The organism is Mycolicibacterium stellerae, from assembly GCF_003719305.1.
Classification (GTDB): Bacteria; Actinomycetota; Actinomycetes; order Mycobacteriales; family Mycobacteriaceae; genus Mycobacterium; species Mycobacterium stellerae.
This window is the reverse complement of sequence record NZ_RARC01000014.1, coordinates 1-57671: the sequence shown is the minus strand read 5'-3', so window position 1 is coordinate 57671 and position 57671 is coordinate 1. Positions and strand designations below refer to the sequence as shown.

Below are 57671 nucleotides of genomic sequence, written 5' to 3'. Positions count from 1 at the left end.
AAGTGCACCTCATTGCACGGAACGAACACCTGCACGCGATGCGGAAAAACGGTGTGCGCGTGATCAGTCCGCGTGGCGACTTCGTGGCATATCCGAATGCGACGGACGACCCGGCCGAGATCGGGCCCGTTGATTACGTTTTTCTCGGGCTGAAAGCGCACAGCTATCCGTCCTGCGGCCCCCTGGTGAAACCGCTGCTCGGCGAGAACACGGCGGTGCTGCCTGCGCAGAACGGGATCCCCTGGTGGTATTTCCACCAAATGCCAAGCCCGTATCGCGGCCGTCGGATCGAGGCCGTCGATCCCGGCGGAGCCACCAGCGCCGTGCTGTCACCGGAGCGGGCCATCGGCTGCGTGGTGTATCCAGCCACCACGATCGAGGCGCCAGGAGTGATCCGGCACCTCGAGGGCACCCGGTTTTCCATCGGTGAGCCGTCGGGAGAGATCTCGGCGCGCTGTAAGGCGTTGAGCGACGCGATGATTGCCGGCGGATTGAAGGCGCCGGTCGAGGCCGACCTGCGCAACGACATCTGGATCAAGCTGATGGGCAACGTCGCGTTCAATCCGCTCAGCGCGCTGACCAGAGCGACGATGGTCGAGTTGTGTCAGCACCCCGGCACCCGGCGCGTGGTCATCAAGCTGATGGAGGAGACGCTCGACATCGCCGCCAGGGTGGGCAGCACCCCCGACATTTCCATCGAGAAACGGCTGCGCGGGGCCGAGAACGTGGGACACCACAAGACCTCCATGCTGCAAGACCTCGAATCGGGCAAGCAATTGGAACTCGACGCCATCGTGACCGCGGTGGTGGAGATGGCAGACCTGACCGGCGCCGACGCTCCCACCCTGCGCACCATCCATGCCGCCACCGAACTGCTCGCACGCACGTGCGCGCCTGCATCGTCGCAGGCTATCGCGCAGAAGTAAATTCGTCCGTTATGTCCCGAGAGGACCAACCTTGAACCGTCGCGCCAAGATCGTCTGCACCTTAGGGCCCGCCACCAGTACCGCGCCGCGACTGGCCGAACTCATCGACGCCGGAATGGATGTCGCGCGGCTGAATTTCAGCCACAGCACCCAAGCCGAGCACTCGCTCGTCTACGACATGGTCCGTCAGATCTCCGCCGAACGCGGTCGTCCGGTCGGGGTGCTCGCCGATCTGCAGGGACCCAAGATCCGGCTGGGCCGGTTCGCCGCGGGCCCGGTGGTTTGGGCCACCGGTGAGCGCATCGTGATCACCACCGCCGAATGTCGGGGCGATCACGACCGGGTCTCCACGACATACGCGGGGCTGGCCGCCGATGTGCGGCCGACGGATCGGCTGCTCGTCGACGACGGAAAAATCGACCTGCGGGTGGTCGATGTCAACGGCGACGACATCACCTGCGAGGTTATCGGGGGTGGTCCGGTCAGCGACCACAAAGGCATCTCGCTGCCGGGCGTCGCGGTGAGCGTTCCGCCCCTGTCCGAGAAGGACATTGATGATCTGAAGTTCGCCCTCGAGCTCGGGGCCGACATGGTGGCCATGTCATTCGTCCGGGCTCCCGAGGAGGTGAAGCTCGCGCGCGCCGTCATGGACGAGGTCGGCAAGTGGGTGCCCATCATGGCCAAACTCGAGAAGCCGGAGGCGGTTTCGGACCTCAAGGCGATCGTGGATGCGTTCGACGGACTGATGGTCGCCCGCGGGGACCTCGGTGTGGAGATGCCGCTGGAGCAGGTCCCGCTGGTGCAGAAGCGGGCCATCGGCCTGTGTCGCCAGGCAGCCAAACCGGTGATCGTGGCGACCCAGATGCTGGATTCGATGATCTCTGATCGGCGCCCCACCCGGGCCGAGGTCTCCGACGTGGCCAACGCCATCTTCGACGGGGCGGACGCAGTCATGTTGTCCGCCGAGACGAGCGTCGGGGCGTATCCGGCCCACACGGTGGCCACGATGGCGCGCATTGTCGCTGCGGCCGAAGACGCGCCGTGCGACGAGATCACACCGGAGTGGGCTGCCGAGGAAAGCGATGCCGGCGTTGGCGACGCGGTCGCCGCGGCCGCCTGCGAATTGGGCCGACAGCTCGGCGCGAAGGTGCTGTGCTGCTTCACTCGTACCGGCGACACGGCCCTGCGCCTGGCGCGCCAGCGATCGCCGCTGCCGCTGGTGGCCTTCGCGCACGACGAGTCGGTACGGGCTCGATTGGCGTTCTCCTGGGGCATCGAGTCCGCAGTGCTGGCACCCGCGACCACGGCCGAAACCCTGCCGACCGAGGTGAGTCGGGGGTTGGCGGCCATGGGCATGCGGCATCCGGGAAGTCTGGTCGTGGTGGTGTCAGGCAGCCGCAGCGGCGTATCGGGGTGCACCGACTCGGTGCGCGTGCTGCGCATCGACTGATCGTGCGGGCTAGTCGGCCCGCGAGCAGACGCAAAATCGCCCTAGACACGCGCTCGCAGTGCGATTTTGTGTCTGCTCGCCGTGATGGGCCGGATCGCTCAGGCCGAGCCGACCCGAGACTCGAGTTCGGTCAGCTTGGCGCGCAACGCCTTCTCGGCTTCCCGGCGCTCGCTGATCTCGCGCATGATCGCCGATATCCCGACGATCTGGTCGGCGTCGTCCCGCAGTAGCGCGACGCTGAACTCGACCGACAGCCTGCGCCCGTCACGGTGAGTGGCAGGCACGCTCAACAGCGTGTCGCCGTAGCGGGTGTATCCGGTGAGCATTGTCTGCCGGTAGCCCCTCCAGTGCCGGTCCCGCAGCTTCTCGGGGATGATCACGTCGAGGCTCTGGCCGACGATCTCGGCTGCCGAAAACCCGAAGACCCGCTCCGCTCCGTTGTTCCACAGCCGAACGATTCCGTCCGGATCCGTCACCACGATGGCATCGGGCGCTTCGGTCACCGCCGCTGCGGCGAGCCAGGCCCAGGTGACACCGCCTTCGGCGCTCTCCGGAACTGTGTGCGTTGTCTCGCTCATTTGTTGCCTCCCCACATCGCCGTTCCACGGTGGACATTTCCGTCGATCCATGAGTACCATACCGAATAAGCCATACTGTATACAATCAACGATGACGGGAAGGAGCGCCCATGCTGCTACGCCAGCTGGAGTACTTCGTCGCCGTCGCCAGGGAACGACACTTCGCCCGCGCCGCGGAAGCCTGCTACGTATCCCAGCCTGCCCTTTCTACGGCGATCGCCAAACTGGAACGCGAGCTGAACGTCACGCTGATCAACCGGGGCCAGAACTTCGAGGGTCTGACCCTGGAGGGCGAACGGCTCGTGGTGTGGGCCAAGCGACTGCTCGCCGATCACCACGGCCTCAAGGCCGAGGCGGCCGCGCTCCGTTCGGGCATCTCCGGCACGCTCCGCCTTGGCACCGGGCCCACGGTGTCCACGACGATGGCCCAGCCCGTGGCCGCATTCTGTGCGTTGCACCCGCTGGCCAAGGTGAAGGTCTGCTCGCGACTGTCATCCACCGAGTTGCTGCGGCAGCTTCGCAACTTCGAGCTGGACGCCGCCATCGCCCACTTCGGGCCCGATGACCAGTTGGGCCTGACGGTAGTGCCGCTCTACGAGGAGCAATACGTGTTGCTCGTGTCAGGGGAGAAGTTGGCGCCGGGCGCCCAAACCATCACGTGGGCTCAGGCTGCGGAGCTGCCGCTGGCGTTGCTGACACCGGACATGAGATTTCGTCAGTTCATCGACAAGGCGTTCGCGAGCAGTGGGGCGCTTGCGACCCCTCAGGTCGAAACCGATTCGGTCGCTTCCCTTTACGCACACGTGGCGACCGGAGCGTGGGCGAGCGTGGTGCCGCACACCTGGCTGCGCGCGATGCCGGTGACGAGTGCCGCGAGGGCAATCCGGCTCGTCGAGCCGGAAGCGACGGCGCCAATCTCAATGGCGATTCACGCGGCGGCCCCCGGTTCGGTCGCCGCAAGAGCGTTTCTGAATGTGGCGGCCGGGCCGCACCTCGTCGGCGACCTGAGCGGGCAGTGATGCTTCGGCGACAGCCGGGGACGGCGCGGAAGTCCGTGATAACCACCGTTTATCGACTCGTTGACGACAGGTCTTGGACGCGCCGGCCGACGGCGTGAAAAGTGTTAGTAGCTAAAGGAAATTTCGAATCAGCTTCGGCTTCGAACAGTTAGGAAGGGTCCACATCATGACCGTCGCTCCCACGCGAGACACGGAGGCGCAGGGTGCCGACGACACGGGCACTCTCACTGATGGGATCCACCTGGTCGTCGACGCACTCAAGCTCAACGACGTGCACACCATCTACGGAGTCGTCGGGATCCCGATCACCGACCTGGCTCGGCTAGCACAGGCGTCGGGCATCCGCTACATCGGCTTCCGCCACGAGAGCGACGCCGGCCATGCGGCCGCGGCGGCGGGGTTCCTGACGAAGAAGGCGGGCATCTGTCTGACCGTTTCTGCTCCGGGCTTCCTCAACGGGCTTGTGGCGCTTGCCAATGCCACCACCAACTGCTTCCCCATGGTGCAGATCTCCGGTTCCAGCGAGCGCCATCTCGTGGACCTTCAGCGAGGCGACTACGAAGAGATGGATCAACTGGCGGCGGCCAGGATGTTCGCCAAGGCTGCTTACCGGGTATCTCGGGCCGAGGACATCGGCCGCGGGGTGGCGCGCGCGATCCGCACCGCGGTGTCCGGCCGCCCCGGAGGGGTTTACCTGGACATCCCGGCCGCGGTGCTCGGCGAGGTGATCGATGCGGAGCAGGCCGCGGGGACGCTGTGGCGGGTCGTCAACCCGGCCCCGCGGCAACTGCCTGAAGTCGACACGGTCGACTCCGCGATCGCCCTGCTCGCCGACGCCAAACGGCCCCTGATCGTGCTCGGCAAGGGGGCCGCATATGCGCAGGCGGACGAGCAGATCCTCGAGTTCGTCGAGACCACCGGCGTGCCGTACCTGCCGATGTCGATGGCGAAGGGCCTGCTGCCCGACGATCACCCGCAGTCGGCCGCCACCGCCCGGTCGTTGGCGCTGAAGCGGGCTGACGTGGTGATGCTCGTCGGCGCCCGGCTGAACTGGCTTCTCGGACACGGCGATGCGCCGCAGTGGAACCCGGACGCCAAGTTCATTCAGGTCGACATCGCCGCCGCGGAGATGGACAGCAACCAGCCCATCGCGGCTCCGCTCGTCGGCGACATCGGCTCTGTGATGGAGGCGCTGCTCGAACGGGCCAAACCAGGTCAGATCACCGTCCAAACGGAGTGGCGCGAGGAGCTGACGGCGAAGTCGGCGCAGAACGTCGGCAAGATGGCGGGCCGCCTCGAGGCCGCGCTGGCCGCCCACCCGATGAAATTCCTCGGCGCCATCCAGGCCATCCGCGATGTCCTGCACGACAATCCCCAGGTCTATGTGGTCAACGAAGGCGCGAACGCGCTTGACCTGGCGCGCAACACAATTGGCATGCAGGTACCCCGGCACCGGTTGGACAGCGGAACGTGGGGTGTGATGGGCATCGGCATGGGCTACGCGATCGCCGCAGCCGTGGAGACCGGTGAGCCGGTTGTCGCGATCGAAGGCGACAGTGCGTTCGGGTTCAGCGGAATGGAGCTGGAGGCGGTCTGCCGGTACAACCTGCCGATCGTCACCGTCATCCTCAACAACAGCGGCGTCTACCGCGGTGACGACGTCTCCGCGTCCGCCGACCCGGCACCGACCGCCCTGCGGGCACGTCACGAGTTCATGATCAAAGCCTTCGGGGGCAAGGGATATCAGGCAACAACGCCGACCGAGGTCGCCGCCTGCCTGCGGGAGGCCCTTGCATCGGGCAGGCCTGCGCTCATCGACTGCGTCATCGACCCCTCCGACGGCACCGAGAGCGGCAACATCGCTCACCTCAATCCCAAGGGCATCACCAACAAGTGAACGCCTGACCGTACAGAGCACGAAGACGAAAACATGGAAAGGAAACGTCTCATGACCGAATTACCGCTCTCCGGCATCAAAGTGATCGACTTCACCGGCGTCCAGGCAGGCCCGGCGTGCACACAGATGCTCGCCTGGTTCGGAGCCGACGTCCTCAAGGTCGAGCGCCCTGGCGGGGGTGACGTGACGCGGGGTCAGTTGCGCGACATCCCCGATGTCGACGCCCTGTACTTCACCATGCTCAACAGCAACAAGCGCTCGTTGGCGATCAACACGAAGTCACCCGAGGGACTGGAGGTGATGGAGAAGCTGATTCGCGGGGCCGATGTGCTGGTCGAGAACTTCGCACCGGGGGCCATGGACCGGATGGGCCTGTCGTGGGACAAGCTGCAGGAGTGGAATCCGCGGTTGATCTTCGGCTCTGTCAAGGGATTCAACGATGCGTCACCGTGGAATGACCTCAAGGTGTACGAAAACGTCGCGCAGTGCGCAGGCGGCGCCGCGTCGACCACCGGCTTCTGGGACGGCCCGCCGACGGTAAGCGGTGCGGCCCTCGGCGACAGCAACACGGGCATGCATCTGCTGATCGGTATCCTCACCGCGCTGATCGCGCGCGACAAGACCGGAAAGGGTCAGAAGGTCTCGGCCTCGATGCAAGACTCCGTGCTGAACCTCTGCCGGGTCAAGCTCCGCGATCAGCAGAGGCTGGAAGCCGTTGGCTACCTTGAGGAGTACCCGCAGTACCCGAACGGCGAGTTCGGCGACACCGTCCCCCGTGGCGGGAACGCGGGCGGGGGTGGTCAGCCGGGCTGGGTGCTCAAGTGCAAGGGCTGGGAGAACGACCCCAACGCCTACATCTACTTCACCGTCCAGGAGCAGAACTGGAAGCGCACGGCCGAGGTCATCGGCAGGCCGGAGTGGGCCGAGGACCCGGGCTACAGCACCGCCCTTGCCCGCCAGGACAAGATCTTCGACATCTTCGCCGAGATCGAGAAGTGGCTGGCCGACAAGACCAAGTACGAGGCGGTCGACATCCTGCGCGAGTGGGAGGTGCCGTGTGCGCCGGTGATGAGCATGAAGGAACTCGCTGTCGACCAGGCGCTGCGCGAAGCGGGCAGCATCGTCGAGGTTGATCAGAAGGGCCGCGGGTCGTTCCTGACCGTCGGCAGCCCGATCAAGTTCTCCGCGTTCAAGCCCGAGATCACGGGCGCACCACTGCTCGGCGAGCACACCGACGAGGTTCTTGCCCAGCTGGGATACGACGCGGACACCATCGCCGAGTTCCACAAGAACAAGGTCGTCGTCTAGCCGGCCGTGCGAGTGAGAACCGCCCCTGGCCGGAATCCTGGGGCGGTTCCACCCACTTCTCATCCGTTCACCTGGCCCGCCGGAGGAAGCCCATGAATCCCACGACGACAGGGGAGGCCAACACGACGGTCGCAGCCCTGGTCCGAGACATCGCCGCCAGCCTCCGCACGCAGCGCGGCGCCCTGCTGCCGATCCTGCACGCGGTTCAGGGAGTCTTGGGCCATGTGCCGCCTGAGGCCATCCCCGTGTTGGCGGATGAGCTCAACCTTTCTCGGGCCGACGTACACGGAGTCGTCAGCTTCTACCACGATTTCCGTACCGAACCGGCCGGGCGCGCGACGGTCCGCGTCTGCAGGGCCGAGGCGTGTCAGGCTGTCGGCGCCGGAGGATTGGTGTCTCACCTGCGGGATCGCTATGGCGTGTCGATGGGGGAGACGAGCCGGGACGGATCGCTGACCGCCGAACAGGTTTTCTGCCTCGGCAACTGCGCGCTCGGGCCCGCCGCGCAGGTGAACGGCCGGCTACACGGTCGGCTGGACGAGGATCGGCTGTCCTCGATCATCGAGAAGGCGATCTCGCAATGAGCGCGGCACCGGTGACCGTCTACGTGCCAAGGGATTCCGCCGCGACATCGGTCGGCGCGGACGAGGTCGCCGACGCGCTGCTGCGCGCCGCTGCGCGGGTAGGACGGCCAATCGAGTTGGTTCGCAACGGTTCTCGCGGAATGCTGTGGCTGGAACCACTGGTCGAGGTGGTCACGCCCGATGGACGTATCGGCTACGGACCCGTCACCCCGGGCGCCGTCGATGACCTCGTGGCCGCTGGCATGTTCGATGGCGCGCAGCACCCGTCGCGACTGGGCGTGGTCGAGGATCTACCCTGGCTGGCGACGCAGAACCGGGTCACATTCGCCAGGGTCGGCGTCACCGATCCGTTGTCTCCCAACGACTATCTCGACCACGGCGGCATCGCCGGTCTACGTCGGGCATTGTCGATGTCCCCGGCCGACGTGGTCGCCGAGGTCACCGACTCCGGGCTGCGCGGTCGCGGCGGTGCCGGTTTCCCAGCAGGCATCAAATGGAAAACCGTCCTCGAATGCGTCGACGAACTGAAGTTCGTCTGCTGCAACGCCGACGAAGGCGACAGCGGCACGTTCGCCGACCGGATGGTCATGGAGGGGGACCCGTTCATGCTCATCGAGGGCATGACGATCGCGGCATACGCCGTCGGCGCGAGCGAGGGGTACATCTACATCCGGTCGGAGTATCCCGACGCGGTGGCCACGATGCGCTCGGCCATCGGAATCGCAAGGGGCCAAGGGTGGCTCGGGGCCAACGTGCTCGGCTCGTCGCTGAATTTCGACCTGCATGTCCGGGTGGGGGGCGGCGCCTACATCTGCGGCGAGGAGACCTCCATGCTGGAGAGTCTCGAGGGCAAGCGCGGCATGGTCCGCGCAAAGCCGCCGATCCCGGCCATCAACGGTCTGTTCGGCAAGCCAACGGTGGTGAACAACGTGCTCACGCTGGCCAGCGTGCCGACCATCCTTGCTGACGGTGCGCAGGCGTATCAGGAACTCGGCGTGGGACGGTCACGGGGTACCCAGCTCTTCCAGCTCGGCGGGAACGTCCGCAACGGCGGCATCGTGGAATTGGCCTTCGGGGTGACGCTGGGTGAGCTCGTGGACGGTTACGGAGGTGGCACGCGTTCTGGACGTCGCGTGCGTGCGGTCCAGGTCGGCGGGCCGCTCGGCGCGTACCTGCCGACGTCCAAGTTCGACCTTCCGATGGACTACGAGGCGTTCGTCGCGGCCGGTGCAATGGTCGGCCACGGCGGCATAGTGGTGTTCGACGACACCGTCGACATGGCGGCCCAGGCCAGATTCGCCATGGAGTTCTGCGCCGCGGAGTCGTGCGGCAAGTGCACACCGTGTCGGGTGGGCTCGGTGCGCGGCGTCGAGGTGATCGACCGGATCACTGCGGGTGAACACCCCGACGAGAACCTTGCCCTACTCGAAGACCTCTGCGACGTCATGACCGATGGCTCGTTGTGCGCCATGGGCGGTCTCACCCCGATGCCGGTCCGCAGCGCGATCACGGAGTTTCCCGACGATTTTCTGGCCAGGCAACCGATTTCGCCAGGCATGCAACTGCCCATCAGCGTGAGGACGGAAGGCACACCATGACGTTGCTCAAGGAACCCGACTTCGGCACCCCGGCGAAGGACGGTCCCGCGTCTGTCTCGCTCGAGGTGGACGGGCTGCGCGTCGCCGTCCCCGAAGGCACGTCCGTCATGCGGGCGGCCGCGCTGGCCGGTGTCGATGTGCCCAAGTTGTGCGCAACCGACAGCCTCGAAGCGTTCGGGTCCTGCCGGCTCTGTCTGGTCGAAATCGACGGCCGCCGTGGAACTCCCGCTTCGTGCACGACCCCGGTGGCCGACGGCATGGTGGTCCGGACCCAGACGCCGAAGGTCGCCAAGCTCCGCGAAAGCGTCATGGAGCTCTACATCTCCGACCATCCGCTGGATTGTCTGACCTGCTCGGCCAACGGCGATTGCGAATTGCAGGACATGGCGGGCGCAGTCGGACTGCGTGAGGTCAGGTACGGCTACGACGGGGAGAACCACCTCGACGCCGTGGTCGACGACAGCAACCCGTACTTCGACTTCGACCCGTCCAAATGCATTGCCTGCTCGCGCTGCGTGCGGGCCTGTGACGAGATCCAGGGCACCTTCGCGCTGACCATCGAGGGCCGCGGCTTCGAATCGAAGGTGTCGGCAGGCGCGGGCGAGTCGTTCATGGACTCGGAGTGCGTTTCGTGTGGCGCCTGCGTGCAGGCGTGCCCGACGGCCACCCTGCAGGAGAAGTCGGTGATCCAGCTGGGGATGCCGTCCCGCTCGGTGATCACCACGTGCGCCTACTGCGGCGTCGGCTGCTCGTTCAAGGCGGAGTTGCGCGGCGACGAACTGGTCCGCATGGTGCCCCACAAGGACGGCGGCGCCAACGAGGGGCACTCGTGCGTGAAAGGACGGTTCGCTTTCGGCTACGCGACCCATCCGGACCGGGTGCTCAAGCCGATGGTTCGCGACAAGATCACCGACCCGTGGCGGGAGGTCGAGTGGGATGAGGCGATCGGAACCGTCGCGCGCCGGATGCTCGACATCAAGGCCCGGCACGGCGCGGGGGCGATCGGCGGGATCACGTCGTCGCGGTGCACGAACGAAGAGGTCTACGTCGTCCAGAAAATGGTTCGCGCCGCATTCGGCAGCAACAACGTGGACACATGTGCCCGGGTGTGCCACTCGCCCACGGGATATGGGCTCAAGCAGACCTTCGGTGAGTCGGCAGGTACGCAGGACTTCCGGTCGGTGGCGCAGGCCGACGTCATCGTGGTGATCGGGGCCAACCCGACCGACGGGCACCCGGTGTTCGCGTCCAGGATGAAGCAGCGGCTGCGCCAGGGTGCCCGGCTCATCGTAGTCGACCCGCGTCGCATCGACCTGGTGCGCTCGCCACACATCGAGGCCGACCACCACCTCCAGTTGAAGCCGGGAACGAACGTGGCGGTGGTCAATGCCATGGCCCACGTGGTGGTGACCGAGGGCCTGGCCGACAAGGCGTTCGTCGCGGCCCGGTGTGAGGGATTCGACGAGTGGGCCCGGTTCATCTCGGGCGACGAGCACAGCCCCGAGGCGGTCGAGTCGATCACCGGCGTGCCCGCAGAGGAGTTGCGCGCGGCCGCGCGGCTGTACGCCATGGCGCCGAACGGAGCCATCTACTACGGCCTTGGCGTGACCGAACACAGCCAGGGCTCGACGACGGTGATGGGGATGGCAAACCTGGCGATGGCGTGCGGCAATATCGGCCGCGACGGTGTCGGCGTCAACCCGCTGCGCGGTCAGAACAACGTGCAGGGCGCCTGCGACATGGGTTCTTTCCCGCACGAGCTGACCGGATACCGGCACGTGTCGGACGACGCCGTGCGCACTGTGTTCGAAAACCTCTGGGGTACAACGCTGTTAGCAGAGCCGGGGTTGCGCATTCCGAACATGTTCGACGCGGCGATCGACGGCACATTCCGGGGGCTGTTCGTGCACGGGGAGGACATCGCGCAGTCCGACCCGAACGTCAAGCATGTCTTGGCCGCGCTCGGCGCGATGGAGCTCGTGGTGGTCCAGGACCTGTTCCTCAACGAGACCGCCAAGTACGCCCACGTGTTTCTGCCTGGCGCGTCGTTCCTCGAGAAGGACGGCACCTTCACCAACGCCGAACGCCGGATCAACCGGGTCCGTGCGGTGATGAAGCCCAAGAGCGGCCAGCACGAATGGGACATCGTCTGCCAGATCGCCACGGCCATGGGCTATCCCATGCATTACGACCACCCGAGCCAGATCATGGACGAGATAGCCTCTGTCACACCGACATTCGCTGGAGTATCGTTTGACCGGCTCGACGAGGTGGGCAGCATTCAGTGGCCGTGCGACGAGCACGCTCCCGATGGCACGCCGATCATGCACGTCGAATCGTTCACACGGGGACTAGGCAGGTTCATGCCGACCCCGTTCGTGCCGACGGACGAGCGCAGCACGCGGCGCTTTCCGTTGATCCTGACCACGGGCCGGATTCTGAGCCAGTACAACGTCGGGGCGCAGACCCGGCGCACGGCGAACATCGCCTGGCACCAAGAGGATCTGCTGGAGATCCATCCGCACGACGCCGAGGGCCGGGGTATCACCGACGGCGACGAGGTCACATTGAGCAGCCGGGTAGGCGAGACGACGCTGCGTGCGCAGCTGTCGGATCGGATGCCGACAGGCGTCGTGTACACCACATTTCATTATCCGGTCACCGGGGCGAATGTGGTGACGACGGAGAATTCCGACTGGGCGACGAACTGCCCGGAGTACAAGGTGACGGCCGTCCAAGTCACGCTCACGCACCCGCTCGGTCATCTGCAGGGCGCGGCCGCAGACCGTGTGCTGGCCGCCGGACTGGTGGAATGACATGTCGGCCGACGATGCTTCCGAGATCCGGCTGATCAACAAGATCGTCGTGCATTTCGGTTACCTGCCCACTGAGCAGGCGGTTGCCGAGGTCGCCGACCACGTACACCGGTTCTGGGACCCGCGCATGAAACGGCGACTCTTCGAGCTCGTCGACTCGCAGGCAACGGGTTTCGAGCCCGTGGCGGTGTCCGCGGCGGCCCTGCTGCGGTAGTACCTCGGGTTCAGACCCGCGGCTTCCGACGCGCCGAGATCGACGAAATGGCGCGTGCTACTCGCACTTCTGCACCCAAACGTTGGTTTCGGCGTTACGCGCCGCTGCGCCCGCCGACACCTTCGTGATCGGCGTCCCGCCAGAAGTCGATGTCGTACTGGGTGTCGGGGATCTGGATCATCTCGACGGACGGGCTGAGCCCACGGGGAGTGTCGAGCTCTTCGACGTCGATGTCGAGCCGGTCGACGCCGTTGAGGATGCGTTCGGCGTCATTCACGAGTCGACGCATTGCCGGCGTGTCGCCACACTTCGACGCCAACGAGGTCACGCACTTCAACAGGGCGCCGATCAGCTCGTTGAGCTCTTCGCGTTCCGCACTGCTTGACATCGGATCTCCTTGGGGGAAGGCGATTACCGCGGGAGGTGCAACGCGGGATATCCGGGCCGGTGGAGCATCCGCGTCATGGCAGCGGCGCACAGGCTGAGGAGGCCGGCGGCGACGAACAGATGCGTGAGACCGTCCGATGCGACCGCCATCGCAGGCAGACCAACGCCGATGATGCCGCCGAACACCTTGGCGCTATAGACCACGCCGAAGTTGCGCACGGCGTTCCGCTCGCCGAAGTAGTCGGCGACCAGGCTTGCGAACAGCGGATAGAACGCGCCGCCGGCCATCCCGCTCAGCGCAGCGAAGGCCACGAACGCGACGACCTGTCCGGCCGATGCGGAACAGACGAGCCCCAACTGTGCGCAGCCCTCGAGCAGAAGCGCGGCGCTCAGCGTCTCACGGCGCCCGAAGCGGTCGGAGATTCGACCGGCGACGCTGCGTCCCGCGCCGTTGACGACAGCGAGCAGACCGACCGCCGACGCTCCGACGGCGAGCGAAAACCCGTGGGCGAGTGCCACGAACGGGACATAGACGATGGCCAGCAGCGAGGCCGCGGCGGCGAAAACCAGGATCAGATACATCACCACGAATGCAGGCGTCCGGACGGCTTCGTGAGGTGAGTACTGCCGCACCGCTGCGACGTTGTTGCGCAGGCTGCGGTTAACCCGCTTGTCGATTGCCCAGAGTTTGGGGTCGATCTCGGGTGGCCACCAGCCCGCAGGCGGATCGCGCAGGAGCGCGCCGCACATCCCGACGACGAGCAGGACGCAGACGCCAACGCCTGCCAAGATCGCCGATCGGTTTCCTGGTGTGAGGACGGCGGCGAAGAGCGCGATGAACGGCACGGCACCATACCCGAAGGCCCCCGTGACGAACCCGACCCGGACGGCACGCTGCTCTGGATACCACTTCGCAACGGTGGACGTGCATGTGGCATAGACGATTCCGGCGCCAGTACCGGACAACACCGAGAAACCGAGCACCGCAAGCGCGAAGCTGTCGGTATAGGCGAGGGTCAATGGGCCTGCGGCGCACAACAGGGCTCCGACGAGCACGGCGCGCGACGGGGCCAGTGCAAACCGGTGGCTCAACGCGGCAGTCGGCGCGGCCGCGCCAGCCTGGAACACCACCCACAGTGCGAGCATCCAGAGGGCGCCCGTCACAGTCGAACCGTCAGTCACATGCAGCGCGGTGATGGCGACGCCGTAGCCGTATTGCAGCACGCCGATCCCCGCCATGGCGGCCCATGAGAGCCAGAGCATCCACTTCCGCGAGTGACCGATGATGTCGTGCGGTCGCTCACCGACGCGGTACGAGCGTCCGTGGAGGTCCCGGACTTCGACGACGGCGACTGGGGCGCTGATGGGGGACATGTAGACTCCTATTGCATACAGTATGCCAAGAGTCTAGCGTGACCTGGATCACCTGTCCATCTACAGAAGCGACCTCGGGAGCCGGAGTGGGACGCGTAACCAGTAGATACCGAGTCGTGCGCATGGCCGACGGGGTGGCAGCTTCCCGTTCGGACACCGTGGCCGCGGAAGAACCTCTGGAGATCAGGGTGGCCGGCCGTCCGCTCACCGTGACCATGCGGACCCCGGGCGACGACTTCGATTTGGCCCGAGGCTTTCTCGTGAGCGAGGGCGTGGTGTCTGCCGACTCGGACATCGCCGCGATCCGCTATTGCGCGGGAGCGACCGCCGATGGCGTCAATACCTACAACGTGCTCGACGTGCTCCTCGATGACGGCGTGGTTGCCCCCGACCCGTCGCTCGAACGCAACTTCTATACAACGTCGTCGTGCGGCCTGTGCGGCAAGGCAAGCCTCGAGGCGGTCCGCACCATCAGCAAGTGGCACGTCGATCGTGATCCGCTGCGGCTCAACGTCGCGACGATCGCCACGCTGCCGGAGAAGCTCAGAGCGGCTCAGCGGGTCTTCGACCGCACGGGCGGACTGCACGCGGCCGCGTTGTTCGACGCCGACGGGCAGCTGCTATGCGTGCGGGAGGACGTCGGCAGACACAACGCCGTCGACAAAGTCATCGGGTGGGCGCTCGACGCAGGCCACCTGCCGCTGAGCGGCACGACCCTGATGGTGAGTGGCCGGGCTTCCTTTGAACTGGTGCAGAAGGCGGTGATGGCCGGCCTGCCCGCGCTGGCCGCGGTGTCCGCGCCGTCTTCGCTTGCCGTCGATCTCGCCAGGGAGATGGGACTGACGCTGATCGGTTTCCTGCGCGGATCGTCGATGAACATCTATTCCGGCGTCGAGCGCATCTGCGCCGATCGCGACGAAAGTGCCGATACCGATCGGCGGCAGGCGATCTGACGACCGCTACTCGTTGTCGGACTTGGCAACCCGCTGTTCGTGGTAGGACTCGCGAGTCAATTCCGTGTGCCGAGTCATGATGTCGGTCGCCTGATCGGCGTCGCCTGCCGCGATGGCCTTGATCAGCGCGGCGTGTTCGGTCCACGCGCCCTGGCCGCGTGGCTGCGCGATCGGGAGGTAATACCAGCGCCACTTTCGTTCGACGAGTGCGATGTGTTCGGCGAGCACGGCGTTGCCCGCGAGGGCAGTGATCGCGGCATGCAGTGCCGCGTTGGCCGCCACCAGTCCCTCCGGGTCGTTGGCCGTCAACGCATTCAAGCCGTCCTGCTGCAGCTCCCACAGCCGATTGACGTCCTCGGGGGTGGCGCGCTCGGCGGCGAGCCGGGCAGAGTATGCCTCTAGGACCGTTCGCACGCTGAGGAGCTGGTCTACCTCTTCCTCGGAAGGGACGTGCACGAAGGCGCCTTGTGCAGGCCGTAGTTCGATCCAGCCATCGGTCTGCAAGCGCTGCAGGGCTTCTCGCACCGGCTGCCTGCTGACGCCGAGGTATTCCGCCAGCTCGTTCTCGACCAGGTGCTGGCCCCGTTTCAGAGTTCCGTGCACGATCAGTTCGACGATCGCTTCGTAAACGGCCTGACGCAGGGGGGCGGGGCGCTGCACGCGGCGCGCTGCGGAGTCTGCCAGCACGCTGTTCCTCGAAGCCGGGGCTCGACTACGCGAACCCTGGGCGGGAAGTGACATCGCTGCGCTCCTTAACCAAGTGCTAGCGGAAACCACGTTGCTAGCGGGCGGATACAAACATACAGCTTTTCGTATGCAATAGCCTGCACGCCGAGGCAGGTGTCGACCACGGCGTGCGTTCACCTTGAGTACCCCGATTATCCGGTTCGATAGCTGCTCGCGGTTGAATCGGACGGTTGAATCGGACGCGCCGCGCAACGAAACACCCCGGGCGTGGAAGCCCTGAACAGGACCACCACACCCGGGGTGCGGACAACAAGCAGCCGTCGCTAGTCGACTACCAGTGCCCTTTCCTTTATCGGCGCCACGACCGGTGCCGGCTCCGTCTGCGTAGGCAGTTTGGGCTGACGGAGGAAGAACGAGAGGAAGGCGCAGCCGATGCCGACCGAACCGGCGATCACGAACGCGGTGCCGTAACCCCACGTGTCGACCACGACCGCACCCATTCCCGCACCGACGAGCCCGGAAATCAACTTCGAGCTGTAGACCAGGCCGTAGTTGGTGGCGTTGTTGTTCTCACCGAAATAGTCGGCGGTCATCGCCGCGAACAGTGGGAAGATCGCGCCGCCACCGAAGCCGGAGATCATCGATGCCAGTAGGAACAGCGGCATGCTGCCGATGGAGCCGGAGAAGTAGACCGCGTACTGGGCAAGGCCGAGCACCGCGCACACGATGATGAGCGTGTTCCGACGCCCGTACAGATCGGAGATCCAGCCGATCACCCCTCGCCCGGTGCCGTTGATGATCGCCTTGAGGCTCATCGCGAGTGCCACGATCCCACCGGCGAAGCCCATCTCCTTGCCGAAGGGCACCTGCATGGCGATGCCGAAGATGTTGATGCCGGCGGTGCACAGCAGCAGGAACCACATCAGCGGCAGGATCCCGGTCTTGACCGCTTCCATCGGGGTGAACTGCTTGACCGCAGGCGGGTTCTTGAGCAGGGCGCGGCGAACCCGCGGGTCTTCCGATACCTTCAGCGGGTCGACGTGCGGGGGCCACCAGTTCTTCGGCGGATCCTTGAAGAAGAAGCCGGTCACCGCGACCAGTGCGGCCAGGAAGACGCCGACCGCGAACAGGATGCCCTGGTAGTTCTCCAGATCCATGTAGCTGGTGAACAGGAAGATGAAGGGCACCGAACCGTAGGCGAAGCCACCGTTGACGAATCCGGTCTTGCCGCCCTTGCGCTCGGGATACCACTTACCCACCATGTTGACGCAGGTCGCGTATACGAAACCGGCTGCGCCTCCGCCGAAGAACCCGAAGCCCAGGTACGCGAGGAGGACGTGCGGGGCGTACGCCAGCGAGAGGTAACCGAGGAGCGACCCGGCGGCACCGATCATCATCGCCGACCGTGCCGACACCCTGCCGCTCTCCCGCAGTCGACCGGCGGGGAACGCGACCGCGGCCTGGAAGAGCACCCATACGCCGAGCAGCCAGAAGATGTGGGCGCCGTGCCAGCCGTGTGCATCTGACAGCGTCTCCTCGGCGGAGGTGAACGCGTATTCGGACGAGCTGATGGCCATCATCGCGATCCATGGGAGCCACACCATTGATGCCCGTGACCGTCCCAGGATGTCGCGGTCGGTCTCGCCGATCCGATACACCCTGCCGTTGTCGTCGACTACCTCTCGGTATTTCGGCTGCGCTGGCGAATTCATGCTGTGAAACCTCCTGGTGCCATGTGATCCTGCGACGGTTTTCTTTGGTTGGTGGGGGAATTCATGAGATGACCCCTTTGCGTTGAGGCTGAGCTTGTTGCCGAGGCTGACGTCTCAGCCCCTCGCCGTCCGCACGGCCGATGGGATATTGCATACAGCTATCTCTGTGAATCCAGTCACTCGACTTATGCAAAGTAACCGGGATCACATACCGCGGTATACTACATACAATCCTCGGACGCGCAAGATCAATTCGCTGGAAATCTCCTGGGATGTACGCGAACGACGACCAGTGCCGTTGCCGCACAGGCGGGCTAGAATCGATCACTCCGATGGCGACAATCCTTGTAGCAGAACAGAGTTGGCCTCGCGGTCACGCCGCATCCACAGCTGGCTCTAGCTGGCAGTTCGCTGTGTGCAAACCAGGCCTCGGCGCGCCAACCCGGCCTCGGAATCACGGGCTGCGGCCCACGCGATAGCCGCCCGTCAGAAACTCTTCGGATTGCTGGACAACGAGGTGTAACGTGCGCCACACTGTTGTCTACCTCATACCGTATGCAATCTTGTGATGGAGATCGCACGAGCACGCACCGAAGCGAGTGAAGGGAGTTGTTGTCATGGGTGATGCAGCCGGGAAGGCATTGGACGGCGTCCGGATCCTCGACATGACGCATGTGCAGTCGGGACCTTCTGCGACGCAATTGCTCGCGTGGCTCGGCGCCGACGTCGTCAAGCTCGAGTCGCCCGCAGGCGGCGACGTCACCCGCAGGCAGCTCCGCGACGTCCCCGGCGCCGACAGCCTGTACTTCACGATGCTCAACTGCAATAAGCGCAGCATCACCCTCAACATGAAGAGCGATGAGGGACAGCAGATCTTCGTCGACCTGGTGTCGCGCGTCGACGTCCTCGTCGAGAACTTCGGGCCGGGGGTCGTCGATCGGTTCGGGTTCACCTGGGAGCGGCTGCGTGAGATCAACCCGCGGCTGATCTATGCGTCCATCAAGGGGTTCGGACCCGGCAAGTACTTCAACTTCAAGGCCTATGAAGTCATCGCCCAGGCGATGGGCGGCTCCATGGCCACCACCGGTTTCGAGCACGGGCCGCCAACGGCAACCGGTGCGCAGATCGGCGATTCGGGAACCGGCATCCACTTGGTCACCGGAATCCTGGCCGCGCTCTACCAGCGCACGAACACCGGTCGTGGCCAGCGTGTCGAGGTCGCGATGCAGGACGCGGTCCTCAACCTCTGCCGGGTGAAACTGCGCGACCAGCAACGGCTAACGGCAGGCCCGCTGGTGGAATACCCGAACGAACACTTCAGCGACGAGGTCCCGCGATCGGGCAATGCATCCGGCGGCGGCCAACCGGGTTGGGCCGTCCGAACCAAAGGCGGCGGGCCCAACGACTACATCTATGTGATCGTCCAGCCCCAGATCTGGGCGCCGCTGGCGGAGCTGATCGGCAAACCAGAGCTCGCCGATGATCCTGACTGGGCCCAGCCCGAGGACCGACTGCCCAAGTTGGACAAGGTCTTTGCACTGATCGAGGACTGGTCGGAGAAGCACACCAAGTGGGAGGCGTTGGAGGCGTTGAATGCCCTCAACGTCCCGTGTGGTCCGGTGCTGAGCACCAGGGAACTGATCGAGGACGAAACGCTCGCCGATCTCGGCGCCATCGTCACCGTCGACCATCCCGAGCGGGGCCCGTTCAAAACCGTCGGCTCTCCGCTGCGGCTGTCGGACTCACCGGTCGATATCGTCCGGTCGCCGTTGCTCGGCGAGCACACCGACGAGATCTGCACCGAGCTTGGCTACTCGCCTGAGCAACTGGAGTTGTTCAGGACTGCCGGAGCGATCTGAGCATGTCAGTGGTCCTACGGCGAAAGGGCGATATCACTATGCGTTGAATCCGCGCGGCAGCACAGGTGGTGCTGGAAAGGTCGCTCGCCACGAGGCGTTAGTAGTCGCCCACGGCTGAGACCCAGAACAAACGGGACGCACGCCGAGCCTCGGACGTGTGTCATCCGATCGTTGCCCGGGGGCCGTATTCCCGTGCAGCGCAGGCGCTTCCTGTGTCTGTCGCGAAACCTGACGCGACGGGCGGTAGAAGCGCGAGTCTGTAACCCTCGCTAGAAAGAGAATCTACGATGTTGGAAACGAAAGCAAGTTATCGGGAGATCACGGACGCGAACAACCGCGTCTACCGCGTCGGGGAGACCGACCGTGAACTCCTCGGTAAGTCCCGCGCCTGGATGGTCTGGCTGCCGTGGGTAGCCATGATGGCGATCAGTGTCTACGAGTACGGCTATGGCGCCGCAGAGGAAGCTCTACGGGATGCGCACGGCTGGTCCATGTCGGAGACGTTCTGGCTGCTGTCCATCTGGGCCTTCTTCCAGGCAGGTGTCGCATTCCCCGCTGGAAAGCTTCGCGAGAAGGACATCGTCTCGGCCAGGGCGGCCATGTTGGCAGGCGCTGTCCTGTCGGCGATCGGCTTCGTCAGCATCGCCAACAGCGACAGCTTGGTCATTGCCTACCTGGGGTTCTCGGTGTGCGGCGGCATCGGCGCAGGTCTTGTCTACGCGACGTGCATCAACCTCGTCGGGAAGTGGTACCCGGAACGGCGAGGTGGCAAGACCGGGTTCGTCAACGGCGGATTCGCCTACGGCGCTGTGCCATTCATCTTCATCTTCAGCTACGCCCTGCATCCGAACACCTACGTGTGGGTTCTCGACCTTGTCGGCGTGTACATGCTGGTGGTCGTCGCTGTGTGCGGACTGATGTTCCGGGACCCGCCGAAGAACTGGTGGCCGTCCGACGTTGACCCAGCGCAATGGGCGACCAGCAAGAAGGGCGCAGAGAGCCTCCGGAAGAACCCGCCCGCGGTCCGGCAGTACACGCCGATGCAGGCGATCAGGACCGGCATGCTGCCACTGATGTGGCTGTCACTGGGGATCAGCGCAGGCGTCTCGCTGTTCGGCATCAGCTACATGGTGCCGTTCGCAAAGGATCTCGGCTTCGGCCCGTTGATCGCGGCGTCGTCCGCCGGTGTGTTGTCGATCATCAACGGCACCGGCCGCACGCTGACCGGCTACCTGTCGGACCGGTTCGGGCGCAAGCAGACCCTGCTCGCTGTGCTGCTGGTATCGGCGGTGGCACTGGTCGGCCTGCTGTACGCGGGCAAGGCGCAGAACGAGATCGCGTTCCTGTTCTTCGCCTTCCTGGTTGGATTCGGCGGCGGCGCCTTCTACCCGATGTTCGCCTCCCTGACCCCGGACTACTTCGGCGAGAACAACAACGCCAGCAACTACGGCCTGATCTACAGTTCCAAGCTGCTCGGGTCGGTCGTGGGGATCGGCGTCGGTGCGAGCGTCATCGACGCCTGGGGCTATACCGGCGCCTATTGGATCGCCGCGGTGAGTGCCCTGGTCTCGGCCGGGATCGCGTTCTTCCTGCGGCAGCCGGGTCGCGCCGTGGCGGCCGAGCCAAGCACAGCCTCAGTCGGAATGCCGATGGCGGCGACGCTGGCCGACTGAAAAGGCCGGTCGCAAGCGGGAATTCGGGCGGTCGAGGGGAAGTGCCTGTCAGGCAGTCCCCTCGACCGTCTCCTGCCTTTCCTCGTGGTAGATCTCGCGGGTGCGCTCGGTGTGCTGCCGCATCAACTCGCCTGCCCGCTTGGAGCTTCGCCTGCCGATCGCTCGGATGAGCTCGGCGTGTTCGTCCCAGGCGTCCTTGCCTCGCGCCAGCGCGATGGGCAGGTAGTACCACCGGACCCGGCGGTCGACCGACCCGATGAGGTCGGCCAGAACGTTGTTGCCGGACATCGTGACGACAGCGGCGTGCAGAGCCGCGTTCGCGGCGACAAGACCTTCCTGATCGTCGTCGGCGAGCGCCTTCTCCCCGGTGCGGTGGAGCTCCCAGAGGTGCTCGACGTGCTCCGGCGTCGCGGCGCCGGCGGCCAGCCTGGCGGACTCCGCCTCGAGCAGGGTCCGCACGGCGAGAAGCTGATCGGCCTCGGCATCGGTCGGAATGTGGACGAAAGCGCCGAGAGTGGGGCGAAGGTCCACCCAGCCCTCGCTCTGCATGCGCTGCAGCGCCTCCCGAACAGGCTGTCTGCTGACCCCGAGCTGGACCGCCAATTCGTGCTCGACCAGGTGCGCACCCGGTTGCAACTCACGCCTGACGATCATTTCGACGAGAACGTCGTATACCGCCTGCCGCAGCGGTGGCGGACGCTCCAGGCGCGTCCGGGCTGACGGATTGGTCATGCAGTACTCCCGCACTCGGCGACGTCCACCCAGCATACGGTCGTCAGGGGGCAATCCAGGTGGCAACGTGGGTAGCCGCGCCGTCCATGATAATTTCGTAATGCGGAACGATTCTGCCACCAAGCGCAGCCAGTTCGATGGATCGGAGGGCGTCGATGGCGGATGGCTCGCCGACCAAGGGCAGCGTCCAATCCGTTGAGCGTGCGTTCGAGCTGCTCGAGATCATGGCGAGCGCGGGCCCGTCAATCGCGTTCGGGGAGTTGGCGGCTCGTGCCGAACTGCCGCAACCAACCATTCATCGTCTGGTGCGGACGCTGCTGAACATGGGGTACGTCAGGCAGTTGCCCAATCGGCACTATGCGCTGGGACCCAAGTTGATTCGGCTGGGGGAGAGCGCAGCCCAACTCATCGGCGCGTGGTCGCGGCCACACCTTGCCGAACTGGTGGAGCGGACGGGCGAGAGCGCCAACATGGCGGTGCTGGATAACGACATGGCGGTCTATGTTGCTCAAGTCCCGTCGCCGCACTCGATGCGAATGTTCACCGAAGTGGGCCGTCGCGTGCACCTGCATTGCACCGGGGTGGGCAAGGCGCTGCTGATGCAGCTTCCCGACGAGGCGGTGTTCGCGGTGCTGAAGCGAGCCGGGATGCCGGCCTCCAGCGAGAACACACACACCACTCCGGATGCGCTGATGCGCGATATCGAGCTCAGCCGGTCCCGCGGCTATGCGGTGGACGAAGGCGAGCAGGAACTCGGTGTGCGGTGCTTCGCAGTGCCGGTGCCGGACGCACCCACATTGACCGCGATCTCGATCTCCGGCCCGGCGTCGCGTCTCACCTTGAAATCGGCGACGAAAGTCGCGCCGCTGCTGAAAAGGGTGGCTCGCGATCTCGCCTCGGAGTTCGACAAAGAGGCGGCGGTTTAGTCGACGAGTAGTGCGGCGGCCGTTGGTGCGTCTGCCAGTGATTCGGCGAGGTCGTTGAACTCGACGACGTTGTCGATCTCGGTGCCCATCGCGATGTTGGTGATCTTCTCGAGGAAGACCTCGACCACCACGGGCACCTTGTGCTCGCGGGCAAGTTGTTGCGCCCGTGCCAGCGACGGAGCGATGTCTTGAGGTTCGACGACCTGAATTGCCTTGCAGCCCAGGCCCTCAACGACCCGCAGATGATCAACGCCGTATCCCTTGGGGACATCGCCGTCCGTCTCCTGGGAGTTGATGTTGTCGAACGCCAACGACACGCAGTAGTCCATGTCGAAGTTGCGTTGCGCCTGGCGGATCAATCCCAGGTAGGAGTTGTTCACCAGGACATGCACATAGGGCAGGTTGAACTGCGCCCCGACCGCGAGTTCCTCGATCAGGAACTGGAAGTCGTAATCGCCCGACAGTCCCACCACGGTGGCGTCGGGGTCGGCGGCGGCGACACCGAGGGCGGCAGGCACTGTCCATCCGAGCGGTCCGGCTTGGCCGCAGTTGATCCAGTTGCGTGGCTTGAAGACCTGCAGGAATTGTCCGCCGGCGATCTGTGACAGCCCGATCGCGCTGACGTAGCGGGCATCGCGCCCGAAGACGCGGTTCATCTCCTCGTAGACGCGCTGGGGCTTGATCGGAACGTCGTCGAAGTGCGTCTTGCGATGCATCGTCTCCTTGCGCAACCGGCAGTCCTCGACCCAACCGCGCCAATCGGGCAACGTGTCGGCTGCGCGTCTCTCCTTGGCGATGGCGACGAACTGCTCGAGTGCGGCCTTCGCGTCCGAAACGATTCCGAAGTCGGGGGCGAAGACGCGGCCGATCTGGGTGGGTTCGATGTCGACGTGAACGAAACGCCGCCCGCTGCGATAGGTATCGAGCCCGCCGGTGTGTCGATTGGCCCACCTGTTGCCGATTCCCAGAACGAAGTCGGATTCGAGCATGGTCGCGTTGCCGTAGCGGTGGGCGGTCTGCAGTCCGACCATGCCTGCCGCTAGGCGGTGATCGTCGGGGATCGTGCCCCAGCCCATCAGCGTCGGCACCACCGGGACACCGAGGACCTCGGCCAGCTCCACCAGAAGATCGGACGCATCGGCGTTGATGATGCCGCCGCCCGCGACGATCAGTGGTCGTTCGGAGCTGGCCAGCATGTCAATCGCCTTGGCGGCCTGGGCACGCGTCGCTGCCGGTTTGTACACGGGCAGCGGCTGGTAGGAATCCGGATCGAAATCGATCTCGGCCAGTTGGACGTCGATGGGCAGGTCGATGAGCACCGGCCCCGGCCGCCCCGAACGCATCAGGTGAAACGCCTGAGCGAAGGCACCGGGAACCTGGCCCGGTTCGAGAACCGTCATGGCCATCTTGGTAACCGGTGCGGCGATGGCGGTGATGTCGACCGCTTGGAAGTCCTCTTTGTGGAGTTTGGCCACGGGTGCCTGGCCGGTGATCGCCAGGATCGGGATGGAATCGGCTGAGGCGGAGTACAACCCGGTGATCATATCGGTGCCCGCGGGCCCGGAAGTGCCGATGCAGACGCCGATGTTGCCAGCCGCGGCGCGCGTGAACCCCTCGGCCATGTGACTGGCGCCTTCGACGTGTCGGGCCAGGATGTGCTTGATTCCGCCGTGTGCGCGCATCGCCGAGTAGAAGGGATTGATCGCCGCACCGGGCAAACCGAAAGCCTGGGTGGCGCCTTCAATTTCGAGAATCCTGACGGCCGCGTCGACCGTCCGCATCCGGGTCATTTCGCTTGCCCCTTGTCGATCCCGGACAGCCGCTCGACACCCAGCAGTAGGCCTGAATGGTCGAGTCCACTGTCGCCGTTGGCCATTGCAGAGGCCATGAGCTGGGCGACCACCGCGCCGAGTGGGATCACCACGCCGGCCTCCCGGGCGGCCGCGGTGACGATGCCGAGGTCCTTGTGGTGAAGGGCGATGCGGAAGCCGGGGTCGAAGTTGCGGTCGAGCATCTTCTGGGCCTTCTGGTCGAGCACTGCCGAACCGGCCAGTCCGCCGCCAAGGACCTTCACGGCGGCGTCGATATCAACGCCGTAGGCCTGCAGGAAAGTGATCGCCTCGGCCAGGAGTTCGATGTTGCCCGCGACGATCAGCTGGTTGGCGGCCTTCACGGTTTGGCCGGCTCCGTTGGGGCCGACGTGCACGATGGTCTTGCCGACGATCTCGAGAATCGGTTTGGCCGAGGCGAAGTCGACCTCGGATCCACCGACCATGATCGACAGCGTGGCGTTCTTGGCGCCCGGCTCACCGCCGGACACCGGCGCGTCGATGATCCGGAGTCCGCGCTCGGTGGCGTCGCGGGCAAGCTCCGCGGTGACGTCCGGCCGGATGGATGAGAAGTCGATCACCAGTGTGCCGGGCTGGGCATGGGCGAAAACACCGTCATCACCCAGCAGCACACTCTGCACGTCGGGAGAGTCGGGGACCATGATCGCCACGACGTCGGCGCCCTTGACCGCCTGTCCGATCGAGTCGGCGGCCTTGCCCCCCGCTTCGACCAACCGAGCCACGCGTTCTGGTGAGTGGTCAAGGCCGATGACGGAATGGCCTGCTTTGACCAGATGGTCGGCCATCGGGCCGCCCATGATGCCCAGACCGATGAAAGCGATTGTGCTCATTGGATCCTCGTTTCGGCGTGTTGACGTGCTGATTCCGCGGTGATACCGCGCTGGTCTGCGGGAAGCCAGTCGAAAGTGTCGGATCTCGTCGCCTTGTATTCGAGGCCGACGTATCCCGTGTAGCCCAGCTCGGCGAGCAGCTGGAGATGGCTGTTCAGGGGGAGTTCACCGCTTCCGGGCTCACCACGCCCCGGTGCGTCGGCAATCTGCACGTGGCCGATCCGATTGCAGTAGTGGCGAATTGCGGCGTCCACATCGTCGCCGTTGACATGGAGGTGATAGAGGTCGGCGAGCAGTCGCACGTTGGTCGCCCCGTATTCCCCCTGCACCCGATCGATGACGTGGATGGCGTCGGCGGCCGTCTTGAGCGGATAGTGTGGTGCGCCGCTCACCGGCTCGACAAGCACCGTCGCCCTAATGCGGTTCGCCGCATGCGCGGCGTAGGCGAGGTTCTCGGCCCCGACATAGTCCTGAGCCCCCGGAGTGGATTCCGGGATGCGATTGCCGTAGAGCGCATTGAAGGCGCGGGTTCCCAGCGTCTCGGCGATGTCGACGGCGATGTCGACGCTTTCGCGGAATGTCTGTGTCATCGCGGGATTGGACAGAATCCCGCGGTCGCCGCCCGGCATATCGCCGGCGGCGAAGTTGAGACCGGTCAACTGCACGCCGCTGTCCTGGATGGCGCGGATAAAGGCGGTGACTTCGGCGTCGGTCGGCGTCGGAGATGCGAAGGGCCACCAGAACTCCACCGCCGCGAAGCCGGCGTCTCGAGCCGCGTGCGGCCGGTCTAGCAGCGGTAGCTCGGTCAGCAGAATCGAGCAGTTGACGGTGTAGGCGACGTTCAGCACGGCATACCTTTCTGTTCTGTCAGCGACAGGGGACTGCTCGCGGTGGCGCGCCTCCCCGCACGAGAACGGATCCTCGATAGCGCCGCTTCCGTGTGCCACGGCGCCGACACGAGGGCGTAGCCGGTGACGGCCCACCCCAGAGGGATCGCTAGTGCGAGGTACAGCGCGTTCATGCTTTTCCATTCCGTATTACGGAATTAAACTATCAAGATAGAGTAAGTGAACCCTCGAACCGCTTGCGTGTCAAGACCGAGTGGGTCTGCTGCCAAGGCGACAGTCGTGAATAAGTCATTCCGTATCATGGAAGACCGGAAGGAACCGGATATGACCCTGCAAAGCACCGCCCCTGCGACAGGTCGCCACGTGGTGATCGCGCCCGACAAGTTCAAGGGGTCGCTGACGGCCCGGCAAGCCGCACGGGCCATGTCCGTGGGTGTGAAGCGCGCGGACCCCACATTGACGACGGTGGAGTGCCCGGTAGCCGACGGTGGAGACGGAACGCTCGAAACCGTTGTGGGCGCGGGATTTACCCGGATTCCGGTCTATGCTGCGGGGCCGACTGGCCAGATAGGCCTCACGGCGTATGCCCGCAGCGGGAAAACCGCGGTCGTCGAGATGGCTGAGATCTGCGGCTTGCAGCGGCTTCCCGGTGGCATACCGGCTCCCACGAGCGCATCCAGCTATGGCCTCGGAGCGGTGGTTGCGCAGGCACTCGACCACGGCTGCCGCGACGTCATCATCGGCGTCGGCGGCAGCGCGAGCACCGATGGCGGGGCGGGCTTTCTGGCTGCACTGGGCGCGGTGGCGCGCGATCAGCGTGGTTCGCGCCTTGGTCTCGGGGGTCTGTGCATCGGCGACGCCGCGCAGCTCGATCTCGCTGGACTGCACCCCGAAATCGCTTCCGCCACTTTCACGATCGCTGTGGACGTCGACAACCCGCTATATGGCCCATCGGGCGCGGCGAACGTTTATGCGCCCCAAAAGGGCGCTGACCCTAACGAAGTGATTGACCTTGACCGCGCACTTCGCGTCTGGGCGGACGTCGTCGAGCGCGAAACGAAAACCGACTTCCGAACCGCCGCCGGAGCGGGCGCTGCGGGCGGTGTCGGTTTTGCCGCGCTTGCGGTGCTGGGGGCGCGCATGCGCCCTGGCATCGAGGTCATCCTCGACCTCGTCGAACTCGACAGGCACCTGGTGGGTGCGTGCGCCGCGGTGACCGGCGAGGGCTCGCTGGATCACCAATCGTTGCGTGGCAAAGCTGCGGTGGGTATCTGTCGCCGTGCCGGTGCTTATGGCATACCGACGTACGCGGTTGCGGGCGTGTCGACCCTGGCTGCGGTCGAAGCCACCGCTGCCGGGCTTTCCGGCGTCTACGCGCTGAGCGACCTGGAACCGGACCGCCTGCAGTCCATCAGCCGCGCCGGTGAGCTGCTCGCATTGGCGACGCAGCGAATGACTCGCGACGTGCTGAGCGCCGCCGCTGTCCAAGCTCAAGGTCCATCCACTGCGCCGCCGGTCAGCCGGCAGAGCTGATCAGGGTTCAGCCTTTCATCAGTTCGCCGACGTGGGCGCTGACCGAATCCGCAAGGCCCTGAAGGTCGTAACCGCCTTCGAGGACCGAGACGAGACGGCCTTGACAGTTCTTCTCAGCCGATTTCATCAATTCGCGCGTCGCCCAGGCGAAATCATCGGCCGTCATGCGCAGCGAACCGAGCGGATCGCGCTCATGAGCATCGAACCCGGCGGAGACGATGATGAGCTCCGGCTTGAACGTGTTGAGCGCAGGCAGAATTCTGCGCGCGAAAGCTTCGCGCAGTTCGACGCCACCGTCGCCGGGTGCCAAAGGCGCGTTGAAGATGTTTCCGACGCCGGTTTCCGATGCTGCACCCGTGCCGGGGAAGAGCGGCATCTGATGGGTCGAGGCGTAGAGCACACTCGGATCGGAGTAGAAGATCTCCTGTGTCCCGTTGCCGTGGTGAACGTCGAAATCGACGATCGCGACCCGCCCCAGCCCGTACTTCTCTTGCGCATAGCGCGCGCCGATGCTGATGTTGTTGAACAGGCAGAACCCCATGGCCTGTTCGGTTCCGGCATGGTGACCGGGCGGACGACAAGCGACAAAGGCGTTCTGCACTACGCCGTCGAGGACCTTGCCCGTCGCCTGGAGGGTGGCGCCGACGCCACGCAGCACGACCTCCCATGTCGAGGGCTCCATCATGGTGTCGCCGCCGTCCAGATAGACGTAACCCTCACTTGGGCGTGCGGATTCGATGGCATCGACATATCGGTTGGTGTGGACGTAGCGCGTCGCATCTAGATCGGCGAGCTCGGCCTCGTCGCGCACGAGCGCGTCGAATTGCGCCTGGCTGAGTGCCGCCGTCACTGCTCGATAGCGGTCAGGGCGCTCCGGATGCCCGGCGGTGGTCTTGTGGTCGGCGAAGACGGGATGGTGGAGAAGCAAAGTGGCCATGGGCTGAAGCGGCTTTCGGAGGGCTTAAGCGGATCGAGGACGCTCGAATACTGTATGCAAAGTATCACGTCGGAGTATGGGCCATCGTCGATCGCTCACAGATTGCCTACCGGTTAGCAGGAAGAACCGAATGGGTGGCTGCGGTGATGTAAACGGTCCGATGCAGCGCGAACCTGGAGGGGCAAGACAGATGTCAGCGAAAGGAAGTTCCATCATGCGACTCGGATTGAAGTGCATCACACCGATGTTCGCGGCGGGCGCTGCTGCGGTCGCTATCGGTGTCGCACCGATAGCCGCGGCTGCTCCCACTCCGGCCCAGCCGACGACGATTGCCGCAGCCCCAACCGTGGAGGCGGCGGGTTGGCACGGCGGCGGTTGGCACGACGGGGGTCGGTACGGCGGTGGTCGATACGGCGGCGATTGGTACGGCGGCGGCTGGCGCGGTGGGTATGGGCCTTGGTTCCACCCCTGGGGCCGGGCCTGGTAAGCGGCCGATAACGCGTCAGGTCGAGGTCGTGTTGGCGCGGCCTCGACCACCCGCGTGACACCCTGCGCCGGCAGTCGGCGCGATGGCGAGGCCTGCGGTCATCATCTGACTATGGCTAGCGAGTTCCCGCGGGGACCGATCCGTTGGGCGGTGACGACGACTCAGCCGAGGTCGTCGAGTACTTGGTAACCGGCGTTGTAGCCGGGGATGAAGGTAATGCCGGGGCCGCCGTGGCAGCCGGCGCCGCCGAGGTAGAGCCCGTCGATGCCGATGGGCAGGTCGCGGAAGCCTTTGGGCCCGGGTCGGTTCGGGCCCATCAGGTCGGGGTGCAGCAGGCCGTGGCAGAAGTCGCCTGCGGGGGCGCCGAACATGGTGTTCATGTGGTACGGCGCGAAGGTGATGTGGCGGATCTGGATGTCCTTGAAGTTGGGGGCGTAGCGGCTGATCTTCTCGACGACGCGGTCGGCCATCTCGTTCTTGAGGTGGCCGTGCTGGTCGCGCGGGGTTTCGACGGGGAAGGCGTAGGCGTAGGCGCTGGCGGCGTGCATGCCGGGTGGCGCCATGGCGGTGTCGTGCACGGACGGGATCTGCATACCGAGCGACGGGTTGTCGGGGACGATTCCGCGGCAGGCGTTCTCCCATTGCCGCTGTTGTTCTTCGGGGGAGCCGAAGATACCGACCGAGGTTTGCATGCCCGGCTCGTTGAGGAACTCGTAGGGCGGCGCGAATTCGGGCAGGCCGTCGAGCGCGAAGTGCATCTGGACGAATGAGGCGCGGTGGTCGCGTCCCTTGAGCCGGTCGAGCAGTTGGGCCGAGACGTGATCGGCGCCAACGAGTTCGACCAGCGTGGTGTCGGGTGAGAGGTTGGAGACGACGACGGGCGCGGTGATGGTCTCGCCGTCCTTGCAGCGGACGCCGGTGACCTTGTTGTTGTCGACGAGAATCTGCTCGACCTTGGTGCGGTAGCGGATCTCGCCGCCGCGGCTTTCGAACATCTCTAGGAGGTGGTCGGTGAGCGCGCCGATGCCGCCTTCGAGTTTGGTCATCATCTGGCCGCCCTCTTCGGGGACGGCGAGGGCGAAGGCGAGGCAGGTGGCGCTGCCGGGGGTGTAGGGGCCGCGGTAGGTGGAGTTGATGGCGAGGAAGGCGAGCATGCCGCGCATGACGGCGTGCTTTTTCTTGTCGGGTAGGTAGCGGTCGATGGCGTCCATGGCGGAGCCGAAGAGGGTCTCGTGGATGGCGCGGCGTTCGGCTTCGTTGGCGGCGCAGGCGTACATCTCGTCGATGGTCTTGGGCGGTTGGCGGACGTCGAAGCGGCCCAATGCTTTTGCGGGCCCTTGGCTCCAGCCGATGAGTTCGGCCATGCCAGTGACGGCGTCCATGCCGTGTCTCTCGGCGAGGTGGGTCATCAGTTCCATGGGGTCGCGGTAGAAGATCATGGCTTCTTCGCCGGCCTCGCCGATGTTGACGCTCATGACGTCGGAGTCGACGGTGGGCAGGGTGTCGAGGCCGAGGTCCTTGGTGATGTCGCTGGGGGTGGGGAACTGTACGGATCCGGCGATCTCGTATTTGAAGCCGTCGATGAGTTCGACGGTGGCGGCCATGCCGCCGGCGTAGGTGTTGGCCTCGAGGATCACCGTCTTGAGGCCGGCGCGTTGGAGGAGGGCGGCGGCGGTCAGTCCGTTGTGTCCGGCGCCGACGACGATTGCGTCATAGTCAGTCATGGTTCGGCAGAATATGTCAGTGCTGACACAATTGCGGCAGTTCTGACGAATTTGTGGGATACGATCGCGGGACTATGGCGATGCCCGTGAACTTGCATGCTCAGCGCAGCCAGGCGACGAAGGACGCGCTGCGCCGGGTGGCGCTGGAGCGGTTCAAGCGCGACGGGTTCGCGAATGTCACGGTGACGGAACTGGCCGCGGAGGCCGGGGTCACCGAGCGCACGTTCTTCCGGCATTTCGCGACGAAGGAAGCGGTGCTCTTCGAGGACTACGAGACGCAGCTGGAGTGGCTGGCGGAAGCTCTTGCGCGGCGGCCCGCGTCGGAGAACCTGTTCGACGCGGTGCTGGCGAGCGTCGTCAGCTTCCCGCACGACCTCGAGGTTGTGCGGCAGGCGGCGCTGCTGCGGGCGGAGCTGATTGGGGGTGAGCGGGCAGCGGGTCACCTGCGGGTGGTGCAGGCGTCGTTCGCGAAGGTGCTCACCGACTTCGTCCGGTCGCGCTACAACGACGTGCCCGGCATCGCGTTGAAGGCAGAGGTCGCCGGGGCTGCTCTGGCAGCGGCGCTCGTCGTTGCCGTGGAGAACTGGGGCCGCGGGGGCGCCACCGGCGACATCGGCCAGATCGTCGCGGACAGCGTCAATCTGGTGCGCTCAGGACTCGAGCTCCAGTAGTCCGACGGCTTCATACCCCCGCAGGCACCCGGTCTTTCGCGCTTGCGCGCATCTCCTGCCGCAGCGAGCTGAATTCCGAGATTGTCCTTGTCGCGACTGTCGCTACGGGGCGGGCGTTGCGACCGGTGGCCTCGGTCTTCGAGACCATCACCACGCTGTCGATGTAGGGCTGGATGGTGGTCGCGTTCTGCACCGTCGCGACGATCACCAGCTGGAAGCCGAACTTGCGGAACGCCTGCAGTGCCTGTTGGGCGAACTGCGGATCGGACTTGCTAAACGCCTCGTCGAGCATCAGCTGCGCGAACACCGGTGTGTTGTCGTCGCTTTCGGGGCTGGCCAGGTTGAAGCTCAGCGCGCCCGCCAGGCAGAACGCCATCAGCTTCTCCTGCTCGCCGCCCGAGTTGTCGCCGGCATTGCTGTGCGTGCGGATTAGCTCATCGCCCGCCCATTCCGCGCAGTCGAACATGAACCGGTTGCGCACGTCCAGCGCGTCGCGTGTCCACGCCCTGTCTTCCGGCGCGGCGGAGGCCAGCCGGTTGCGCAGCCGCAGAATGTCGGCGTACTGATCGAGGATCGCCTGCTTGTCGCCCAGCCCCACCTCGGCGATACGCCGTGAGATCGACCGCACGATCTCAGTCAGCTCGTCGACCGCGGCCAGATTCCGCGGGGTGGCCCGCAGCGTCATCCGGGTGCCGCGGTTGAACTCCACCGCACCCAAGCCGGTGTTCACCCGCTCGATCTGATCGGCGATGCGCCGGGTCTCCTGCTCGGCGACGCGATGCAGCGTGAGGATCGCGTCGGGGGCCTGTTCGGTCACCAGTCGCATCATCCGCTCGTAGGCCTCGGGCAGTTCACGTTCGTCGATGTGCCTGCACAGGGCGACGTAGTCGTGTACGCGCTCGTCAAAGTCGTCGCTGTCGTTGGGGATCGCGTCGGGGAACGACGTGTCGAATGTATTGAGGATGCGCGCCAATTCGTCGTAGGAGCGGCGCCGGCTCTCCCGCAGCTGTTCGCGTTCCTTCTTGATCGCGGCGAACAGCGCGTCGCGGTGCGGTTCGGGGTCGAGCAACTCCAACGGCACCGGCAGCGCGGCGGCGTAGCGGCGCAGCAGCTCGGTCAGGGGCTCGGACACGAAGGCCGGCGACAGCCGCTCCTGCAGTTCCAGCAGCCGGGTGCGGCGCTCGTCGAGGCTGTCGCGGCGGGTCTGGGTCGCGCCGCGGCGCGTCATGAACTTCTGGATCTGCGACCAACATTCGTCGGCACGGGCGTTGAGCGCGTCGAGGTCGGGGTTCTCGGCCATCAGCAGCTCGTACTGCTCGCGTAGCCGGTCGGCGTGGCCGTCGGCGGTCTCGGTGTCGATCTGGCTCCACTGCGGATATTGCTCGCAGATCGCCTTGCACGCCGCGGCGCGGTCGCGCCACTGCTGGCGCTGCGCGGCGATGTCGTCGGCGACGCGGCGCGCCCTCTGGTAGGTCTCCTCCGCTGCGGGCAGTTCCAGCGTCAGCGCGTTGATCTTGGCGGTGACGTCGCCCTGGTACAGGTACTCGGACTGCTTGACCGCCCGCCGGTCGTCCTTGACGGCCAGCCGGTCGGAGTCCTTGTACAAACCGGTGTCGGTGACCGCACGGCGGAAGCGCGCGAACACGTCGGGAGTGTCGACGCAGACGTGGTCTCCGGCGTTGGTGATGACGTCGACGGCCTCGGCCGCACACGGATGCGCGGGATCGACGGCGAACAGCTTGCCCGCCAACGTATTCGACTCGGGATCGACGGGTTCGGCACCGAGCATCTTCGTCCGGACGTGATGCAGCTGCAGTCGGCCGTGCATGTCGGTGTCGTTGACGAACCGCAACACCTTCTCCCAGTGCCGGTCGGGCACCAGCAGGCGCAGGCCCGCGCCGCGCAGCACCTTCTCCACGGCGAGCCGCCACCGAGTCTGGTCCGGCTTGAGGTCGAGCAGTTCGGCAATGTAGGGCAGATCGGCGGGGGCTGCGCCGACCTCGGAACTGATGTGGTCGCGCATCGCGAGCGCGAACTCCGGCAGCGCCGAGCCGACGTGCTCGACGCGCTTGAGTTCCTTGGCGGCGTCGTCGCGGGCGATGCGGGCCGACTTCTGCGCGTACTCGGCGTCGGTGGAGGCCTCTCGGTTGCGTTCCACCTTGGCGAGCAGTTCGGTGGCCTCGGTCAGCAGTTCCTCGCGCAGGTTCCAGAACTCGTCGGCGGTATCGGGGGCGTCGATGTCCTGGGCGGTGAGCAGGTCCTCGTAGGCGGCGCGGCGGCGCTCGACCTGCTCGGCCTCGGTCTCGGCGGCGGTGACCTGCGACTGCAACGGCGCGATGTTCGCGCTGGATCCGCTGATCTGCCCATTGAGCGAATCTGCTTCGGCCTTGGCTAGATTCAGCGACCGGGTGACGTCCTCGTACTCGTTCTCGAGCTGCTCGATGGTGCTGTCGAGCGTCTCTATCTGGGTGGGACACTGCGCCAGGCGGACGTGGTCGGTGAAGGCTCGCACCATCGGTGCGTCGACGAGGTCGATGATGCCGAGGTCCGAGGACTCGGAGGCGTAGCGCTGCTGGATGGCCTCGATGTCGCCCAGGATCTTGCGTTTCTTCTGCGCGACGGCGAGCAGCTCGCGCGCCTCGACGAGCGGATCGATCTGCTTGAGGGCCTCGGGCAGTCGGGCCAGGCTGTCGGGTTCGTCGAGCATGAACTCGCGGACGAACTGTTCCAGTCCGCCAACGCTTTTCAGCGACTTGGCCTTCCCGAGCAGCTGCTGGGCGGCGTCGGAGGCGCGGATGCCGATCGTGGCGTACAGCTGCGCGAGGTATTGGGATTCGACCTTGGTGGTAAAGCGCCAGTCCTCTTTGAAGACGCCGGTGTCGAAGCGGCCGGCGGCCCAGCGGTTGCAGACGTCTTCGATGTCGAGGTCGCCGTCGCCGAGGACGTAGCGGCTCGAGGAGTCATTGCGGGATTCGCCGGTGAGCCATTTGAGGACGAGGCCGGTGACGGTGCGGCCGGATTCGCTTTTGTAGGTGACGGCGACGGCGGACCAGGCGGTGCCCTCGCCGCGCAGGTACATGACGCGGCTGGTGCCGCCGTCGCTGCGCTGACCCCATGCGCCGCGGACGTACTTGTCGACGGTGCGGCGTCCGGCGCTGGAACCGGCGGCGGTGTTGTCGCCGGAGGCGTTGAAGTTGCGGCGGTTGAACGGCAGGAAGCCGAGGGAAATCGCGTCCAGGAGCGAGGATTTGCCGCTTCCGGAGGCGCCGGCGATCAGGGCACCGCCTGCGCTGAACCCGATGGAGTGGTAGCCGTCGAAGACGCCCCAGTTGATGACCTGCAGCCGGGACAGGTGGAACTGTTCAATCAACGTCGGATTCTTCCTCTGGTTCTGCTGGTGTGCCGCCGTTGAGGAGTTGTTCGAACTGCTGCTGCAGTTCGGTGATGACCGAGGCGGTCATGATGGCGGTGATGACGGGGGAGATGGTGTAGCTGTCCTCGTCGTCGCGGCTCTTGCGCAGGATCTCCAGGCCGGCGAGCCGGGCGATGGCGCCGTCGATGCGGGCGGCGAAGGTGACGGCGTCGCGGTCGGTGTCGTTGAGGACGCCGGAGAACAGGCCGTGCATCTCCTCGCGGTTGATGAGGACGGTCTGCCCGCCGGCGGCGCGCATCATCTGGGCGAGGTGCAGGGCGAGGATGGAGTCGTAAGTGCCGAGCGGTTCGCGGCGCAAAACCTTGATACCCCTGGCGGATTCGTAGCGGGCCTGTTCGATGAACGCGATGTCGGTGCCGTCGACGATGCGCAGGATCAGGTCGAGTTCGGAGAGCCGGATCGACAGTTCCTTGCGGTATTCGAGGACCCAGCTGTAGACGTCGGCGTCGGCTTCGGCGCTGAGGTAGCGGCGGGTGAGCAGGTGCTGCAGGGCCCAGCAGGCGCGGTCGGGCAGTTCGGAGACGTCGCCGTCGAAGCGCGGTCGGCGTGCGACGGGCGGGCGGGCGGTCTGTTGGTCGACTTGCGGCAGAGACGAGAAGTCGATGTCGGCATCGGTGGTCATATGGAAACTCCGGCGATGGGTTCGGTGAAGGTCAAACGGGGAACGGCGATTTCGCGGTCGTGGCCGTCAAGGGAGCGGAAGCGGACGGTGGTCGACTCGGTATCGTCCGGGTTGGGCTGTTTGAGGGCCCAGGACCACAGCACGATGACGTGGCCGAGGTAGGCGGTGTCGAGCAGGTCGACGGCGTCGGGTAGCGAGACGGGGCCGTCGCGCAGGGCGCCGTTGAGCATCTCGGACATGGCGGGCGCGTCGACCTGGGTGGCCAGCGCGGCGAAGCTGGCGAGGTCGACCTCGCCGTCGGCCGGTTTGGCGGGTTTGGGGTTGGAGAGGTCGCCGATCTTGAAGCTCAGTGCGCCGACGGAGCTGATGGCGTGGCGCGCAAGTGGGACGTCGATGTCTAGGCGGGAGTCGGTGAAGGAGGATTTCAGCAGGGCGCGGGCGGCGCCGATGGCTTCGTTGAGTTGGCGGGCGACGCCGCGGCTCTGTTCCATGGTGCCGAAGGCGGTGAAGCGTTTGACGCGTTGGGCGCAGCGCTGCTGGATGCGTTCGACTTCGTCGATCTGGTGCCCGACAAGTTCGAAGAAGCCAGCCATGACCTTGCGCAGGGCGGTGTCGAGGGCGGGCAGGGCGTCGGCGACGGCGGCCACGTCGGCTTCGAATTCCGCGCGTTGGTCGGGGTCGTTGATCATGCGCAGGAAGGCGCGGTGGGAGTCGCGGCCCTGGGAATCCCAGGCGGCCTGGTAGTCCGAATACATCTGACGCTGGCGGTCGCGGTACTCGGTGTTGGAGTCGATGGGCTCGTTGAGGGCAGCCGTGGCCTGCTCGATCATGGTGCCGTACTGGCCGATGTCGGTGATGAGGCGTTCCATCTGCAGGGCGATGGCGCGGGCCTCGTCGTAGCAGTCGGTGACGTCGGGCTGGGGGCGCTGGCCGGCGTCGAGCTGGGCGAGTTCTTCGTGGAGGGCGGCGATTTCGGCTTCGATGTGCTTGCGGACGCGGGCGGGATCGTTGTCGACCCGGAGCGCGACCTGCTTGAGGCGGGAGGCGATGCCGGTGATGGAGCCGCCGGTGGCGATGGTGTCCTGGCGGCGCATGCCCCTCAGAAAATGCAAGGCGCGGCGGGCGTCCTGGGTGAGGTAGCAGACGTTGTGGTCGTGGCGTTCGTCGACGATGCGGTGCAGCCAACCCTGGGCGGCCCAGGACTTGATGAGCGCGAGGCCGGACTGAGCGTCGTCGAGGGCGGCGAGGTCGCGTTCGAGGCGGACGACGAGTTCGGTCTCGGGGAGGGCGCCGTCGGCGAGGTGGCGCTCCATCAAGGTCGCGTAGAGGCCGAGGTTGGTGGTGGCGAGCAGGCGGATCGCGCGGGAGCCCTGCAGGTCGCGGTTGACTTCGAGCAGCTCGGACGCGGACAGCTCCGCGATGGTGTTCACCTACTTCGCCTCTATTCAGTGGGTTCGTCTGGAGGCCCCAACATAGGGCACGGGGACGACATGTCAGGCGCGGCGGCGGGCCGTGTCGGCGGGGATTTTGGTCACGTCGGCGTTTGCCGACGTCAGCGGAATCACCTTGCGCTCAACGGGTTGTGGTGTGTTGCTGGCGGGCTGGGACTGGTGTGAATTGCGAGGCTTACGGGGCTCGTGTGCCGACGCGTTCGGCCGACGCTTCGTCCGCGTCGGCGACCGCGCAGTCACCCTGTTTGGACGGCACGACATGATGGGAGGCATGGACGGAACACGGGTGAACCGGACACTGAGTGCGCTCGGGGCGGTCGTGGGTGTGGTGATGGCACTGCTGATGTGCGGACCGGTCACAGGAGTTGCCCAGGCGGCCGTCGCGGCGCCTGCGGGGGATGCCATCGTCGTCGGCGACCCGAACGCCCTCGGGGTGGTCGATCTGTACGTGGATCCGATGTGCCCGTTCAGCGGCAAGATGGTCCGCGAGCAGGGCGACGAGATCGGTGAACGTATCGAGAACGGCACGCTGCGCGTCAACCTTCGCTTCGTGGACTTCCTCGACAAATACTCGGCCAGCGGCACATACGACAGCCGGGCGATCTACGCGGCCTTCGTTGTGGCGGACCAGTCGCGATCGAGCGACATCACGTGGCGCTTCGTCCAGCTGATCTTTTCGGCCGAACAACAGCCGAAAGAAGGAGGGCCGACGGATCTCGACAACAACCAACTCGCCGAGCTGGCCAACCGGGTCGGCGCGCCCCCACCGGCCCTAGAACTGATCAGACTGGGCCTGCCGATCGGTTACGACGCCCGCGCGATCGCAGGCAACAACCTCGCGGTCCTGCGCCAGTTTCCCGAGCCCGGCGTCCCGCTCGTGGTTATCGATGGCGGACCCGTCGACGGGGAATCGGATTGGCTCGATCAACTGCCGGGCTCAAAGCGGCGCTAGGTCTCCGGCTCGGGGATCTGCGTTGTCGCTTCCGGTGACGGCCCGCGGCGCTGGATCCGCAGCGCGGTAGTGGGCGCGCCTAACCCCTCGGTCGCGGGAGAGGTTCGCCGTCGGCGCTTGCCGCTCTACTTGCATCTACTGCGCACCCCGGTGACCGACAGCCGCCTTTCCGCAATCACACATCTTGGTTCTCGATTGACACTTCGAGACCGCTTACCGCTGAGGCGTACCTGAGGACTGCCTATCACCTGACTTGGCTTGGCTCGCGTTTTCGGGTGTTGGTGAGCCCGCGAAGCCTGCTACGCCCTGCGCGACTACATCGAGAAGTACCCGCCTCTAGCGGGACCGGAGCCAAACGGATATCGCTTACGGTTCGTCGGCGTGATACAGCCGCAGCGCCAATGCCTTTCCTCTTTCGGTGAGCTGCAACCATGCGCAGGTCACCCAGTTCCACCGGTCTCCGAAATTTGTCACGTACTTGTGCTCGATCTCGGCCATCGCCTCATCGAGGGGTATGTCCCATGCTTCGAATCGGGACGGGCGCTTATTGTCTGGTTCACCGAGGATGGACTGACCCTCCGTGACGAGTTCGCGGATCATGCGCAGCGTCAGTTGTTGCGCCTCGGCGACCGGCCGTGTTGGCCTGTGATGGTCGAACGCAAACATCGTGTGGATTTCAGAGAGGTGAACCCAGTCCTGCAGCCCCTCGATCAGATGACCTTCCTTCGTCTTTGTGCTGAACACCGACCCGGCATCCGTGCTCACAGAGCTCGGCCGCGTCGGTGCCGACGACAATCCCGCACGCGCCAAGATCGAACCGTCGCCGCTGCGCTCTCTCGGCTTGGTCGACCTCGAAACACTGGTGATGATGACCGGCTTCCGGTGGGACGCTGACCCGCGTCACGAATGGGTGTTGCACGGCGAGATGGCGATTCGGATGGCACTGGCGTTGGACGACTGCAAATTTGGAGGCGACCAATACACGCGATTCGGGCACAGCCCGGTGGCCGCGGCCAGAATCCTGTTGCACTCCCGCGGACGGTGTATTGGTTGCGATCGGCGGCTGGACCTTGACTTCGATGACGCGCGCGAGCACATCCACATTCACACCGTCGACGCTTACCGACGTGACACGCTTTCCGCCGAGACCAAGGCCGACTGGCCGGGCGCCCCTGTGTGCGCGCTGCACAGCATGCATGCAGAAGGACGGATACACCAGCCTGGTCGACTACCGGCTGGGCCCAACATCCCGCCTGCCCGGCGTGTGGGGCTCAATAGACTCGACTGGCGCTCTTCGGGATGTTGATGAGTCACGACTTGCCACCGTGGCGTGACGCCCGCGGGTGCTGTGTCACCGACGACGACTGGACATGCGGGCAGTGCGGCCACGCCTGGTGAGTGGCGTCAGTCGGTCACGGCACGGGCCATTCGTGCACGGGGGCGCCGTTGTGGGAGTGCTCGACATATCGGCGAGTCATCTCATGCAGCGCCGTGACGCGCTCCAGCCCGCGCTCTTCGAGACGGCGAACCGTCTCTGTCTGCCAGGCAGCGCCGGTGCGGCCGCATCGAACCCGCGCCTCGATGACACCGAGGTACCGGTCGCGGTCGTCGGCGTCTACGCCCCACGCGTCTAGCCCGGCCGCCGCGGCTGGCAGCAGGACCTCATGGGTGAGCCGGTCGACCGGGTACTCGACGCCGCGCCACGAAAGCCGGGCGGCCAACCCATCCCGTGCCGCGCGGTGCAGGTCGCGCTCGGCGATCGCGAAGGGCATGTTCGCCCATACCGCGGGGTCGGTGTCGGCGATCGAGCGAACCAGTCCGTAGTAGAACGCGGCATTGGCGACCATGTCGACGGCGGTCGGTCCGCTGGGCAGCACCCGGTTCTCGATGCGCAGTTGCGGACGCCCAGCCTGGACGTCGTAGACGGCCCGGTTCCAGCGCCACACCGTGCCGTTGTGCAGCCGAAGCTCACGCAGGCTCGGCACGCGCCCGGACTCGAAGGCGACATCCGGGTCTTCGGGCTCCAGCGTCGGAAACAGCGGCGGAAACTCCGCGACGACTTCGTCGAACAACTCCGCGGGGTCGTCGATCCACCGGTCGCCAAGGCGTACCCGCGCCGGTGCGCCGGCCCGGACCTCTCTGGGCCTGCGGCTGTCGAGCAACTGCTCCAACAGGGTGATGCGGGTTTCCTGCCACGCACAATTACCAAGCAGGAACGGCGAGTTCGCGGCCACCGCCACCTGCGCACCTGCGATCGTCTGAGCGGCGTTGTAGTAGGCGGCGAACCGCTCCGGCGGCACCCGTAGGTGCAGCTGCAGGCTGGTCGCGGCGGCGTCGGGAGCCACGGAATCGGTGGTGAACTCCACCGGCTCGCACCCGTCGGGGATGCTCACCACGAACGGCCGGTGGCGAGCAGAGCGTATGCGCCGCACCAACAATTCGTACCGGGGGTTGTGGGAGATCCGCTCGACGGTCAGCTGCTCGGCGCCCAGCGTCGGCAGCATGCCGACGGTAACCATCCGGACGCCGAGCCCCTCGATCCTGGCCCGGCTCTGGTCGAGCACCTCGGTGACGGCGGATTCGCTGTCCCGCAGCACGCGACCCGACAGCCGGCGCGGAGCTATGTTCAACTCCACGTTGAACTGACCGAGCTCGTGCTGCATGTCGGCACGGCCCAGGCGGTTCAGGACCGCATCGTTGACCAGCCGCGGCCGGCCCAACGGGTCGACGAGATCGAGCTCGATCTCCATACCGATGGTGTCCTCATGGCCGACGAACCAGCCGTCGTCGACCATTCGCCGCAACACGGCAACACAGCGTTGGAGCCTGTGTCGCACCGCAGGGTCGCGGGCGGCAGCTAGTGCCGACGCCTCCACACGCTCGCCCATGGCGCACCTCCTGTCGGCACGTCTCAAATCTCGACCGCGACAACGGCACCGCAGATCGACACAATGCTGAGCTGACTCGTGAGGCGCTCATAGCTGAAGATGGTCATCACGTAGAACACGACGTCCGCGACATGTACACATCGATATCTCGCACGATCTCCGGTCCGGGTACGCCCCAACCGTCGTGATAGCCGTATACCTCGGCAAGCGTTCGATGGCGGCGGTCCCCGTCGAGGATCTCGACGTCGTTCGGGCCCAGCATCGCGGGGTGTCGGACACCCGCCGCCTCCGAGACCTTCAGCAGGTCGCGGCGCAGCGTCAACACGTAGCCGGCCAGCCGGTGCGATTTCTGCTGCGGATCGAGCCCGCGGGCCAGCCACGCGTTCTGTGTCGCGACGCCGGTCGGGCAGTGGTCGGTGTGGCATCGCTGCGCCTGAATGCAGCCGATCGCAAGCATTGCTTCTCGTGCCACGTTGACGAGGTCGACGCCCAGTGCGAAGGCCACGATGGCGTTGGCGGGCAAGCCGAGCTTGCCCGACCCGATCCACGTGACACGGTCACTCAGGCCCGCATGCGCGAACAACCCGTACACCTGGGCGAAGCCGACCCGGAACGGGAAAGACACGTTGTCGGCGAACACCAGCGGGGCGGCGCCGGTGCCGCCTTCACCGCCGTCGACGGTGATGAAGTCCACCCCACGCTGCCCGTCGGCCATCCGCCCGGCCAACTCGTGCCAGAACCCCAATTCCCCAACCGCCGACTTGATGCCGACCGGGAGGCCGGTAGCGTCCGCGATCTGCTCGACGACATCGAGCATCTCGTCAGTGTTGCGGAACGCGGTGTGCCGGGAGGGGCTGGCGATGTCTTTACCCTGCTCAACACCCCGGATGCGGGCGATCTCCGCGTTCACCTTGGCGCCGGGGAGGTGCCCGCCCAGGCCCGGCTTGGCGCCCTGGCTCAGCTTGATTTCGATGGCGCGCACGGGAGCGGAGCCGACGACGTCGACCAACCGGCCGAGGTCGAAGTTGCCGTTCTCGTCGCGGCAGCCGAAGTAGCCGGTGCCGATCTGGAAGACCAGGTCGCCACCTTGGCGGTGGTGGTCGGAGAGGCCACCCTCGCCGGTGTTGTGCCAGAAGCCGGCGAGTTTGGCGCCGGCGTTGATCGCCTCAATCGCCTGGGGGCTCAGCGAGCCGAACGACATCGCGGACACGTTGACGACCGACGCCGGCCGGAACGCGTGCCTGCGCGCGCGTGGACCGCCGAGCACTTTCGCGCCGGGCAGCTCGACGTCGTGTCCGTGGATGGGGGAGGCCGGCACCACGTCGGAGAACGTGGCCTGTTTGATGATCGGGTACGAGGAGTTCTCGGTGTCGTTGTCCGTGCCGAAGGCGAAGTAGTTGTTCTCCTTCTTGGCCGAGGTGTACACCCAGCGCCGCTGATCGCGGCTGAACGGTCGCTCGGCGTCGTTGCTGGTGATGATGTACTGGCGCAGCTCCGGGCCGATCGCCTCCAGCATGTACCGGAACCGGGCAATCAACGGGAAGTTGCGACGCAGCGCATGGTCTTTTTGAACGAAGTCCTGCAAGGCGATTCCGGCCACGGTGGCCGCGGGAACCAGTGCGGCGAGAGTCCGCTTCTTCATGAGCCGCGGCCCGTTATCGGCGCCCTGTCACCGGACAGTCTCCGGCCAGGACAGGCCATCCGCCGCGCGCGATCGATGCTGCTCTCGGGTGCGGACATACCAAGACGCTAACTGCCGACTGCTCCGGAACCGAAGGGACTTGGGTCCACTGAAAAGGGGTCCAATGCCCCGGGGAATCTCATGTAAGGCGTCCGGTTCCGCAACTACACCAGGCCCTCGTTCGCCAGGTCCGCCGCGTCGGCCTCCAGCTCGGCGAATGTCATCTGCAGCAAGGTGACCGAGTCGTTGACTGCGCCCACCTCGCCGTCGTCCAGGCCGACGCCCATCGTGCGTGCCGTCGCCGACAACTCGAGCAGGCCCGCGTACACCGTTGCGACCTCATCCACCGCAGCCGTCAGCTTCTCGACTAGACCGCGCCGCCGCGACCGCAACCGGTCCACCGACCTGCCGATCGCCTCCGTTGCGTGCTCGCCCCGGCCGGAAACCTTGCGGGCGGCCGAGATTGCCTCGTCCAACGCGTCCACCGCCGCCGCCGTCCGCACCACGGACGGGCGGGCCGCGTCGGCTGCCGCCAGCGCATCGTCAGCCTTGCGCCCCACCACATCCGGCAACCCCTTGCCCTGCAACCCCCGCAACGAGCGCACATGGCCGTCGAACAGCATGATCAGCCCGTGCTGCTCCGTCCCGCTGCGCAACGGCGCCGACGCGCGAGGCGCCCCGCCGACCACCACCGCCGTCGCGAACATCACGCACGCGGTGGCCACGGCCAGCGGGACCGAACTGCCCAACACCCATGCCATCGCCCCGCCGAAGACCGACAGCAACACAGCCCACGGCTGACGCATGCCTACCCATAGCCGCGGCCCAAAGCCGTTGCCTTTCATCAGAAGTTCGACAGGACGTTGGTGAACACCGTGTCGATCGTCAGCGGGTCCGTCGCGTCGTAGACCGCGGCGCGCGACGCCTCGGAGATCCGTTTGAGGGTGCCGACGTCGGCGTCCTCCCCGTAGGCGATCGTGAAGACCCGCACGCCCCCCTCGTTGGCCTGGCCCTCGAGCTGACGGACCAGCCCGTCCAGATCGGTGTCGTCGGGATCCTCGTTCATGCCGTCGGTCATCACCACGACCGCGTTGATCGTGTCCGCACGCGCGGACCCGCGGACCTCTTCGACCGCCTTCCTCGTGACCGCATACAGCGGTGTGCCGCCCGTCGGGATCAGCCCCTGGATCCGGGCGGTCATCTCCTGCCGCTGCGGGCCGAGCCGCTCGGCGCCCAGATGCTGCCAATACACCTGGTCCCCGCTGGGAAACGCCCACAGCCCGACCTCGTCGGCGTCCGACAGCTGCGCCAAGCCGTGCACCGCCGCCGTCTGCGCGAGTTCCAGCCTCGTCTTGCCCGCCCCTGCCGGCAGCCCCATCGACCCCGAGACATCCAGCACCAGCAGAAGATGTGCCTTCTTGCGGAGTTCGGCCCAGGTGGCGCGCACCGCGGAAAGGACCTGCGGGCTCGGCGGGACCAGCGTGGGCACACCGATGTCCTCGCGCAGATAGTCGCTGCCGTTGACGGCCTCACCCGCATGGCCGTCGTAGGTGCGGAATCCCGCGTCGGTGAACATCTTCTGCTGGTCGGGCTCGCGCAGGAACGCCATGAAGTCTCGCGCGCCTGCCTGCTTCCCCGTCTCCGACCACGGGGCCTTAAGAACGGCAAAGGGGTTGTCGCTGTTGAGAGTTCCCTCGCGGGGGTAGACGGCGACCAGTGGCACGCGCGGCTTGCCGTGCCGGCCGGCGGCCTCGAGATCCCCGGTGGGGTTGCCGTTGTTGTAGTCGACGACGGACTTCTCTTCAACGGTCACCGCGCCGACGTAACCCAGCGCCGCACCCGCGTCGTCGGCCCTCTGCAGGTTTGTCAGGAACGTCAGTGCGGTGTCGCCGTAGTGGGCGACCGACCCCTCCACGCCTGCGACGAAGTCGCGCACACGCGGGTCCTTGAGGGTCTCCAGCGTCAGGTCGCTCGACGTGCCCGTGGCGGCGACGAACATCCCCACCGTCGCCGACAGCCCCGTCGTCGAGATGTTGGGATTCGTCTTGCCCAGCTTGAAAGCTCCCCACTCCGGATGTCCGTTCGCGCCCCAGCCGGCCGGATCGTTTGCGAGACGCAGCAGGTCGGACCAGCCGAGCTTCGCGTCGGGCCACCCCAACGCGCGTGCCATCGGTTCGGGCATCGCCAGCACGATAGGCGTGGAGGCCACCGGTAGCGCCTCCGCGGGCAGGATGTCCGGACGGTCGTGCTCACTGCGGTCGTGGCGGAGCAGCGCCAACCACGTCGATGCCGCAGGCGCCCACGCGTCCGGCGCTGCGCCCCATGCCGAATCCCAGCCGGCTTCGGCGAGCCTCGTCTCAGCAAGCCCGGAAGTCATTGGGGTGACGCTGATTCCGTAGCACTGGCCATCCACCATACGGTCGGAGGTGTTGTATCGGTTGGCGGCCGCATCCATCAAGTCGGCCTTTTCGACCGACGCCGCCACCACCACGGTGGCACACCCCGCCCGAGGGACGCCGGAGTCGTCGCCGCGATGCTTCCACCAGTAAGTGGCACCCACAACCATCAGCCCTGCAATCGTCGCGGCTAGCAATGACTTTGCGTTCGAAGCCATGTGGCACCTCCGTTGGTGTGGTTGCACCATGGTGGCGCCGAAGGCGTCGGCCGGGAAGCCGAACAGCCCCGGCGGCCGAGTTTGCTTGCACAATCCACAGATTCGCGGACCCCTCGCAAGGTGGCGGTCAGCCGTGCAGCCTGCGATACGCGTCGATTGCACCCCGGTGCAACGGGATGAGCCCCGTCTGGATCATCGTGGCGGGGGAGAGGTATTGCAGACCCCGGACATAGGGGGGCACCAATTGCGCTGCATCCGTGGCGAGTACGTCGACGACGGCGCCAATCAAAACGGACGGCATGTCGTGGCGACACAGCAGCAGGTCCGGCACGCCGATGGACCGGATGCCTGGCGGCACGTATCCGCCCGTCGGCACCTGGCGCACGACGTAGGGGAACCCGGCGAGCGTGCTCGTCGGCGCGGCGAGCGGACCGATGTCGAGCATCCGCAGCGGCAGCGTGTCGTTGAGGTCGGCGATCGCCGGTGTCGGCACACCGCCCGACCACACCAGCGCGTCGAGGCTGCCCTCGGCCAGTCGCGCGAGTGCGTCCTTCAGGCGGAACGTCTGCGCATCCACCTTGCCGCGAAGCCCGGCGGCCTCGAACAGCACCTCGCTGGTCGCGGCACCTCCAGAGCGGGCCGCGCCGAGGGACACCCGCATCCCTTCGAGATCGGAAAGCTGGTTGACGGCAGACGACTCAGGCACGATCACCTGCAGGTAATTCTCATAGACGCGGGCCACCGCCAGCGGTGCCGTCACCGCAGGGCCTTCGTTTCGATCCCGCTCGGCGACATCGGCAAGAGCCAGTCCCATGTCGACATCTCCCGCGCGGAGGCGGGCCAAGTTCTCGACGGTGCCCTCGGTGGCGAGGACGTCGACGGTGATGCCCGGATAGCGCGCCTGGACCCGTTTCGCGAGGATCTCCGCGAACGCCAGGTACATCCCGCCCGGATCTCCCGCGGCCAGCCGGATGCGTCCCTCCGGGTCGGAGCGGATGCTGCAGCTCGCGGCGAGTAGCGTCGCCGCGACCATGAACGCGCGACGGCTCAACTCGCCAGATCGGTGGCTTTTCACGATGATTCACCCGCCGACGGCAGGCTGTACCGAACGAGGAGGCCACCTTCGGGAGCCTTCTCCACCGCGATCGTCCCACCGTGTCCCATCGTGATCTCGGCGGCGATCGCCAGCCCGAGGCCGGTGCCGACCCCGTCGTTGCGTGCCTGCCAGAACCGGGTCGCCGCCCGGGCAAGGTCCTCCTCGGGCAGGCCGGTGCCGTCGTCGCTCACGATGAGGTCGACGGTCTCGTCGCCCTGCTGCGTCGACACCGTCACCGTGGCCGCGCCACCGGCGTAGCGCACCGCGTTCTCCAACGCGACGTCGAGCAGCTGTTCCACCTCGTGCCGTGCGAGAAGCACCGTCGGCCCCGGATGCGTCGAGCCGTTGACCAGATGCTGCTGGTGGTCGGCGAGGATCGGTTGCCAATACGCCGCGCGTTCCTCGATCACATCCGCGAGGTCCGCCGACTCCGTTGCCGCGGTGGATATTCCGACCTGGCGGCTTCCGCTCACCTGCTCCGCGCGCGCCAAGCGCAGCAGTTGCTCCAGCAGGTTCTCGAAGCGGTCCAGCTCCGCGGTCATCGAGCTGTAGGTCGGCTGGCCTTCCTCGGCCACATAGCTCTCAAGGGTGTCGGCCCGCAGTCGAACGGCGGTCAGTGGATTGCGCAACTGGTGCGACGCATCGGCGATCAACCGCCGCTGACGGTCCAAAGACGCCCGCACCACCTGTGCCATCGAATTGAACGCCGCGGTGAAGTGGCGCAGTTCAGGCGGTCCGGCCACGTTGGCGGGCGGGCCGGTGACCCCCTCGGTCATCTCGGCGACGGCGCGCTCCAGCCCGTCGAGCGGACGCAGCACCCATCTGGTCAACGAACGCTCGGCCACCACCGCCAATACCAGGAACGCCCCGCACGCGGCCGCCAGCCACAGCCAGCCGGTCGCGACGTCTCGTGCCGCGACCGACGTGTCGACCGCCAACACGACGGCGCCGACGAGCTCGCCGCCGCTTCGAACGCCCGTGGTGGCCAGCCGCCTCTGCCGATCCCACGGCAGTATCGAATCCCACTGTGACGCAGGCGCGCCGACAAGCGCGTGCGCCGCTGCCGCCGCGACGCCGGTGTCGGACATGTCGAGTCCGCGCGACGCCAGGGTCTGGCCATCGGAATCGATGACGAGCAGCCCTTCGCCGTAAACGTCGTAGTAGCGGTCGATCTCACGCTGCAACGGGGTGTCCGGTCGGACCGCGGCATCGGCCAGCGCGGCCAGCTGGCGGTCACGTTCCGCGGCGAGGTCGCCTGTTCGGCGGTCCGACAAACTCAGCGCCAGCGGGACCGCGAGCGCCGCGAGCGCCAGAAGCAACAGCGCGACGAGCACGATGCGAACCCGCAAGCCCATGTCAGGAGTCCAGCCGAAAACCGAACCCGCGCACCGTGTGCAGCGGGAGCCCACCGAGCTTGGCCCTGATCTGCCCGATGAAGAAGTCCAACGATCGCGAGCGGCCGACCACCGCGGTGCCCCACACCTCGAGCATCAGCTCCTCGCGGCTGACCGCCTCGCCTTGGCGGGCGGCGAGCGTGGCGAGAATTTGATACTCGGTCTTGGTCAGTGATTGCGACGTGCCCGCCACCGTCACTTCCCTGCGCTCGATGTCGACGGTGACGGGGCCGGCAACCACCGCAGCCGACGAGCCGGATTGCTCGCCGCCCGCGCGGCGCACCCGCCGCATGACAGCGTCAATCCGCGCCAGCAGCACGGCTTTACGAACGGGTTTGACCAGATAGTCGTCCGCCCCGGCGCGCAGACCGAGCACGACCGCGCCGTCGCTGTCCCTTGCGGTCATGATGATCACCGGCACCGCGGAGGCCCGCCGCAGCGTGCGCAACACGTCGAGGCCGTCCATATCGGGCAGTCCGAGATCCAGCAGGACCAGGTCGCAGCCCTTCACGCGGTGAAGGGCGTCGGCGCCCCGGGCCGTCCGGACGACGGAGGCGCCGGCGTGGCCAAGAAGCTCCGCCAGCGCCGACGCCACCCCCTCGTCATCCTCGACGAGCAACACCTGCATGACGCTGATGCTATGCAGGCCCGACCGCGACATCGTCGACTTTCGCCCGTTTTGCCTTGTCCTCCTGCAGCTCCTGCGTCTCGCGCTCCAACTGGGAAGTGCGTGACGTTTCGCCCATGAAGACGTAGACCAACAGCGAGATCAACCCGCAACCGGCCACGTAGAAGAAGAACCAGTTCTCGTGGCCGGCGTTCTTCAGCCACAGCGCGACGTATTCTGTGCTGCCGCCGAAGATTGCGACGGTGAGGGCGTACGGCAGGCCGACACCGAGCGCCCGGATGCGGGCGGGGAACAGCTCGGCCTTGACTACGGCGTTGATCGACGTGTAGCCGGACACGATGAGCAGGCCGAGCATCATCAGGCCGAATGCGGGCAGCGCTGACTGTGCATGTGAGACAGCGGTGAGGATGGGGACGGTGCACAGCGTCGCGCCGATGCCGAAGGCGATCAGCAGCGGTCGCCTGCCGATCCGGTCCGACAGCGCGCCGTACACCGGCTGCAGGCCCACGAAGATCAGCAGCGCCACGAAGTTGATCCACGTCACCTGCTCCTTGGGCAGGCCGGCCGTGTTGATCATGAACTTCTGCATGTACGTGGTGAACGTGTAGAACGCGATGGTGCCGCCGAGCGTGAGGCCCACGACGGTCAGGCATTCCCGCGGGTAGGACAGCAGGACCCTGAGGCTGCCGCGTTGGGTGTCGGCGGTGTCCTCGGCGACGGCGAGCTTGAAGTTCGCCGATTCGTCCATCGTGCGCCGCAGCCACATCACGGTCACCGCTGCCGCCGCACCGACGACGAAGGCGATGCGCCAGCCCCAGCTGTGCATCTGCGCCGATGTGAGGATCTGTTGCAGAACGATCTGCACCCCCAGTGCGACGAGCTGGCCGCTGGTCAGCGTCACATACTGGAATGAGGAGTAGAAGCCACGCCGGTGCGGGGTGGCGACCTCGCTCAAATAGGTTGCCGACGTGCCGTATTCGCCGCCCAGTGACAACCCCTGCAACAGCCGGAGGCCGACGAGCAGCAGCGGCGCCAGCGACCCGATCTGGGCATAGCCCGGCAGCACGGCGATGCCGAGCGAGCCGACGCCCATCAACGCCACCGACAGTGTCAACGCGGCGCGGCGGCCGTATCGGTCGGCATACCGACCGAACAGCCAACCGCCCAGCGGGCGGACCAGGAATCCGACGGCGAAGATGCCTGCGGTGTTCAACAGCTGCGCGGTCTGATTCCCCGACGGGAAGAACACGCTGGCGAAATAGATGCTGAATGCCGCGTAGGCATACCAGTCATACCACTCGATCAGGTTGCCTAGCGAACCTCGAATCACATTGGCGGACACCGACTTGGTGGGTGCCGAGTGGACTTGACGGTCTTCTGTCTGCATGGTCCTCAACTCCTTTGTTGGCATGTGTGTCGATGATCTTTGGGCTCTATCGGGATTGCGAAAGGGCAAGCGGCGCCATCACGACGATTCCTTGCACAATCCACAGATTCGCCGGACTACCAGGCGACGTGTGGCGTCGCAGTCTGTGGATCGTGCTAGGAAACCAGCGATCGCCTCGGTTGCGCTTCCCGGTCTGCGTCATCGCGGACATCATGGGCGGTACCTGCCGCACGAGGAGGCCGACGACATGCTTTTGACACACGAGGAATCACGTCCGGGCGCTGAGTCCGTTGCGGCGGAAGCCGTTGTCCACGAGACGATTCATCACTTTCTTGTCAAGCCGGTCGACGTCGGGATCGACGGCTACGTGGAAGCGGGCACGCTCCTGGAATGGATCGACTTCGCCGCCCACAGCACCGCCGCGCAGTGGTGCTCCGGCAACTGCGTTGCCGCGTCGGTCGGCAACATTCATCTCGATCGCCCTATTCACGTCGGCGAACTCGTCAAGGTACGCGCGACTCTCGTCTACACGGGCCGCAGCAGCATGCACATCCTGATCACCGTCCACTGCAGCGATCCGGGCCGGACCAAGGCACCTCAAACCGCGCAGTGCGCAGTGGTTTTCGTAGCGTTCGACGGTGTCGGGAATCCTATGAAGGTGCCCGGTTGGACGCCGCTGACCATGCTCGAGCTGCAACGACACCGGCAGGCCCGGTTGCGGATGCGCACGCGCGCACGCATCGAAGACGCCATGGCTGCCGAGAGTTATTCAGCGGAGGGCACCGCCCCCAGCGCCGCCCTGCGCTTCCGCGCCGCGTCAACCGACATCGACAGCGACGGCAAGGTGCGCGGCGGCCGGGTCATGCGTTGGTTCGATGAGGCGGCTTACGCGTGCGGGGCCGACTGGGCCGGTGGCGACGTCGTCACGTCCTATGTTGCCGGAATCCGTTTGGGCCGAGCAATTTACGTCGGTGACGTCGTCGATGTCACCGCACGAATCATCCACACCGGGCGACGCAGCGTCCACATCGGCGTCCGCGCCGTCACTGCAGACGCCGTCGGCCAACCGCTCCTGGTGTCGCAGGGGGTGCTCGTCGTCGTGTCAGTCGGCGCGCACGGTGAAGCCCAAGCCGTTCCCCAGTGGCAGCCCGTCTCGGACGAAGACCGCCGGCTCGATCGGCATGCCAGGCACCTGATCGAACTCAGGCAGTACCTAGAGCCCTTCACCGCGGCAACCGCATAGTTACCTTTGCGGCCCTATCGGCGGAGGCTATTCGCCGGCTTCCGAATCCGGAGTCCCGGTGCATGTCTGCAGCAGGTGGACGATCTGCTGTTGGCCGGCGGCCGTGGCATCCAGTTTGGCTGCAGGCTCCCGGTTTATCCCCAGTGCCGCCGTTATCCACAGCCGTGGCCCGCTGTGTGTCTGCTGGGTCCCAAATGGCGGTGGCCCGTCCGACACTCGGCTCAATCGACGCGCGATCCAACCGCGTCATCGGGATCGGAGAGATTGTGGGCAACAGGGCGAACGTCGTCATCGTCAAAGACCAAGACTGGCAGCTGTTCTACTCGCACTGGGGCGGCTGTCGGATGCTCGACGCGCTGATCGGCGGACCGGAGCTTGCGCTGCGGTACGCGGCCTCGCTGCGGCGATGCGAGAAGGACGAGTGGTGCAGCCCGACGTGGGCCGACGGCGGCGCGGTCGTTGATCTCGACCGTCGCCGGGTGTTGTTCTTCGGCGAGCCGCTGATGGTGACGATGAACGAGCGCCGCGCTCTGATGAGTGTCCTCACAACGGTGTGGCCCGGCTACGAGATCTGCTGGGCATACGACGGCACGGCCGAACTTGCGGGATATGTGGGAGCCGAGCTGCGGCCTGATCCCTGGGATAGGCAGCCGAACTTGAAGCTCGCCCGCGGACGAAACCACCTGTGCCACCTGATCTCTGTGGTCGATGCCGACGGCCAGCTGCGCTTCTGGCCGTTGTGGTGGCACCTGAGCAAGGCATGGCACGGGCCAGCACTACTGGACAAGCTCCCCGGCCCAGGGATCCGGCGGATTCGGCTCGGGAAGATTCCCGAAGGTGGGGCCCATATCGACGTGCGCCGAAAGGCGTTGGGCGCCTGGCAAACCGCCGACACGATGGGCTTCTTTCACGCTCTACCCGAGCTGTGGCCAGGGTGGCACACCGAGGTATGGGAGGACCGCTTCGAAGAACACGTCCAACGCTGCGACGGCGCTCTGCGTGTCCCCGATTTGGACGTTATCGCCGGCATCGACACCGCGCAGGCGTGGCTCCGCAAGCGGGTGTTCGAAAGCTTCGAGGACAGCCCAGCCGGGCATGTCGTCAAACTCGCCGGAATGTTGGCGCCCGTCGCGCCCGGGTTCGTGGTCAGCCCCGATGCGGTGAGCGACAGCGCGGTTCGTCCCACAACCACCGAGTGGTCTCGCTTCGTCGGCGCGTGCGACCAGCTGCGATCCGGACATGCCAAATCTGCGTAGGGATAATGGACGCTGGTACCAAGCAGCTGGTAGAAAGGTACCAATGGCGCTGAATATCAAAGAAGAGTCGGTCCATAGGGCCGTCAAGCGGATTGCTCAGATCACTGGCGAGTCCCAAGCTCAAGCGGTGGCGACTGCGGTGAAAGAGCGTCTGGCCAGGCTGGAAAAAGACGAGCTGGCAGAACGGCTGCTGGCCATCGGCCGCAGAACCGCGGACCGCATGAGCCCCGAGGTCAACCGCGTCGACCACGGCGCGTTGCTCTATGACGATCGTGGACTGCCGAGGTGATCGTCGATACCTCGGCAGTCGTCGCGATCCTCACTGCCGAGGATGACGCCTCGATCTACGCTCACGCGATCGCCGACGCCGACGTGCGCAGGCTCTCTGCGGCAAGCTATCTCGAGTGCGGAATTGTGCTGGACAACCAGGGCGATCCTGTCGTCAGCAGAAGTCTCGACGAACTGGTTGCGGAAGGAAAGTTCGTTATAGAGCCGGTCACTGAACGCCAGGCACGTCTTGCGCGCCACGCCTACGCGGACTTCGGGAAGGGAAGCGGTCACCGCGCCGGGTTGAACTTCGGCGACTGCCTCTCCTACGCGCTGGCGCTCGACACCCGTGAGCCGTTGCTCTGGAAGGGCGACGACTTCGGGCACACGGGCATCACGTCCGCGCTCACCCAGTAGGGACGGCGCTCCCCGAAGCCCGCCGCCGCAGGAGTCGATAGGTTCTAGGCGTGGGTGTGACGCCAGCCGACCTGACCGGTACCGAGCGAGCCGTGCTTCTCGTGTTGATGGCCGAGGCGCGGCCCTTGCCGAACCCGGACCTGATCAATTTTGGGCCCAAGCTCGACAAGCCCGGCCGCGACAAACTCAACGATCTCGGCCTCATCGAGTCGATCCGAGAGCGCGGACGGTTCGTCCACGAGCTCACCGACAAGGGGTGGCGGCTGTGCCGCGAGATCGTCTCGGCGGGCCCACCGACGCGATCGACCGGTCCGGCGAAGACGCTGTACACCGTGTTTGGGGGCGCTGGGTCGCTACCTGCATAACGCCGAACTGAGCCTCGCCGACGTTTTCGGGTCCGTGGATGTGCAGTTGGCGGAATCGATCGAAGACCGCATCCGATCGACGTATGCCGACCTCGCGCCCCGGCCCGGTGGCTGGGTCGGCCTCGCCCGCCTGCGCGCCGAGCTCTCCGACGCCGACCGCGGCGACGTCGACTCCGCCCTGCGGACGCTGTACCGCGCGCCCGGTGTGAGCCTGATCCCCGAGGAGAACCAGAAGGTCCTCACCGCTGAGGATCGAGATGCCGCCATCCTGATCGGCGACCAGAGCAAGCACCTCATCGCGATAGAGACTTGATGGACGAAGCCGAACGGGAAGCGCTCGCGTCGCTTCGACTGACGTGGGCCCCCACCACGGACGACCTGTGGCGCCCCCAGACCGCGACACATGTCCAGGGGCTGAACGAGTACGCCGTCGACTATGTGATGGCCGCGTTCGGCGACGCCGCCCGCGACCCCGTCTCGGCCCCGCTCGGCGTGGTGATCCGCGGGACGGCCGGTACGGGGAAGACGCACCTGCTCGGACAGGTCCGCGAGCGCGTGCAAGCTGCCAACGGCTACTTCTTCGTGGTCGAACTGCTCGACGCGGCCAGCTTCTGGGAGTCGGTCCGCAGCGGAGTGCTGGAAAGCCTCGGCCGGCCCGGCGCGCAGCGGGAGACCCAGCTCAAGGACCTGCTCTGGGAGCTGTCGTCGATCGCACACGTCTCTCGCGCCGAGCGCCGCGCGATCATCGGCGACGACGACCTCGACCGCGAGACGCTCGACCGCTTCGTCAACCTGCTAGCCAAGGCTCACCGCGACCCCGCCCGCGACTACCACCAGACGCTGCGTGCACTCGTGCTTCTCGCGGCCGCCGACCTGACCGCCCACGACGTCGGCGAGGCCTATCTCCAAGGCAGCGACGAGTCCAGCGATGACGGCCGCTGGGGACTGCGCGGGTCGCCGGACTCGGCCCAAGATTGTGTCAAAGGAATCGCACGACTGGTCGCCCTCGCCGGGCCTGCCGTGCTCGCACTCGACCAGATCGACACCCTGCTGGCGCAGTCGCTGGCCCGCACCGACGCCACCGATCGCGATACCGGCGACGTTGTTCTTCATCAGGTCGCCGACGGGTTGATGTCGGTGCGTCAGACGATGCGCCGCACCGTCGGGGTGGTGGCGTGCCTGCCCGCCGTCTGGGAAGGCATCCGTGACGGTGCGACCGCGACCGTCGCCGACCGGTTCCGTGAGACAACCCCGCTCAAGGGTCTGCCGTCGGCCGACATCGGCCGCGCCATCCTCGAACGCCGATTCGCGGTGAGCTTCGCCGAAGTTGGTTTCACGCCGCCCTATCCGAGCTGGCCGATCCGGCCTAAGGCCTTCGGCGATGCGGCCGATCACACGCCACGGCACCTGCTGAAGATCGCTGACGCTCACGTGCGGCAGTGCCTCAAGCACGGCAAGGTCGTCGAGCTCAAGCGCCTCAACGCGGAGCTCGACTGGGATTCTCAGTCCGACAACGATATTCCGATTGACGACGAGTACTTAGACCTCGATCTCCGCTTCGCGGAGTACCGGCAGAACGCGGTCGCCGCCGCCGCGCTGGACTTCGAGGGTGAAGACACGGCTGTGCCGGAACTCCTTCGTGCCGCGCTCACAGCATGGATCGCCGAGCGTGACGAAGACTTCCAGTCCTACGCCTGTGACCCGCCGCCGGGCGCCCACGTCGTGCTGCACGCGCGGCTGCGCCAGAGCCTCGACCCCGCCACCGAAGACGAGAGGCATTGGGCCTTCAGGGCCATCGCCGCCAACAATGCGGTAGCGGCGCAGACTCGGATCAAGAAGGCTTGGAACGCAACGGGTCTCGGCGAAGGATCGAACAGACGCAAGCTTTTTCTGTTGCGCAACACCCCGTGGCCAACGGGGCCCAAGACCGCCGCGGTCGTCGACGAATTTCATCAAGCCGGCGGCCGGACCGTCGCACTCACCGAAGACGACATCCGCACGATGACGGCTCTGCGCGATCTGATCGGCGAGGATCATCACGACCTACCCGGCTGGCTGCGCGCCCGCCGCCCGGCACACGGCTTGGCACTCCTGCAGGATGTCCTCGGCGACGACGGCCGCCCGTCACAACCGATTCAACCGACACCTCCTGCGCCGCAATCGGTTCCCCGCCCCGAGCCAGAGCCCCCGCCCATCGTCGTCGACGACACTCCTGACTACGTGCCGGACGACGAACTGCCGTTGGGTACCGATCTGCGCTCGGACGCGACGGTGGCGGTCGACCTGTCGGCGTTGCGCAAGCACGTCGCGATCTTCGCCGGATCCGGATCCGGCAAAACGGTGCTGATTCGCCGGCTCGTGGAGGAGTGCGCGCTGCGCGGTGTGTCGTCGATCGTGCTCGATCCCAACAATGACCTCGCGCGACTCGGCACCGCATGGCCGCAGCATCCGAACGGGTGGCGGCGTTCCGACGACAGCCGAGCCTCGAAGTACATGAACAACACCGAGGTCGTCATCTGGACGCCTCATCGCAATGGCGGGCGGCCGTTGGTCTTTCAGCCCTTGCCGGACTTCCCGAGCGTTGTCGATGATGCCGACGAGTTCAACGATGCCGTGGAGTCGGCGGCGGCCGCACTCGAACCGCGCGCGTCGATTGCAGGGCAGTCGCAGAAGGCCCACCGTTCCCGCGCCGTCCTTCGGGAAGCGTTGCAGTGGTATGGAAGACAGCCGGCGCCGACGCTCGGCGGGTTCGTCGACGTCCTCGACGATCCGCCCGACGACCTCAGCGGCTTGGCCGACGCCCGCAAGATCGCGTCGGACCTGTCGCAGAATCTGCGTGCGTCGATGGTGAACGATCCGCTGTTCGGCGGCAGGGGGACACCGGTTGATCCGGCAGTGCTCCTCACGCCGTCGGACGGCCACCGCGCACGGGTGTCGGTGATCAGCATGATCGGGTTGTCGTCCGACGAACAGCGGCAAGGATTCGTCAACCAACTGCAGATGGCGTTGTTCGCGTGGATCAAGCGCAATCCGGCGGGGGACAGGCCGCTCGGCGGCCTGCTGGTGATGGACGAGGCGCAGACGTTCGTCCCGCGGCAGGGCTTTACGGCATGCCGCCGAAGCACATTGGCGTTGTCGTCGCAGGCGCGCAAGTACGGGCTCGGCCTGGTGTTCGCGACGCAGGCGCCGAAGTCGCTGGACAACCAGATCCCCGGCAATGCCGCCACGCAGTTCTACGGGCTGCTCAACGCGCCTGCGCAGATCGAGACCGCCAAAGAGATGGCCCGCGCGAAAGGCGGTCTTGTGCCCGACATCAGCAGGCTGCGGGCGGGCAACTTCTACGTCGCCACCGAGGGTCAGGCGTTCCACCGGATCGTCGCGCCGTGGTGTTTGACGTATCACCCGGCGAGCCCGCTCTCCCCGGAGGAAGTGCTCGGACTCGCTCGAGGCGACTAGCGCGGTCCCTCGCCGGACTTGTGACCAGCGTTGCGGGTGTGACTCGGTGTTGGCGGCCGCTATCGAGTCAGCAGCGCGGCGAGTTCTTCGCGGCTCGTGGTGCCGGTCTTGCTCATCGCCCGGTAGATGTGTCCCTCGACGGTCCGGGGCGACAACGTCAGCCGCTCCGCCACATCTCTGCTCGTCAATCCTTGGCCGATCAACATCACTATCTCGCGCTCCCGCTCCGTCAACGGCAACGGCTCACGCGCCTGACGCAACGTCGGCGTGGTCGCTCCACACGCTTGCGCCAGCGTTTCCGCCCTCGCCGCGCATCCCAACGCCGAACCCCTCAGATCCTGCCTGCGATACGCCATGCTCGCCTGCGCCGCCGCCTCCACCGCCGCTACCCGATCGCCCAACTCATCGAAAGCCTCAGACACAGAGGCTAATTCAGCGCCATCTCCACGCTCCATCGCCCCTGCGAACCGCGCCGCCACGCCAACCCGCGGTCCCTCGGCCACCGCATCGAGTTCCTGTAAGCGCCCCCAGCACGACCTGTCTCCGAACTGCGTCGCCGTCAGCAGACACCCCACCTCCGCCGCGAACCGCCCATCGACTGCGGCCGTCTCCGCAGCCGACCTCAAGAGCGCAATCGCCTCGCTGACCGCGCCCTCCCCCGCCGCCACCCACGCCCTCGCCAACGCCTTCTCGTAGTCCAGCTTCCGGAACGGTCGTGGCACCCCTTCGAGCCGTTCGAGCACCGCCGCCGCTTCGTCCCACCGACCTCGCATCGCCAGCGCCGTCGCGCGCGGCACTCCGTACCGATAACCCCAACCCTGCGCATGCCCCGTCGCGCTCAGCGCGCCCGCCGCCTGTTCCAACAACCGGCACGCCTCCTCCAGCCGGCCCGCCCCCAACGCCGCCCGGCCCGCGATCGCCGGCCCCAACAAGTGCGCCGTCCCCGGC

The 57671-nt window shown here is 66.2% G+C and carries 47 protein-coding genes and 1 pseudogene (1 of these 48 running past the window's edge); 24 read left to right on the top strand and 24 right to left on the bottom strand.

The window, feature by feature from the left end:
- A protein-coding gene (locus tag D6M19_RS18330; protein WP_123026672.1) for a 2-dehydropantoate 2-reductase crosses the window boundary here: on the top strand, window positions 1-926 show its 3' portion. The gene continues 73 nt to the left of window position 1, outside the view; 926 of the gene's 999 nt are visible here — the last part of the coding sequence; its start codon lies beyond the left edge, outside the window; it ends in the stop codon at window positions 924-926.
- 31 nt (window positions 927-957) lie between these two features.
- Window positions 958-2376: a pyruvate kinase gene (pyk, locus tag D6M19_RS18325; protein WP_164478566.1), complete on the top strand. Its 1419-nt coding sequence runs from the start codon at window positions 958-960 to the stop codon at window positions 2374-2376.
- A 98-nt stretch (window positions 2377-2474) separates the two neighbouring features.
- On the opposite strand, the gene D6M19_RS18320 is transcribed toward pyk, so the two are convergent.
- On the bottom strand, window positions 2475-2954 hold the full coding sequence (locus D6M19_RS18320; protein WP_123026670.1) for a PAS domain-containing protein: 480 nt from the start codon (window positions 2952-2954) through the stop codon (window positions 2475-2477).
- Window positions 2955-3064: 110 nt separating this feature from the next.
- Between D6M19_RS18320 and D6M19_RS18315 the strand changes: the two genes are divergently transcribed.
- The 7 genes from D6M19_RS18315 to D6M19_RS18285 all read left to right on the top strand — a co-directional run bounded on the left by D6M19_RS18315 (window position 3065) and on the right by D6M19_RS18285 (window position 12390).
- Window positions 3065-3973, top strand: a complete 909-nt coding sequence (locus D6M19_RS18315) for a LysR family transcriptional regulator (protein WP_123026669.1) — start codon at window positions 3065-3067, stop codon at window positions 3971-3973.
- Window positions 3974-4139: 166 nt separating this feature from the next.
- Window positions 4140-5870, top strand: coding sequence for an oxalyl-CoA decarboxylase (oxc, locus tag D6M19_RS18310; RefSeq protein WP_123026668.1), 1731 nt, complete (start codon window positions 4140-4142; stop codon window positions 5868-5870).
- A 51-nt stretch (window positions 5871-5921) separates the two neighbouring features.
- Window positions 5922-7178 carry a formyl-CoA transferase gene (frc, locus tag D6M19_RS18305; RefSeq protein WP_123026667.1) on the top strand — a complete coding sequence of 419 codons (1257 nt, stop codon included), beginning with the start codon at window positions 5922-5924 and terminating at the stop codon, window positions 7176-7178.
- 92 nt (window positions 7179-7270) lie between these two features.
- Window positions 7271-7762, top strand: coding sequence for a formate dehydrogenase subunit gamma (locus D6M19_RS18300; protein ID WP_123026666.1), 492 nt, complete (start codon window positions 7271-7273; stop codon window positions 7760-7762).
- Window positions 7759-9360 carry a formate dehydrogenase beta subunit gene (locus D6M19_RS18295; RefSeq protein ID WP_123026665.1) on the top strand — a complete coding sequence of 534 codons (1602 nt, stop codon included), beginning with the start codon at window positions 7759-7761 and terminating at the stop codon, window positions 9358-9360. Before D6M19_RS18300 ends, D6M19_RS18295 begins: the two co-directional genes overlap by 4 nt.
- Window positions 9357-12176: a formate dehydrogenase subunit alpha gene (gene fdhF / locus D6M19_RS18290; protein ID WP_123026664.1), complete on the top strand. Its 2820-nt coding sequence runs from the start codon at window positions 9357-9359 to the stop codon at window positions 12174-12176. The genes D6M19_RS18295 and fdhF overlap by 4 nt, the downstream gene beginning before the upstream one ends.
- A 1-nt stretch (window position 12177) precedes the next feature.
- Window positions 12178-12390, top strand: a complete 213-nt coding sequence (locus tag D6M19_RS18285; RefSeq protein ID WP_123026663.1) for a formate dehydrogenase subunit delta — start codon at window positions 12178-12180, stop codon at window positions 12388-12390.
- A 94-nt stretch (window positions 12391-12484) separates the two neighbouring features.
- Here D6M19_RS18285 and D6M19_RS18280 read toward each other — a convergent pair whose 3' ends face one another.
- Together D6M19_RS18280 and D6M19_RS18275 are read right to left on the bottom strand one after the other, a co-directional pair.
- Window positions 12485-12778 (bottom strand): Rv0250c family protein, encoded by a 294-nt coding sequence (locus tag D6M19_RS18280; RefSeq protein WP_123026662.1) that lies wholly within the window; start codon window positions 12776-12778, stop codon window positions 12485-12487.
- 23 nt (window positions 12779-12801) lie between these two features.
- Window positions 12802-14151, bottom strand: coding sequence for an OFA family MFS transporter (locus D6M19_RS18275; protein WP_123026661.1), 1350 nt, complete (start codon window positions 14149-14151; stop codon window positions 12802-12804).
- An 86-nt stretch (window positions 14152-14237) separates the two neighbouring features.
- On the opposite strand from D6M19_RS18275, the gene fdhD reads away from it, so the two are divergent.
- Complete coding sequence (gene fdhD / locus D6M19_RS18270) at window positions 14238-15104, top strand: formate dehydrogenase accessory sulfurtransferase FdhD (protein ID WP_123026660.1); 867 nt, start codon at window positions 14238-14240, stop codon at window positions 15102-15104.
- Window positions 15105-15110: 6 nt separating this feature from the next.
- Here the strand turns inward: fdhD and D6M19_RS18265 are convergent, their stop codons facing one another.
- The gene (locus D6M19_RS18265) at window positions 15111-15845 is read right to left on the bottom strand and encodes a GntR family transcriptional regulator (RefSeq protein WP_123026659.1); all 735 of its coding nucleotides are present in this window, start codon (window positions 15843-15845) and stop codon (window positions 15111-15113) included.
- Window positions 15846-16114: 269 nt separating this feature from the next.
- Window positions 16115-17503: an OFA family MFS transporter gene (locus D6M19_RS18260; protein WP_123026658.1), complete on the bottom strand. Its 1389-nt coding sequence runs from the start codon at window positions 17501-17503 to the stop codon at window positions 16115-16117.
- Window positions 17504-18120: 617 nt separating this feature from the next.
- Here D6M19_RS18260 and frc (D6M19_RS18255) point away from each other — a divergent pair.
- Together frc (D6M19_RS18255) and D6M19_RS18250 are read left to right on the top strand one after the other, a co-directional pair.
- Window positions 18121-19362: a formyl-CoA transferase gene (gene frc, locus D6M19_RS18255; protein WP_123026657.1), complete on the top strand. Its 1242-nt coding sequence runs from the start codon at window positions 18121-18123 to the stop codon at window positions 19360-19362.
- Window positions 19363-19649: 287 nt separating this feature from the next.
- Window positions 19650-21035, top strand: coding sequence for an OFA family MFS transporter (locus D6M19_RS18250; protein ID WP_123026656.1), 1386 nt, complete (start codon window positions 19650-19652; stop codon window positions 21033-21035).
- A gap of 48 nt (window positions 21036-21083) precedes the next feature.
- Here D6M19_RS18250 and D6M19_RS18245 read toward each other — a convergent pair whose 3' ends face one another.
- Window positions 21084-21767, bottom strand: coding sequence for a GntR family transcriptional regulator (locus D6M19_RS18245; RefSeq protein WP_327389807.1), 684 nt, complete (start codon window positions 21765-21767; stop codon window positions 21084-21086).
- A 155-nt stretch (window positions 21768-21922) separates the two neighbouring features.
- On the opposite strand from D6M19_RS18245, the gene D6M19_RS18240 reads away from it, so the two are divergent.
- The gene (locus tag D6M19_RS18240) at window positions 21923-22693 is read left to right on the top strand and encodes an IclR family transcriptional regulator (protein WP_123026654.1); all 771 of its coding nucleotides are present in this window, start codon (window positions 21923-21925) and stop codon (window positions 22691-22693) included.
- Here the strand turns inward: D6M19_RS18240 and gcl are convergent.
- The 3 genes from gcl to D6M19_RS18225 are packed head-to-tail and all read right to left on the bottom strand — an operon-like array spanning window position 22690 to window position 26221.
- The gene (gene gcl / locus D6M19_RS18235) at window positions 22690-24483 is read right to left on the bottom strand and encodes a glyoxylate carboligase (RefSeq protein ID WP_123026653.1); all 1794 of its coding nucleotides are present in this window, start codon (window positions 24481-24483) and stop codon (window positions 22690-22692) included. The genes D6M19_RS18240 and gcl overlap by 4 nt on opposite strands.
- Window positions 24480-25373 (bottom strand): 2-hydroxy-3-oxopropionate reductase, encoded by an 894-nt coding sequence (locus D6M19_RS18230; protein ID WP_123026652.1) that lies wholly within the window; start codon window positions 25371-25373, stop codon window positions 24480-24482. The genes gcl and D6M19_RS18230 overlap by 4 nt, the downstream gene beginning before the upstream one ends.
- Window positions 25370-26221 (bottom strand): hydroxypyruvate isomerase family protein, encoded by an 852-nt coding sequence (locus D6M19_RS18225; protein WP_123026651.1) that lies wholly within the window; start codon window positions 26219-26221, stop codon window positions 25370-25372. The genes D6M19_RS18230 and D6M19_RS18225 overlap by 4 nt, the downstream gene beginning before the upstream one ends.
- A gap of 324 nt (window positions 26222-26545) precedes the next feature.
- On the opposite strand from D6M19_RS18225, the gene D6M19_RS18220 reads away from it, so the two are divergent.
- On the top strand, window positions 26546-27754 hold the full coding sequence (locus D6M19_RS18220; RefSeq protein ID WP_123026765.1) for a glycerate kinase family protein: 1209 nt from the start codon (window positions 26546-26548) through the stop codon (window positions 27752-27754).
- Window positions 27755-27761: 7 nt separating this feature from the next.
- Here D6M19_RS18220 and D6M19_RS18215 read toward each other — a convergent pair whose 3' ends face one another.
- Window positions 27762-28691: a histone deacetylase family protein gene (locus tag D6M19_RS18215; RefSeq protein WP_123026650.1), complete on the bottom strand. Its 930-nt coding sequence runs from the start codon at window positions 28689-28691 to the stop codon at window positions 27762-27764.
- A gap of 214 nt (window positions 28692-28905) precedes the next feature.
- On the opposite strand from D6M19_RS18215, the gene D6M19_RS18210 reads away from it, so the two are divergent.
- A complete protein-coding gene (locus D6M19_RS18210; RefSeq protein ID WP_123026764.1) occupies window positions 28906-29178 on the top strand; it encodes a hypothetical protein in 273 nt (90 codons plus the stop codon).
- 161 nt (window positions 29179-29339) lie between these two features.
- Here the strand turns inward: D6M19_RS18210 and D6M19_RS18205 are convergent, their stop codons facing one another.
- The gene (locus D6M19_RS18205) at window positions 29340-30902 is read right to left on the bottom strand and encodes a phytoene desaturase family protein (RefSeq protein ID WP_123026649.1); all 1563 of its coding nucleotides are present in this window, start codon (window positions 30900-30902) and stop codon (window positions 29340-29342) included.
- Between the two features lie 74 nt (window positions 30903-30976).
- On the opposite strand from D6M19_RS18205, the gene D6M19_RS18200 reads away from it, so the two are divergent.
- Window positions 30977-31573, top strand: a complete 597-nt coding sequence (locus tag D6M19_RS18200) for a TetR/AcrR family transcriptional regulator (protein WP_123026648.1) — start codon at window positions 30977-30979, stop codon at window positions 31571-31573.
- Window positions 31574-31583: 10 nt separating this feature from the next.
- Here D6M19_RS18200 and D6M19_RS18195 read toward each other — a convergent pair whose 3' ends face one another.
- The 3 genes from D6M19_RS18195 to D6M19_RS18185 are packed head-to-tail and all read right to left on the bottom strand — an operon-like array spanning window position 31584 to window position 37058.
- Window positions 31584-34943 (bottom strand): ATP-binding protein, encoded by a 3360-nt coding sequence (locus D6M19_RS18195; protein WP_123026647.1) that lies wholly within the window; start codon window positions 34941-34943, stop codon window positions 31584-31586.
- Complete coding sequence (locus tag D6M19_RS18190; protein ID WP_123026646.1) at window positions 34936-35628, bottom strand: DUF4194 domain-containing protein; 693 nt, start codon at window positions 35626-35628, stop codon at window positions 34936-34938. The genes D6M19_RS18195 and D6M19_RS18190 overlap by 8 nt, the downstream gene beginning before the upstream one ends.
- A complete protein-coding gene (locus D6M19_RS18185; RefSeq protein ID WP_123026645.1) occupies window positions 35625-37058 on the bottom strand; it encodes a DUF3375 domain-containing protein in 1434 nt (477 codons plus the stop codon). Before D6M19_RS18185 ends, D6M19_RS18190 begins: the two co-directional genes overlap by 4 nt.
- A gap of 292 nt (window positions 37059-37350) precedes the next feature.
- Here D6M19_RS18185 and D6M19_RS18180 point away from each other — a divergent pair, with 292 nt between their 5' ends.
- Complete coding sequence (locus D6M19_RS18180) at window positions 37351-38031, top strand: DsbA family protein (RefSeq protein WP_206428564.1); 681 nt, start codon at window positions 37351-37353, stop codon at window positions 38029-38031.
- Between the two features lie 366 nt (window positions 38032-38397).
- Here the strand turns inward: D6M19_RS18180 and D6M19_RS18175 are convergent, their stop codons facing one another.
- Complete coding sequence (locus D6M19_RS18175; RefSeq protein WP_123026644.1) at window positions 38398-38775, bottom strand: hypothetical protein; 378 nt, start codon at window positions 38773-38775, stop codon at window positions 38398-38400.
- On the opposite strand from D6M19_RS18175, the gene D6M19_RS18170 reads away from it, so the two are divergent.
- The gene (locus D6M19_RS18170; RefSeq protein WP_164478565.1) at window positions 38765-39337 is read left to right on the top strand and encodes a hypothetical protein; all 573 of its coding nucleotides are present in this window, start codon (window positions 38765-38767) and stop codon (window positions 39335-39337) included. The two genes, D6M19_RS18175 and D6M19_RS18170, sit on opposite strands and share 11 nt — an antisense overlap.
- 106 nt (window positions 39338-39443) lie before the next feature.
- Here the strand turns inward: D6M19_RS18170 and D6M19_RS18165 are convergent, their stop codons facing one another.
- From D6M19_RS18165 to D6M19_RS18130, 8 genes are all read right to left on the bottom strand, one after another.
- Window positions 39444-40919, bottom strand: coding sequence for a glutamate-cysteine ligase family protein (locus D6M19_RS18165; protein WP_123026642.1), 1476 nt, complete (start codon window positions 40917-40919; stop codon window positions 39444-39446).
- Between the two features lie 106 nt (window positions 40920-41025).
- Entirely contained in the window at window positions 41026-42561 is a 1536-nt protein-coding gene (locus D6M19_RS18160; protein ID WP_123026641.1) for an FMN-binding glutamate synthase family protein, read from the bottom strand.
- Window positions 42562-42764: 203 nt separating this feature from the next.
- Window positions 42765-43406, bottom strand: coding sequence for a hypothetical protein (locus D6M19_RS18155; RefSeq protein WP_164478564.1), 642 nt, complete (start codon window positions 43404-43406; stop codon window positions 42765-42767).
- Between the two features lie 38 nt (window positions 43407-43444).
- A complete protein-coding gene (locus D6M19_RS18150) occupies window positions 43445-45214 on the bottom strand; it encodes a substrate-binding domain-containing protein (protein ID WP_123026639.1) in 1770 nt (589 codons plus the stop codon).
- Between the two features lie 127 nt (window positions 45215-45341).
- Window positions 45342-46289 (bottom strand): TAXI family TRAP transporter solute-binding subunit, encoded by a 948-nt coding sequence (locus tag D6M19_RS18145; RefSeq protein ID WP_123026638.1) that lies wholly within the window; start codon window positions 46287-46289, stop codon window positions 45342-45344.
- Window positions 46286-47665 (bottom strand): sensor histidine kinase, encoded by a 1380-nt coding sequence (locus D6M19_RS18140; RefSeq protein ID WP_123026637.1) that lies wholly within the window; start codon window positions 47663-47665, stop codon window positions 46286-46288. The genes D6M19_RS18145 and D6M19_RS18140 overlap by 4 nt, the downstream gene beginning before the upstream one ends.
- Before the next feature lies 1 nt (window position 47666).
- The gene (locus tag D6M19_RS18135; protein WP_123026762.1) at window positions 47667-48332 is read right to left on the bottom strand and encodes a response regulator transcription factor; all 666 of its coding nucleotides are present in this window, start codon (window positions 48330-48332) and stop codon (window positions 47667-47669) included.
- A gap of 10 nt (window positions 48333-48342) precedes the next feature.
- Window positions 48343-49719 (bottom strand): MFS transporter, encoded by a 1377-nt coding sequence (locus tag D6M19_RS18130; protein WP_123026636.1) that lies wholly within the window; start codon window positions 49717-49719, stop codon window positions 48343-48345.
- A gap of 247 nt (window positions 49720-49966) precedes the next feature.
- Here D6M19_RS18130 and D6M19_RS18125 point away from each other — a divergent pair, with 247 nt between their 5' ends.
- The 6 genes and pseudogenes from D6M19_RS18125 (at window position 49967) to D6M19_RS18100 (ending at window position 56723) form a co-directional block, all read left to right on the top strand.
- Window positions 49967-50962: an acyl-CoA thioesterase gene (locus D6M19_RS18125; RefSeq protein ID WP_164478563.1), complete on the top strand. Its 996-nt coding sequence runs from the start codon at window positions 49967-49969 to the stop codon at window positions 50960-50962.
- 266 nt (window positions 50963-51228) lie between these two features.
- Window positions 51229-52218 (top strand): hypothetical protein, encoded by a 990-nt coding sequence (locus D6M19_RS34840; protein WP_234834924.1) that lies wholly within the window; start codon window positions 51229-51231, stop codon window positions 52216-52218.
- Window positions 52219-52261: 43 nt separating this feature from the next.
- Window positions 52262-52507 carry a type II toxin-antitoxin system VapB family antitoxin gene (locus D6M19_RS18115; RefSeq protein WP_123026634.1) on the top strand — a complete coding sequence of 82 codons (246 nt, stop codon included), beginning with the start codon at window positions 52262-52264 and terminating at the stop codon, window positions 52505-52507.
- Window positions 52504-52902 carry a type II toxin-antitoxin system VapC family toxin gene (locus tag D6M19_RS18110; protein ID WP_123026633.1) on the top strand — a complete coding sequence of 133 codons (399 nt, stop codon included), beginning with the start codon at window positions 52504-52506 and terminating at the stop codon, window positions 52900-52902. The genes D6M19_RS18115 and D6M19_RS18110 overlap by 4 nt, the downstream gene beginning before the upstream one ends.
- A gap of 107 nt (window positions 52903-53009) precedes the next feature.
- Window positions 53010-53580 (top strand): annotated as a pseudogene (locus D6M19_RS18105) (hypothetical protein).
- A complete protein-coding gene (locus D6M19_RS18100; RefSeq protein WP_123026632.1) occupies window positions 53580-56723 on the top strand; it encodes a helicase HerA domain-containing protein in 3144 nt (1047 codons plus the stop codon). The pseudogene D6M19_RS18105 and the gene D6M19_RS18100 overlap by 1 nt, the downstream one beginning before the upstream one ends.
- A 59-nt stretch (window positions 56724-56782) precedes the next feature.
- Here the strand turns inward: D6M19_RS18100 and D6M19_RS18095 are convergent.
- A partial coding sequence (locus D6M19_RS18095; protein WP_234834923.1) for a helix-turn-helix domain-containing protein occupies window positions 56783-57671 on the bottom strand: 889 nt, incomplete at its 5' end.

Excerpts from the sequence above, each read along its gene's own strand:
- D6M19_RS18320 (WP_123026670.1), bottom strand. The coding sequence starts at position 2,954 with ATGAGCGAGACAACGCACACAGTTCCGGAGAGCGCCGAAGGCGGTGTC.
- D6M19_RS18315 (WP_123026669.1), top strand. The coding sequence starts at position 3,065 with ATGCTGCTACGCCAGCTGGAGTACTTCGTCGCCGTCGCCAGGGAACGA.
- oxc (WP_123026668.1), top strand. The coding sequence starts at position 4,140 with ATGACCGTCGCTCCCACGCGAGACACGGAGGCGCAGGGTGCCGACGAC.
- frc (WP_123026667.1), top strand. The coding sequence starts at position 5,922 with ATGACCGAATTACCGCTCTCCGGCATCAAAGTGATCGACTTCACCGGC.
- D6M19_RS18300 (WP_123026666.1), top strand. The coding sequence starts at position 7,271 with ATGAATCCCACGACGACAGGGGAGGCCAACACGACGGTCGCAGCCCTG.
- D6M19_RS18295 (WP_123026665.1), top strand. The coding sequence starts at position 7,759 with ATGAGCGCGGCACCGGTGACCGTCTACGTGCCAAGGGATTCCGCCGCG.
- fdhF (WP_123026664.1), top strand. The coding sequence starts at position 9,357 with ATGACGTTGCTCAAGGAACCCGACTTCGGCACCCCGGCGAAGGACGGT.
- D6M19_RS18285 (WP_123026663.1), top strand. The coding sequence starts at position 12,178 with ATGTCGGCCGACGATGCTTCCGAGATCCGGCTGATCAACAAGATCGTC.
- D6M19_RS18280 (WP_123026662.1), bottom strand. The coding sequence starts at position 12,778 with ATGTCAAGCAGTGCGGAACGCGAAGAGCTCAACGAGCTGATCGGCGCC.
- D6M19_RS18275 (WP_123026661.1), bottom strand. The coding sequence starts at position 14,151 with ATGTCCCCCATCAGCGCCCCAGTCGCCGTCGTCGAAGTCCGGGACCTC.
- D6M19_RS18265 (WP_123026659.1), bottom strand. The coding sequence starts at position 15,845 with ATGTCACTTCCCGCCCAGGGTTCGCGTAGTCGAGCCCCGGCTTCGAGG.
- D6M19_RS18260 (WP_123026658.1), bottom strand. The coding sequence starts at position 17,503 with ATGAATTCGCCAGCGCAGCCGAAATACCGAGAGGTAGTCGACGACAAC.
- frc (WP_123026657.1), top strand. The coding sequence starts at position 18,121 with ATGGGTGATGCAGCCGGGAAGGCATTGGACGGCGTCCGGATCCTCGAC.
- D6M19_RS18250 (WP_123026656.1), top strand. The coding sequence starts at position 19,650 with ATGTTGGAAACGAAAGCAAGTTATCGGGAGATCACGGACGCGAACAAC.
- D6M19_RS18245 (WP_327389807.1), bottom strand. The coding sequence starts at position 21,767 with ATGACCAATCCGTCAGCCCGGACGCGCCTGGAGCGTCCGCCACCGCTG.
- D6M19_RS18240 (WP_123026654.1), top strand. The coding sequence starts at position 21,923 with ATGGCGGATGGCTCGCCGACCAAGGGCAGCGTCCAATCCGTTGAGCGT.
- gcl (WP_123026653.1), bottom strand. The coding sequence starts at position 24,483 with ATGACCCGGATGCGGACGGTCGACGCGGCCGTCAGGATTCTCGAAATT.
- D6M19_RS18230 (WP_123026652.1), bottom strand. The coding sequence starts at position 25,373 with ATGAGCACAATCGCTTTCATCGGTCTGGGCATCATGGGCGGCCCGATG.
- D6M19_RS18220 (WP_123026765.1), top strand. The coding sequence starts at position 26,546 with ATGACCCTGCAAAGCACCGCCCCTGCGACAGGTCGCCACGTGGTGATC.
- D6M19_RS18215 (WP_123026650.1), bottom strand. The coding sequence starts at position 28,691 with ATGGCCACTTTGCTTCTCCACCATCCCGTCTTCGCCGACCACAAGACC.
- D6M19_RS18210 (WP_123026764.1), top strand. The coding sequence starts at position 28,906 with ATGCGACTCGGATTGAAGTGCATCACACCGATGTTCGCGGCGGGCGCT.
- D6M19_RS18205 (WP_123026649.1), bottom strand. The coding sequence starts at position 30,902 with ATGACTGACTATGACGCAATCGTCGTCGGCGCCGGACACAACGGACTG.
- D6M19_RS18200 (WP_123026648.1), top strand. The coding sequence starts at position 30,977 with ATGGCGATGCCCGTGAACTTGCATGCTCAGCGCAGCCAGGCGACGAAG.
- D6M19_RS18190 (WP_123026646.1), bottom strand. The coding sequence starts at position 35,628 with ATGACCACCGATGCCGACATCGACTTCTCGTCTCTGCCGCAAGTCGAC.
- D6M19_RS18180 (WP_206428564.1), top strand. The coding sequence starts at position 37,351 with ATGGACGGAACACGGGTGAACCGGACACTGAGTGCGCTCGGGGCGGTC.
- D6M19_RS18165 (WP_123026642.1), bottom strand. The coding sequence starts at position 40,919 with ATGGGCGAGCGTGTGGAGGCGTCGGCACTAGCTGCCGCCCGCGACCCT.
- D6M19_RS18160 (WP_123026641.1), bottom strand. The coding sequence starts at position 42,561 with ATGAAGAAGCGGACTCTCGCCGCACTGGTTCCCGCGGCCACCGTGGCC.
- D6M19_RS18155 (WP_164478564.1), bottom strand. The coding sequence starts at position 43,406 with ATGCGTCAGCCGTGGGCTGTGTTGCTGTCGGTCTTCGGCGGGGCGATG.
- D6M19_RS18150 (WP_123026639.1), bottom strand. The coding sequence starts at position 45,214 with ATGGCTTCGAACGCAAAGTCATTGCTAGCCGCGACGATTGCAGGGCTG.
- D6M19_RS18140 (WP_123026637.1), bottom strand. The coding sequence starts at position 47,665 with ATGGGCTTGCGGGTTCGCATCGTGCTCGTCGCGCTGTTGCTTCTGGCG.
- D6M19_RS18135 (WP_123026762.1), bottom strand. The coding sequence starts at position 48,332 with ATGCAGGTGTTGCTCGTCGAGGATGACGAGGGGGTGGCGTCGGCGCTG.
- D6M19_RS18130 (WP_123026636.1), bottom strand. The coding sequence starts at position 49,719 with ATGCAGACAGAAGACCGTCAAGTCCACTCGGCACCCACCAAGTCGGTG.
- D6M19_RS18125 (WP_164478563.1), top strand. The coding sequence starts at position 49,967 with ATGCTTTTGACACACGAGGAATCACGTCCGGGCGCTGAGTCCGTTGCG.
- D6M19_RS18115 (WP_123026634.1), top strand. The coding sequence starts at position 52,262 with ATGGCGCTGAATATCAAAGAAGAGTCGGTCCATAGGGCCGTCAAGCGG.
- D6M19_RS18100 (WP_123026632.1), top strand. The coding sequence starts at position 53,580 with ATGGACGAAGCCGAACGGGAAGCGCTCGCGTCGCTTCGACTGACGTGG.